This is a genomic window from Amycolatopsis sp. NPDC052450, assembly GCF_044547565.1.
In the GTDB taxonomy this organism is placed as follows: Bacteria; Actinomycetota; Actinomycetes; order Mycobacteriales; family Pseudonocardiaceae; genus Amycolatopsis.
In genome coordinates this window covers 1-55,300 of record NZ_JBIUAQ010000046.1, presented here as the reverse complement: position 1 = coordinate 55,300, position 55,300 = coordinate 1, and the positions used below count along the sequence as shown (strand labels likewise).

Below are 55,300 nucleotides of genomic sequence, written 5' to 3'. Positions count from 1 at the left end.
CCGGTGCGGTTCACCGGCCGCTGACCGCCTCCGTCCGATGTGGACGGAAGTGTCAAGCGGACAACGTTGATGCGGAAATGGCTTCACGCCATCCTGTGATCGAGGATCACATCTATTCCACGGAGGAATGTCTTGTCTGCTCAGGAAAGCACGCAGAATTTCGAGATCGACCATGTGGAAATGTACGTGGCCAACCTCGAGGCGGCCGCGACCGGCTGGATGGACCGGTACGACTTCTCCGTCGTCACCACCGACCGGTCGGCGGACCACCGTAGCGTGACGTTGCGGCACTCCGCGATCACGCTCGTCCTCACCGAGCCGCTGTCGGACCGTCACCCGGGGGCGACGTACCTGCAGACCCACGGCGAAGGGGTGGCCGACATCGCGCTGCGCACTCCCGACGTGGCCGCCGCCTTCGCGGCCGCGGTGAAGGGCGGCGCGGAACCCGTCCGCGAGCCGGAGAAGCGCGGCGACTCGGTCGTCACCGCCACCGTCGGCGGTTTCGGCGACGTCGTGCACACCCTGATCCAGAGCGACGCCGCCGAGGAAGCCGTCCGCGGCAAGGGTGGCGTGGAGCTGGGGGAGATCGACCACTTCGCGGTCTGCCTGAACGCGGGCGACCTCGGCCCCACGGTGGCGTTCTACGAGCGTGCCCTCGGGTTCAAGCAGATCTTCGAAGAGCACATCGTGGTCGGTGCCCAGGCGATGAACTCCACCGTCGTGCAGAGCCTGTCGGGAGCGGTCACCCTCACGCTGATCGAGCCGGACAAGACCGCCGACCCCGGCCAGATCGACGACTTCATCAAGGAGCACCACGGTTCGGGTGTCCAGCACATCGCCTTCACCAGCCCGGACGCGGTCACCGCGGTCAAGGAGCTTTCCGCGCGCGGCGTGGAATTCCTGAAGACGCCGGACGCCTACTACGACATGCTCGGCGAGCGGATCGAGCTGGAGACGCACTCGCTGGACGACCTGCGCGAGACGAAGCTGCTCGCCGACGAGGACCACGGCGGCCAGCTGTTCCAGATCTTCACCGCTTCCACGCATCCGCGTAAGACGATCTTCTTCGAGATCATCGAGCGCCAGGGCGCCGGCACCTTCGGCAGCTCCAACATCAAGGCCCTGTACGAAGCCGTCGAGCTGGAGCGCACCGGGCAGAGCAAGCTCGGCCCCGCCCGGCGATGACCCACCTCTGCCTGGCCGACCTCGAACGCGCCGCGAAGGCGGTTCTCCCCGGCGAGATCTGGGATTTTCTCGCCGGGGGCAGTGGCGCCGAGGTTTCGCTGGCGGCCAATCGCACGGCGTTCGAGCGGATCTTCGTGATCCCCCGGATGCTGCGCGAGCTGACCGGCGGTTCCACCGAGGCCGAGGTACTCGGCAGGCGCGCCGCGCTTCCCGTGGCGGTCGCGCCGGTCGCGTACCAGCGGTTGTTCCATCCCGAAGGTGAGCTCGCGGCGGCACGCGCGGCGCGGGACGCCGGTGTGCCGTACACCATCTGCACGTTGAGCAGTGTCCCGCTGGAGGAGATCGCGGCCGTCGGCGGACGGCCGTGGTTCCAGCTGTACTGGCTGCGTGACGAGAAGCGATCACTGGAGCTCGTACGCCGTGCGGAGGACGCCGGCTGCGAGGCGATCGTGTTCACCGTCGACGTGCCGTGGATGGGGCGGCGGCTGCGGGACATGCGGAACGGCTTCGCGCTGCCGGAGACGGTGACGGCGGCCAACTTCGACGCCGGGGCGGCCGCGCACCGTCGTACCGAAGGACTTTCGGCCGTCGCCGACCACACCGCCCGCGAATTCGCCCCGGCCACTTGGGAATCCGTCGAGGCGGTGCGCAGGCATACGGACCTTCCGGTGGTGCTCAAGGGGATCCTCGCGGTCGAGGACGCCACGCGCGCCGTCGACGCGGGTGCCGCCGGAATCGTGGTGTCCAACCACGGAGGCAGGCAGTTGGACGGCGCCGTACCGGGGATCGAGATGCTGGGGGAGATCGCGGACGCGGTCGCCGGCGGGTGCGAAGTGTTGCTGGACGGCGGAATCCGGACCGGCGGCGACATCCTCAAGGCGGCGGCGCTGGGCGCGTCGGGCGTGCTGGTCGGACGGCCCGTGATGTGGGGGCTGGCCGCGGACGGCCAGGAAGGCGCGCGGCAGGTGCTCGACCTGCTCGCCGTCGAGCTCCGGAACGCGCTGGGCCTGGCGGGCTGCGACTCGGTGAGCGCGGCCCGGCGGTTGAGCACGAGGTACAGCGGGGGGGGGGGGGGGGGGGGGGGGGGGGGGGGGGGGGGGGGGGGCCGCCCCCCCCCCCCCCCCCCCCCCCCCCCCCCCCCCCACCCACGTGACCCACCACTCGCCGTTCCCGTTACTTCTTGGGAATCCGCAGCCAGTCGTCGGCGACGAGCTCCCATTTGTTGGTGCCGGAGGCGAGCTTGATCGGCCAGCCCGCGGTGTTGTCGTGGTGGGTCTGGCCGGGGCCGAAGACGTACGGCGTGCCAACCATGGGATCGGTGATCGGTTTCATCTCGCGCAGCGCCTTGGTCACCGACTCACGCGTGATGTCCCCGCTGATCCCCTTGATGACGTCGAGGAAGTACTTCGCCGCCAGGTAACCGCCCTGGCTGAACGAGGTCAGCGGGATGTTGTTCTTGGTCATCAGCTCGCGCCAGTCCTTGTTCTGCGGGCTGGTCGAGTCGGTGAACGGGTAGAACTCGGCGGGCACGTACACTCCGGCACCGGCGTTGGTGATGGCCTTGGCGTAGTTCTCGCTGTAGACGCTCGTGAGCAGCAGCCACGTGACGTCGTTCCAGCCCTGCGCGGCGGCGGCCTTGAGCTGCCCGATGGAGTCCGGTTCGACCGGGTTCACCGTGATCGCCTTGCAGCCGGCGTTGCGGGCCTTGACGATGTAGGAGGTGTAGTCCGAACCGCCGTAAGGCACCGTGGCGTCGAGGTACTTGAGCTTCTTGCCGGTGATGGCCGACCACTCGTCGATGGCCGCCTGGTACGACGGCAGCGTGTTGCCCGCGATCTCCAGCAGCGCGCAGATGTCGTTCAGCTTCAGCGTTTCCGAGCCGTAGAGCAGGGTCAGCGTCATGTCGTGGTACGGGCCGACGTTGACCGGGGCGATGTTGGGGCTGCTGAAGCACGCCGGGTCCACGCCGATGCCCTGCATGGACAGGATCTTCTGCTGCTCGTAGTACTTGTTGTTGATCTCGCACTCGATGAGGCTGGACGAGCCGACGAGCGCCACCGCTTCGTCGCGGCCGACGACCTCACGGGCCGCGGCGGCAGCGGCCGCCGGGTCACCCTTGTCGTCGAGGGCCTTGTACTCGATCTGTCTGCCGTTCACGCCGCCGCTCGCGTTGGCCGCGTCGAAGACCGCCTTCGCGGCCTGGGATGCCTCGGGGAAGGTGGCCGCGCCGCTCAGCGCGTTGACCGAACCGACCACGATCGGGCCGCTTGAACCGCTTTCGGCCCCGGCGCAGCCTGCCGTGGCCAGCAGGACGGCGGCGGCGAGGGCGACCAGTCGCCGTGCGGGTTTCACCGGGTCCCCATGGCGTTCACGACGGGCACCGAGTCGACGATCTGCTCGAACGAGACGACCTTGCCGCCGTCGAACCGCCACACGTGCGCGACCCGGGCGGTGAACGAGCGACCGGTCTCGCGGTGCTTGCCCTGGTAGGTCCCGAGTCCGATCACCGTGTCACCGGCGTCGAGCAGGTCGCCGAGGGTGAAGGTGTAGCCGTCCCAGTCCTTCGCGATCGCGCCGAAGACGTTGTCCCGGACTTCCTCCGGACCGGTGTAGGTGCCGGCGTAAGGGAAACCGGCCGCCTCCGTCCAAGTGGTGTCGGGACCGAGCGGGGCCAGCATGCCCGCCAGATCGCCCCGGTCGCTCGCGGCGTAGTGCGCGGCGATGATGTCTGGATTGGACACTGAGACTCCTTAAACCGGTTGCGCGTCGGGATAGGCGACGGCGCCGAGTGGGTAGATGTGCCCGCCCCCGCGGGAGTGTTCCGACCGGCCGTCGCCGGTCAGGCCGAGGAAGACGCCGGTGGTCTTCAGCGCGTAGCCGAGGTCGTGCAGCCACACACTGGCCACGGCGATGCGGAATTCGCGGAAGCAGAACAGGTAGAGCCCGTCCTGGAACTTCCACACCGTCGACAGGTCCATGTCCCCGTGGCCGCGCTGCACACCTTCGAGGCATTGCCAGGCATAGCGTTGCGAAGACACGTACACGTGCTCGTAAAGGTGTTCCGGGCTGTAGCGGTAGATGTTGCGCTTGCCGATCAGGTCACGCGACGGCCCCGGTACCGCACCGGTCGGCGCGCCGGCGTCGGTCGTGCCGGACCAGAACGTCTGGGAGACACGGGGAACGCCTTCGACGTCCTCGGCGCCGATGACCGAGCGCACGGCGAGCGCGCGATGTGTCGTCGTGGAAAAGACGACGGTGAGCGCTTCACCTTCCACGCTGGTGTGTGGGAGATTGACGAAGAAAACGTCTTCCCGGACGGCGACCGCGTCGTACGGATCCTTGATGCCGTTGCAGGAGACGGTTTCGGCGTCCTCGAACCGCAACGCGAGCGTCGTTCCGTCGTCGAGGGTGACGGTGAGCTCGCGTCCCGACAGGTCCGCGTTCGGCAGGCGGTAGGTGGCTATTCCGGCGGCGAACTCGTCATAGGTGCGCCACTGTTCCTCTGATGCTTCGGGCATGCGGTCATCGTCGAGGTGACCGCCCTGGAAGGGCCAGCTGTCACGCGCTGGGTGGCAACAACCGATCGCTCACGGTCAAGCCGCGGCGCAGTTCGCTCGGAGAGCAGCCGAATTCCGTCTTGAACACCCGGCTGAAATGCGGCGCGTCGACGAAACCCCACTTCGCCGCGATGGCCGCGACGGGCCGCGAAGTGTGCACGGGATCCAGCAATTCGCGGCGGCAGTGTTCCAGGCGACGGGTGCGGATCCAGCTCGAGACGGTCGTGCCCTGTTCGTGGAAGAGGCCGTGCAGATGCCGGGTGGAGATGTAGTGCTCGGCGGCGATCTGGGCCGGGCCGAGGTCGGTGGAGGAGAGGTTCGTGTCGATGTAGGCGAGGACGCGGCGCATCAGTTCGTGGTGCGGCCCGGCGGTCGAGCGGGCGAGGTCGAGTTCGCTGGCGAACAGCGTGGCGAGCAGATCGACCGCGGTATGCGCGAGCCGGACGCCCGCCGGCCCGCCGAGCTGGTCGAGGTTGCTGCCGAGTTGCGCGAGGAAGGGCACGACCACGTTGCCCATGCCCCGTTTGCCCGACATCGGCACCGCGGTCAGCTGGCCGACCAGCTCGCGGGGGAGATCGATGAGCCGCTGGGGGAACATCACTACGAGCGTGCGGAAATCCTCTTCGAACGCCAACGTGTACGGCTTGTGCGTGTCGTACAACGCCACGTCACCGGGGCGCAGCATCGCCTCGCGGTTGTCCTGCACCAGCAGCCCGGTCCCGGACAGGATCAGGCTCAGCTTGTAGTAATGCCTGTCGGCCCTGGCGATGAGCTCGGGTGTCCGCTCGACCACGTGCGCCGACGCGGTCACCTCGGTGAGCTGGACGTCGTCGGCGCCGCACGAGCGGATGCGGCCGCGGAAATGGTCGCGGTGCTCGCTCGTCACGTGCAGCGGCACGAAGGATTGCGACACCACCGTGCGGAAATCGGTGAAATCTCGCGCGACCGTGGTGGTCGTCGGGTCGGCGGTGGCGGTGGTCACGAGGTCACCTCGCAGCATCGGGGGTGAATTTCATATACGATAAGCGATACGATGCTGCCGGGCAATGACCCCGCGAGGTCAGTCGGCGAGGCGGAACAGGAGGGTCCTCGGGTCGACGTCGACGGGTACCACCGTGCCCGTTTCGTAGCGGCCGACGTCCTCGGTGAACACTCGCGCACTGAACGGAGTCACACCGGGACCGGTGACCACGAGGTCGACGTCGTCCGCGGGAGTGCTCACCTCGCCGACCCAGATCCGCTTGCTGGAAACGACTTCGGCGTTCGCCCGGACGCCTTTCCGGTCGAGCCCGCGGTGGACCTCACGGGCTTTGGCGTTCTGCCAGAGATGCGACGTGACGGTGCCCAGTCCGCCGATCGTGAACACCAGGCCCATGGCGATGACCACCAGGCGGTCGTCGTCCTCGGGTTCGAAGTGAGTGCTGATCCAGAGCAGTCCCGGGCCGATCAGCACCAGCACGGTCATGAAGAACCCCAGCAGGCAGCCGATAAGGGTGAGGACAGGCAGTTCCGGCGCTTCCTTGCCTTGGTGGTCCGTCTTCACCGGCGTGAGGTTACTGGCCGGTGCCCGCCGCCGGTCCGGTAAAAATGCCCGCTTGCCGTCCGAGGCCGGTCCGCGTCCGGACAGGCCCGTGGTCGGTCAATCACCCGCGAACGGACTTCGTTGTCCTTTGTGGACGAACGGCGCCTTCACCGGTCAGGCAGGGCAAGACAGAGGGCGTCCAGTGCGGCGCCGAAAGCGTGCTCGGGTGGGGTGCCGTACCCGATGACCAAGCCCTCGCGTCGCGGCATCGCGCTGTCCGGATGCGGATAAGCGGCGAGGCCGTCGAGGGCGAGCCCCTGGCGTCGTGCGGCGCGCAGCGCGGCTTCTTCGGTACCCGCGGGCAGTTCGAGCACGGCGTGCAGCCCCGCGGCGATTCCCCCGGCCGTGACGTGCGGAGCGCGTTCGGCGAGTGTGGTCGTGAGCAGGTCGCGTCGATGCCGGTAGACCTTTCGCATCCGGCGCAGGTGACGGTCGTAGGCGCCGCAGGTGATGAAGTCGGCGAGGGTGAGCTGATCGACGACGCCCGACCAGATCTCCCGCGGGCCTTTGGCGGCGACGACCTCGTCCACCAGCCAGCCGGGCACCGCCAGCCAGCCGAGCCGGAGCGCGGGGGACAGGCTTTTGCTGGCCGAACCGAAATAGACGACGTGCTCGGGGTCGAGACCCTGGACGGCGCCGACCGGCTCGCGGTCGTAGCGGAACTCGCCGTCGTAATCGTCCTCGAGGAGGAGGCCGCCGGTCGCGCGCGCCCAGTCGATGACCGCGGCCCGGCGCTCCGGATGCAGGGCACCTCCCAGCGGGTATTGGTGGGCGGGTGTCAGCAGGACGGCGTCCGCGCCGGTTCCCGCGAGTTCGTCGACGCGTGCTCCGTTGGTGTCCACCGTCAACGGCACTGTTTTCAGCCCGGTTTCTTCGAGCAGCGAGCGGTGGAACTCAAGTCCGTACGACTCGACGGCGACAGGGCCGCGCAGGACCCGGCGCACCAGGCTCAGCCCGTGCGCGAATCCGGAACAGACCACGATCCGGTCCGGTTCCGTGCGTACCCCTCTGGTCCGCGCCAGATACTCCACCAGCGCTTCCCGTAACTCCGGCCTGCCACGGGGATCGCCGGCGCCGAAGGCCTCGTTGGGGGCGGACGTGAGCGCCCGCCGGGCCGAAGCCGCCCAGGCCGAGCGTGGGAAGGCCGCGGCGTCCGGGGAACTGGGTGTCAGATCGTGGACGACGCGCCGCGAGGCCGGGCGCGCCGGAGCCCGTGACCGGCCGGATTCCAGCGGCGTGGCGCGATGCGCGACGCGTGTTCCCGACCCTTGGCGGGCGATGAGCCAGCCTTCCTCGGCCAGTTCCGCGTACGCGTCGGCGACGGTGTTGCGGGCGATCCCCAGGTCGGCGGCGAGGGCGCGATACGGCGGCAGCCGGGTGCCGGGCGCCAGCCGTCCGGACCGGATCGCGTCGCGCAAGGCTCGCATCAGCCGGAATCGCACGCTCCCGCTGCCGGAGAGCTCCAGGTGCAGATCGCTGCCCCAGTCCATCACAACACCTCGGGATGACGGTGATTGACCCATGAAATATCCACGAGATTGCACCATACCGTGGGCCACTTGCGCTCCTAGTGTCCTTGGCATGACCACAGTGCACATTCCCGAGCGGATGGATTTCTCCCGCGTCGCCCCGCGAGTCTTCAAAGCCGTGCTGGCCCTGGATGCCGCGGCCCGCGCCGGCCTGGAGCCCACCCTCCTCGAACTCGTGCAGATCCGCGCTTCCCAGATCAACAGGTGCGCGTACTGCATCGACTACCACACCAACGACGCGCGCAAGGCAGGAGAAACCGAGGAGCGCGTCAACCAGCTGAACGCTTGGGAGGAGTCCAGCCTCTACACCGCGAAGGAGCGTGCGGCGCTCGCTCTGACCGAAGCCGTGACCTTGCTGCCACAAGGGGTTTCGGACGAGGTGTACGACCAGGCGGCTCACCACTTCGAGGACGAGGAACTCGCCCAGCTCATCGCGCTGATCTTCACCGTCAACGCCTGGAACCGGATGAACGTGACCACTCGCAAGACACCAGGCACCGAATAACCGCTCCCCGCACACCCAGGGCGATGGCCGCTCGCGCGCGGCCATCGCCCTTGCTCTCGAAAGGCTCACTCGTGACCGCCGCCGAAACCCTGCCCAGAAGCCACTCACCGGTCAAGGGCTGGCTCGCCGTCCTGGCCGTGACACTGGGCATCTTCGCCCTGATGACCTCCGAACTGCTGCCCGTCGGCCTGCTCACACCGATCGGCTCGGCCTTGGACATCTCCCCGGGAACGGCGGGCCTGATGGTCACCGTGCCCGGTCTGGTCGCCGCGATTTCGGCGCCACTGGTGACCGTGGCCATCGGCAAGACCGATCGGCGGCTGGTGCTGGCCGTACTGGTCGGTCTCGTGGGTGCGGCCAACCTGGCTTCCGCGTTCGCCACCGGCTTCACCGTCGTTCTCGTCGCCCGCTTCCTGATCGGAATCAGTGTCGGCGGTTTCTGGGCCCTCGCCGGCGGTATCGCGCTGCGCCTGGTGCCGAAACACCACGTCGCGCGCGCCACCGCCGTCATCTTCGGCGGCGTCGAGACGGCGTCCGTGCTGGGCGTGCCCGCCGGGACCCTGATCGGCGACCTCGGCGGCTGGCGGACGGCCTTCGCGGCCGTGGGCATCCTCGGCCTGATTTCCTTGACCTGCATGGTCTTCCTGATGCCGAAGGTGGAGCCGGACCAGACGATCGGCTTCGCGGATCTGCCGCGCGTGTTCCGTTCGCACGCCGCGGTCCGCGCGGGGATCGCGATGACCTTCCTGGTCATCACCGGTCACTTCGCCGCCTACACCTTCGTGCGGCCGATCCTTCAGGAAGACGGCGTCGCGGACGGCATGATCGGTGTGGTGCTGCTGATCTTCGGGGCCGCCGGCATCTGCGGGAACTTCCTCGCGGGCGCGCTGATCACCCGGTACCTGCGGCAGACCGTGTGCGGGATCGGCGTGGTCCTCGCGACGGCCATGGTCGTGTTCGCCGTGACCGACACCGGCACCTTCTCGGCCGCCGCGATCCTCGTCCTCTGGGGCCTGGGCTACGGCGCCGTCCCTGTCACCTTCCAGAGCTGGATCCTGGCCGCCGCACCGGAAGCCGCCGAGGCCGCCTCCTCGCTGTACGTGTCGGCGTTCAATCTGTCCATCGCCCTCGGTGCGCTCTTCGGCGGTTTGGCCGTCGACGCCATCGCCACCGTCAGTGTGCTGTGGATCGGTGGAGCACTGGTGCTGCTGGCGCTTCCGGTGGCGGCGCGGCGGAGAGGCTGAGCGGTCACGTGAGCGCGGCGGGGAGCGTCTCGAATCCGCGCAGGATCCGGGTCTGCCGCCGCCGTGCCCCGTCGAGAAGCCGCAGGTCCGGGAAGCGTTCGAAGATCGACCGCAGCCCGATTTCCCCTTCCATCCTCGCCAGCGAAGCGCCGAGACAGTAATGCCGCCCGGCGCCGAACGACACGTGGTCGCGCGCGTTCACCCGCCCGACGTCGAAGGTGGCCGGGTCGTCGAAGATCTCCGGGTCCCGGTTGGCGCCCGCGAGCACGGTGCTGACGATCGCCCCGCGGGCGACGCGTGTCCCGCCGATCTCGGTGTCGCGCGCGCAGAGCCTGCCGGTGAGCAGGACGGGCGGGTCGTAGCGCAGGATCTCGTCGACGGCGTTGCTCCACAGATCCGGATCCGCCCGCAGCTTCGCGAGTTCGCCCGGATTCCGGGTGAGCAGGGCGATGCCGTTGCCGAGGAGGTTGACGGTCGTTTCGAAGCCGGCCGCCAGCACCAGCCCCGCGGTGGCCTTGAGTTCCCGCTCGGTCAGGCCCACCCCGTCCTCGCGGGCGGCGATGAGCTTGCTGAGCAGGTTGTCGCCGGGATTCGCCCGCAGCTTCTCCAGATGCAGGGTGAGCCACGAATCGAACTCGGCCAAGGTCGCTTCCACCGTCCGGAAGGTCCGCCACGGCAGGCCGAGATCGAGACTCGGGGCCGCGGCACCACCCAGCGCCAGTACCTTGTCCCGTTCTTCGAGCGGGACGCCGAGGATCTGGCTGATCACGGTGACCGGCAAGAGACCGCAGTACTGCTCGATGAGATCGACGGGGTTGGCCGGGTCGAGACCGTCGAGCAGTTCGTCGGTGATCGCCTGCGTGCGGTGCCGTAACTGCTCGACGGCGCGGGCGGTGAAGACGCGGGTGACCAGTTTCCGGTAGCGCGTGTGGTCGGGCGGTTCGCTCGCGAGCAGCGACGGCGGTTCGATCGGATGGATCAATCCGGACGAAGACCAGGCGACGAGCCGGTTGAGCAGCGGGTTGTCCGGGACGAACCGCACGGTTTTGAACGCGTCGTCGCTCAGGATCTCCTTGCACGCCCAATGCCGGGTGGTCACGTGCCCGACCCGGGTGGTGGCGATGGCGCCGTGCGAGCGGATCTCGTCGAACAGTCCGGTGAGGTCCGCTCCGCCGCTCGCCTCGACCGACAGCCTGCCCTGGAGGTCGCCCCGGCGTGCCGCGGCCCGCAGCGCGACGCGGGGGAGCGCGTGGCCGATGCTCCAGCGGGTGACCGGTTTGGCGATCTCCTCCGCCCGGCGCCGCAAGGTTCGTGCGGGAGCGGTCTTGAGTGTGAACATCAGGACTCCGTCCGTGCGGGTCCTTCGAAGGTATCGGAACGACGTGTCAGTAGCGAGCCGCTCCGACATCTGCGGACCCGCTTCCGCCTCGGTAATGTTCGGCACTTCCGGCGGGCCGGGGGAGTGCTTGTGGGCGGCTACGGGTTCGACATCGCGCTGGTCGCGGTGCTGGTGGTGCTCAACGCGGTGTTCGCGGGCAGCGAGATGGCGCTGATCTCGTTGCGCGAGGGGCAGTTGCGGGCCCTGGAACGGGACGGCCATGCCTCCGCCCGGACGCTGGTGCGGCTCGCCCGCGACCCGAATCGCTTCCTGGCGACGATCCAGATCGGCATCACGCTCGCCGGGTTCCTCGCCTCGGCGACGGCCGCTGTGTCCCTCGCCCAGCCTCTGGTGCCACTGCTGGACTTCCTCGGCGACGCCGCCGGTGCGGTGGCCGTCGCGCTGGTGACCATGGTCCTCACCTTCCTGACTCTGGTGCTCGGCGAGCTGGCGCCCAAACGGCTGGCCATGCAGAACGCGCTGCGGTGGGCGTTGCTGGTCGCGCGGCCGCTGAACCTGTTGTCGGCGATCTCCAGGCCCGTGGTGTGGGCGCTGAGCGTGTCGACGAACTTCGTCGTGCGGACGCTGGGCGGCCGGGCGGAAGCCGACCCGGATCAGATGTCACCCGAAGAGCTGCGGGAACTGGTGTCGGCGCAACGCGGCTTGAACGCCGAGCAGCGCATGATCATCAACGGTGCCTTGGAAATCCACGAACGACGGCTGCGGGAAGTGCTCGTCCCCCGCCGCATGGTGCTGACCCTCCCGGCCGAGCTGGACCTCGAGTCGGCGCGCAGGCAGCTGGCCGAATCCGGCCATTCCCGGGCGCCGGTCGCCCGCGGCGGCCATCTGGACGATGTCGTCGGTGTCGTGCAGTTGCGAGACCTGCTCGGCGACCACGAAGACCTCGCCGAGGCCGTCAGACCGGCGGTGGTCTTCCCCGATTCACTGCGGGTGTCGGACGCGCTGCGGAGTTTCAAGGCCGAGCGGGAGCAGATGGCGCTCGTCGTCGACGAGCACGGCGCCGTCCGGCATGGTCACGCTGGAGGATCTGCTGGAGGAGATCGTCGGCGAGATCTACGACGAGACCGACCGCGACGTGCTGGCCGTACGCGACGGCAACGACGGTTCGCTGGTGCTGCCCGGCACCTTCCCGGTGCACGACCTCGTCGACGTCGGGGTCGAACTGCGGGACACACCGCCGGGGGAGTACGCGACGATCGCGGGGCTGATCCTCGTGATCCTCGGCCGGATCCCGGAGAAACCGGGTGACCGGGTGGCGCTCTCCGGCTGGACGGCCGAGGTGCTCGGCGTCGAGCATCACGCGATCACGCGGGTGGCGCTGCACCGGGGAGCACCGCATCGTGGACCGGACGCGGAGCGGTGAGTTGCGCCGGGCGCCTCCGGTTGGCAGCGTGCCCGGTGTCCCGCCACGAAGAAAGGTGTTCCGATGCCGCAAGACCAGCCGGATTTGAAACCTCGTTCACGCGACGTGACCGACGGCCTGGAGCGTGCGGCGGCTCGCGGCATGCTCCGCGCGGTCGGGATGGGCGACGACGACTTCGCCAAACCGCAGATCGGCGTGGCGTCCTCGTGGAACGAGATCACCCCGTGCAACCTCTCGCTCGACCGGCTGGCCAAGGCCGTCAAGAACGGTGTGCACGCGGCGGGCGGCTACCCGCTGGAGTTCGGCACGATCTCGGTGTCCGACGGGATCTCCATGGGACACGAGGGAATGCACTTCTCGCTGGTGTCCCGCGAGGTGATCGCCGACTCGGTCGAGACGGTGATGATGGCCGAGCGGCTCGACGGCTCCGTGCTGCTCGCAGGCTGCGACAAGTCGCTGCCGGGCATGCTCATGGCCGCGGCCAGGCTCGACCTCGCCTCCGTCTTTCTCTACGCCGGCTCGATCATGCCCGGCCAGGTCGACGGCCGGGACGTCACGATCATCGACGCCTTCGAGGCCGTCGGCGCCTGCCTGGCAGGCAAGATCACCCGCGCCGAAGTGGACAAGATCGAACGCGCGATCTGCCCCGGCGAAGGCGCCTGCGGCGGCATGTACACCGCCAACACGATGGCGTCGGTGGCCGAGGCGCTCGGCATGTCGCTGCCCGGATCGGCCGCCCCGCCCGCCGTCGACCGGCGCCGTGACGGATTCGCCCACCGGTCGGGGGAGGCCGTCGTCGGGATGCTCCGCCAGGGCATCACCGCGCGGCAGGTCATGACCATGGAGGCGTTCGAGAACGCGATCGCCGTCGTGATGGCGCTGGGCGGTTCCACCAACGCCGTCCTCCACCTGCTCGCGATCGCGCGCGAGGCGGAGGTCGACCTGCGCATCGACGACTTCAACCGCATCGGTGACAAGGTCCCGCACCTCGGCGACCTCAAGCCGTTCGGGAAGTACGTGATGAACGACGTCGACAAGGTCGGCGGCATCCCCGTGGTGATGAAGGCACTGCTCGACGCCGGGCTCATGCACGGCGACGTGCTCACCGTGACCGGCAAGACCATGGCCGAGAACCTCGAAGGCATCGCGCCCGCCGGGATCGACGGCGAGATCATCCGCCCGCTCGACCGACCGATCCACAAGACCGGCGGGCTGACCATCCTCAAGGGATCGCTGGCACCCGAAGGCGCGGTCGTGAAGTCGGCGGGCTTCGACGAATCGACGTTCACCGGCACCGCGCGGGTGTTCGACGGCGAACGCGCCGCCCTCGACGCGCTCGCCGAGGGCCGCATCGTCGCCGGCGACGTCGTGGTCATCCGGTACGAAGGCCCGAAGGGCGGGCCGGGGATGCGCGAGATGCTCGCCATCACCGGTGCGATCAAGGGCGCCGGGCTCGGAAAGGACGTCCTGCTCATCACCGACGGCCGGTTCAGCGGCGGCACGACCGGCCTCTGCGTCGGCCACATCGCGCCGGAAGCCGTCGACGCCGGGCCGATCGCGTTCGTACGCGACGGCGACCCGATCACGCTCGACGTCGCGAACCGGACGCTCGAGGTCGAGATCGACGACATCGAGGCCCGCCGTGAAGGCTGGGCGCCCAAACCTCCGGCTTACACGCGCGGAGTGCTCGGCAAGTACGCCAAGGTCGTCCGCAGCGCGGCGCACGGAGCCGTTTGCGAGTGAGACTTGTCCGGTGCGCGGATGGCGGTCACGCGTGTCTGGATGGACGACACACGTGATTGAGCGGACGACTCGCCGCGGAAGGTGGTCGCGCGCGTGTCGTCCATCCAGTCACGTGTGTCGTCCGTCTGATCACACGTGTCGTCCCCTCAGTCACGCGTGACCGCCGGTACCGGGAGCGCCACCAGCTACAGCGATGGCGCATGAAGGCCCCCTTCCTTGCGTCTAGTGTCCCGAGTCGGAAGTTCGTGTGGTAGTTCGGCGTGGTGCCGGAGGATCTTGTTCTTGCTTCGCGCCGTGAAGATGTTGTCGCCTGAGGCCGTGAGCATTCCGCTGACTTCATGGTGTCGGGTCGCGGGGGTTCGCTTGTGGGCTGTGGGGTGACCGTGTCGCGAAAGCCACTTTCGCGACGCCAGGGGTCGCGAAAGTGGCTTTCGCGACGCACCTCATGCCCCGGTCCAGGCGCGAGACGGCTGGCTATCGACACGGATTTACGGCGCGAACTTCCGGTGCAGGACACGAAGTACATGAAGGGGGCCTTCATGTACTTCAAGCTTGACCTCCGCGTGAGTGGGCCGGCGACCACCACGAACGGGTGATGCGTAGGCCGGATGGGTGCGAGTACGTAATTCACCCGATGTGCCCGCTACTCCGGAGTAGCAGACTCGGCGGCCCGACGATTCCCGCTGCTCCGGAGGTCGATGATGACCCTGACCGCGTCCCATGCCCCGGCCCGTTCCGCCGCCCTCGTGATCGCCCGCGTGGTCGTCGACGGGATCCGGCATTCGCTGCCCGAGCACGCGTCGCTGTTCGACGCGCGTGCCACGGAGTTCGTCGCTTCCGTACTGGAGCACGACAGGATGAACTCCGCGCTGGGCATCGCCGCCGGTGCGGACGCCTTCCGGCAGGTCGGGGTCGCCGAGTACGCGGCGGGCAAGGATTTGGAGCGGCTTTCCAGGGCGTACCACTCGGCGGGCCGGGCCGCGCTGCCCGTGCTGGCGTCGCTGTCGCGGCAGTCCGGGGCGGGCTCGTCCGTGATGGACAGCGGGGTGGAGGCCCTGCTCCGGTGCGCCGACGTCCTGATCCGGCTGTCGACCGCGGCCTACCGCGCCGCGCACACGCCTTCGGTGGCCGAGCTGCGCCGAGAGCTGCTGAAGGAGCTCTTGAGCGGCCGCCCGCCGGCGAAGTGGGCGGGCCTCGCGGCCGAGGCGGGCTGGGTGCCGCCCGCCAGGGTGGTGGCCGTCGCGACCGAGCCCGGCGCGGTGCGCGCCTCGTTCGGCCCGGAGGTGCTGGCCGATCTCGGGGGCGAGTACCCGCATCTGCTCGTGCCCGACGACGTCGAGATCAGCGGTGTGCTCGCGGGGACGCGGGCGGCGGTCGGGCCCGCGGTGGCGCCCGCCGAAGCCGCGGTGTCCCTGCGCTGGGCCCGGCGGACGCTGGAACTCGTCCGCCGCGAGGTGATCGAGGACGGCCCCCTTGTGCGCTGGTCGGATCACCTGACCACGCACTGGCTGTTCGCCGACGAGGTGCTCACCTCCGCGCTCGTCACGCGCAGCCTGGCGCCGATCGCCGATCTGCCCGCGAACGAACGCACCAAACTCGCCGAAACCCTCGACGCCATGCTCGCCGCCCGAGGCGGGGCGCCCGAGATCGCGGAGAATCTCGGCGTCCACCCGCAGACGGTCCGCAACCGCCTGCGCCGCCTCCGGGTCCTGTTCGGCTCCCGGCTCGACGACCCTCAGGCCCGGCTGGACCTGCGGATCGCCTTGCGCGTGGAGCTGCTCACGCCCGAACCGGGACGGCAGGCGACTCCGATGCGGGCGGCGTGAGCGTCAAGCGGATTCCGCGGTCCGGGTCACCCACGTGGCGACCTGGACGCGGTTGGAGTAGCCGAGTTTGGTGAGGATGTGGTCGATGTGGGTGTCCACCGTGCGCCGCGCGATGCCGAGCCGGGCGGCGATCTCCTGATTCGTGAGCCCTTCGGCGATCACGTGCGCGATCTCGGTCTCGCGTTTCGTGAGCAGCCCCGCGGCCTGCTTCCGCACTTCGGGGGACCGTTCTTCGAGGGCGTACGCGATGGCGTCGGCGATGGGCAGCGCGGCGCCGTCGGTGAACTCCTTGATCGCGACCTCCCAGCCCAGCGCGGCCGTCACGGCTTCGGTGTCGGCCTGCAACGGCTCGGTGAACGCCTCGTACCGCGTCGGCCACGCTCCCACCGTGCGCCAGACGTTCATCGCGGCACCCTGCAGGATCGCGGCGCGGTTGGGCCGTCCGGTGCGGGCGGCGCAGCCTGCCAGCACGGTGAGCGTGAACCCGACGACGACGCGGTCGTCCACCCGGGCGTGCAGGCGCAGGACCTGCTCGCAGCAGCGGCTCGCCACCGCGAGATCACCTTGGAGGTACTCGGCGGCGGCACGCGACCACAGTGCCCAGCCCCGCCAGAAGACCTCGCCCTGCCGCTCACAGCGCTCGACGGCTTCCGCGAGCACCGCCCGGCCGCGGTCGATGTCGCCGTTGAGCCAGATGGCCAGCCCGTGGTTGTAACTCGCCCAGAGGTCCGCGCCTTCGTCTCCGTGGGCGCGGAACAGGTCGATGGCCGTGCCGAACAGACGTGACGCCTCGGCCATGTCGTTGCCGATCAGCGCGGCATAGGCGCGGACGTGGAGCACGTACGCGGCGGCGAGTTCGTCGCCGCCGGCCTCGGCTTCGGCGGAGGCCCTCTCCAGCATGCACCGGTGTGCGGGCATGTCTCCTTGCACCAGTGCCAGGAAACCGGAGAGCCACAGCACGTGTGCCCGCTCGGGAGCACCCGGTGGCGCGGCCTCGTCGAGACGGCGGACCCAGATCCGGCCTTCGGTGTTCAACCCGCGGACGATCCAGAACTCCTTGACGTCACGCACCATTCGCAGTCCGATGATCGCGTCTTCGGGATCACCGGTGCAGTAGTCGAGGGCGACGCGCAGGTTCGCGTGTTCGCGCCGCAGCCGTCCGATCCAGCCGAGCTGATCGGTCTCCAGCCATTCGGTGGCGTACCGGCAGGCGAGTTCGGCGAACCAGTCGCGGTGCCGTTTCCGGAACTCCGCCGTCCCGCCCGTCTCGGTAAGCCTGTCGACGCCGTACTCGCGCACCGACTCCAGCATGCGGTACCGCACGCCGCCGGGGTACTCCTCGCGCAGCAGGATGGACTTGTCGAGCAGGCCGTCGACGACTTCGAGGACCCGTTCGCGCGGCAGTTCGCCGCCGGAACAGACCTGTTCGGCGGCGTCGAGGTCGAAACTGCCGGAGAACACCGACGCGCGCGCCCACAGCAGCCGTTCGGGCCCGGTGCACAGGTCGTGGCTCCAGTCGATCAGGGCCCGCATGGTCTCGTGCCGCTCCGGCCGCCCCCGCCGGTCCTTCGTGAGTACGGAGAACTGCCGGTCGAGGCGGTCGGCCAGCTGGCCAAGGGACAACGCCCGCGCGCGGACGGCGGCCAGTTCGATGGCCAGCGGCAGCCCGTCCAGCCTGCGGCACAGCCGGATCAGTGGCTCGGTGTCCTCCTCGGTGAGCCGGAACGACGGCGCGACCGCGGTCGCGCGGTCCACGAACAGCCGCACGGACTCGTCGTTCATCACGCGCTCGAAGGAGTCGCCCTGCTCCGGGATCGCCAGCGGCGGCACGGGCAGGACCCGTTCGCCCGCCACCCCGAGCGACTGCCTGCTCGTGGCCAGCACGGTGACCTGGGGGCAGGCCCGGACGACGGTGTCGGCGAACCAGGCGCAGCTGTCGACCAGATGCTCACAGTTGTCCAGCACCAGCAGCAACCGGCTCGCCTGAAGTGCCTCGACGACCACCTCGATGGCCGGTTTCGCCGAGCGGTCGCCGAAGCCGAGGACGTTCGCCACGGTCGGCACCAGCAACGCGGGTTCCCGCAGTTCGGCGAGCGAAACGAAAGCGACCTCGTCGGCGGTCGCCTCCTTGTGGGCCGCGGCGACCCGCCACGCCAGCCTGGTCTTGCCGACACCGCCCGGCCCGGTCAGCGTGACCAGCGACGACGTCTCCAGCAGGCGCCGCGCCTCGCCGGTCTCGGCGTCACGACCCACGTAGCTGGTCACTTCGGTGGGATCGGCGGGCCACCCCGAAAGCGAGCCGACTCCGTCCGCCATGCACTCTCCCGCGATCGACCAGCCCCGCGATTCCGTCCGATGTAGACGGAGATCGCCCGGCTGCGGATCCTAGCGGACAAGCGTCCCCCTAGCGGGACGCTTGTTTGCCGCGGTCGTACGCCCAGCCCGCAAGCACCGTCCCGGCGGCCACGAGCAGCAGGAACACGAGCAATCTTCCGCCCCAGTCACCGGGTACCCAGTCGAACGCGCCCCACAACTGGATCGCGGAGTGATCGAAAAGGCTGCGGATGGCGGCCTGCGCGAAGACGGCGACGGCCACCATCCCGACGATTTGCAGCCCCAGATAGCCGCCCTTGGTCATGCTTCCTACCTCCTGTTTCGCGGTCGGGCCCCAGCATCGCCGTCGCGGATCCGGGAGCACATCGGCAACGCGTCGCGCTTCGCGTCCGACCAAAGTCGAGCCCGGGATCGTCCTGTGTCCGGCTGCGCCGCCGCGGACGGGTCGACCATGATGGGCCCGTGATCACCGACGCCCAGCCGCCCGTCCGTCCGTGGGGGCAGGCATGGCGCCTGCTCGCCGCGGCCGCGCTGGGCGTGCTGCTCTGGCTCATCACGGCGGCGCAACTGCCGGTGGGCGCGACGGGTCCGAGGGTGGACTGGCTGACCACCGGTGATCCGCTGATCGCACTCGCCTGCCTGATCGCCCTGCTGTGGCGCCGTCGCTTCCCGATCGCGATCACGACCGCGGTCATCCTCGCCTCGACGGCCTCGGTACTGGCGGCCGGCGCGGCGTTGCTGGCGCTCTGTTCGCTTGCCACCCGGCGGCGACCGGCCGAAACGGCGGTGGCGGCGGTGTTGTCCGTGGTCACGGCGGTGCTGACGGTCGGTCTCTACCCCCAGCGGGAGGTAGCGGGACCGCTGTGGCTGCTGATCAGCCTCCCCACCTTGCTGGTGGGCATCGTGGTGGCCGTCGGCGCCGCGATCGGGGCGCGCCGGGAGGAGGTGCGCTCCCTGCGGGAACGGGTCGAAAGCGCGGAACGGGAGCAGGCCGCGCGGGCGGCCGAGGCGCGGATCATGGAGCGGCACCGGATCGCCCGCGAGATGCACGACGTCCTCGCGCACCGGGTCTCGCTGGTCGCCATGCAGGCCGGGGTGCTGGGGCACCGCCCCGATCTGCCCGCCGACCAGGTCGCGGAACTGGCCCGCGGGATCGCCGACGGCTCCCATCAGGCGCTGGAGGAACTGCGCGACGTCCTCGGCGTGCTGCGGGCGAGCCCGGACGAACTGGAGCCACCGCAGCCTTCGCTCGCCGACCTGCCGTCGCTCGTCGCGGACGCGCGGGCGCTGGGACTGGACGTCACCTCGACGGTCACGACGTCGGGCGAACCGCCCGGCTCGATCGCGAGGACCGTCTACCGGATCGTGCAGGAAGGGCTGACCAACGCGGGCAAACACGCGCCGGGCGCCGAAGTGTGCGTCACCGTCGAGGGGGAAGCGGGTGACGGCCTGCGGGCGACGGTCCGGGATTCCGGTGCGGTGCGGGCGATCGCGTGCCCGCCCGCGTCGGGATACGGCCTGCTCGGCCTCGCCGAACGGGTCGGGCTGGCAGGCGGCGAACTGGACCATCACCCGGAGCCGGGCGGCGGATTCGTCCTCACCGCGCGGTTGCCGTGGCCGGTCCGCGAAGGGAGCGAGTGAATGGACAGCGAGCGGGTGCGGGTCGTGCTCGTCGACGACGAACACCTGGTGCGGATGGCGCTGCGGCTCATCGTCGACGGCGAACCCGACCTCGTCGTGGTCGGCGAGGCGGCCGACGGCGACACCGCGATCACCGTGGTGGGGGAGCAGCGGCCCGACGTCGTCCTGATGGACGTCCGGATGCCCGGTCGCGACGGGCTGAGCGCGACCGAGGAGATCCTCCGCCGTCCGGATCCGCCCCGGGTCCTGGTGCTGACCACCTTCGACTCGGACGAGATGGTGCTGGGCGCGCTGCGCGTCGGCGCGCTCGGCTTCGTCCTCAAGGACACCCCGCCACCGCGGATACTCGCTGCGATCCGGACGGTCGCGACCGGCGAACCCGCGCTCTCGCCTGCCGCGACGGCCCGCCTGATCGCCGCGGCCACTGGGCCGCATTCGTCCGACGCGCGCCGGGCGTCCCGTGAGACCGCCCGCGGGCTGCTGGCCACGCTGACCGACCGCGAACGCGAGACCGCGAGCGCCATCGCCGAGGGGCTGTCCAACACCGACGTCGCGCGGCGGCTGGACATCACCGTCGCGACGGTGAAGGCCCACACCAGCAGCATGCTCGCGAAACTCGGCGTCGAGAGCCGGGTCCAGATCGCCCTCCTCGTCCGCGACGCCGAAGCCTGAAACTTTTTCCGGCCCGGTGTCGAATCCGTCGTTCCCCGGTCGACGCAGTGTCGAAAGCAGTTCGGAACGACCAAGGAGAAACCAGATGCGCACCCTGATCGCCACCGCGTTCGTCTCGCTCGACGGCGTCGTCGAGGGACCCGGCGGGGAGCCGGGCTACCGCAACTCCGGCTGGACCTTCGACGGCATCGAGTTCGACGAAGCGGCGTACGAGCTCAAGAGCCGTGAGCAGGAAGAGGCCACGGCGATGATGATGGGCCGGGTCAGCTACCAGGCGTTCGCGCCGGTGTGGCCCGCCATGACGGAGGAATTCGCCGGCTACAACGCGATGCCGAAGTACGTCGTTTCGACCACGCTGCGGGAGGAGGACCTCGTCGGCAACTGGGGCGAGACCACGATCCTGCGCTCGCTCGAAGACGTCGCGAAGCTCAAGGAGACCGAGGGCGGGCCGATCATCCTCCACGGCAGCGCGGAACTGAACCGGAACCTCGCCGACGCCGGGCTGATCGACCGCTACCACCTGCTGCTGTTCCCGGTCCTGCTCGGCGCGGGCAAGAAGCTGTTCAGCGACACCGACAAGGACAAGCAGAACCTCGAGCTCGTCGAGAGCGAGGCGTACTCCAACGGCGTCCAGAAGCTGGTCTACGACGTCATCCGATGATCGGACCCCAGGCGGGCGCGGGTCGCGCGCCCTGCGATCGAGGTGCACGTCGGCCGCGTGCCGCTGGTGTCGGAAGTCGACTGGCGGGTGGACTACGGCCAGCGCTGGGGAGTCCTCGGCCGCAACGGGCCAGGGAAGTCGACCATCCTCTCGGTGGCTTCCGCCCAGCGGTTCCCCAGCGCGGGCCACGGTCACCGCGACACACCACCTGGAGGAGATCCCGGCGACGGCCACGCACGCCCTGATGGTGCGGCGCGGCAAGGTCACCGGCGCGGGGCTTTCCGCCTGTTACGAACGCGACGCCGAGGTCCACCGCATCAACGGCCGCTGGGCCGCGCACGCGACCCGGCGGTCCTGAAGGCGGATGTCACTCCTCGGGGTTGTTCCGGACGGGCGGCGGCATCTTCCCGGCCTCCGTGGGCATCTTTCCCGGTGAGTTCGCTCGTCGAGCGGGAGGAGATGTCATGAACGTCCGGGTGAAACAAGCCGCCGCGGTGACCGTGCTGGGGATTGCCGCGCTGACCGCGACCGGTCCGGCCGAGGCCGCCACATCGCGGTGCGCGACGGCGGACCTCGCGGTGTCCTTGGGGGAGCCGACGCAGCTCGAAGAGGCGACGGGCCAGTACGAGGTTCCGTTGACGTTCGAGAACGTCTCGCCGCGTGCCTGCGGTCTGCACGGCGTGCCCGATGTCGACCTGGTCGGTCCGGCCGACCCGAACGGGCCGGTGTACCACTTGCCGCGGGTGGCCGACGGCGAACCCGGTACCGAGGTGCCGCCGGGTTCGACCGCGACGGCGACCGTCACCGTGCTGTCGCGGACTTCGGGCTCGACCGGGAGCCAAGGCTCGCCCGCGTGGACACCTTCGAAGCTGGTGACCGTCCCGCCGGGACAGACGGAGGCGTTGAGCGTGGACTGGCCGTCCGGGCTGCCGGTGCTTCGTCAGGACGCCGCCACGCGTCCGGGCAGCTGGGTCAGCGGGATCGTCGCCGGACCCGCCTGAGGCCGGTCACGCGGCGGGGCAGGGCCAGGCGAGCCGGACGGTGGTCCCGGTGGGTGTGCTCGTCACCGAGGCTTCCGGTGCGAAGGCGCGGATGATCGGCAAACCGCGTCCGCCGTCCGGGCGGCGCCCGTCGCGCCAGCGGCCTTCGTCGGCGACGGTGATCTTGAGCCGGCCCTCCTCGTGGGCGGCGGTGATCGTCATGACGTTGGCGTCGGTGCCGTCCGGGTACGCGTGCCGGACGACGTTCGTCATCGCCTCGTAGGCGGTGAGCTTGAGGTCTTCGGCCAGTTCACGGGGAAGGCCCCGTTCGAGTGCCCATTTCGCCAGCAGGTCCCGCAACGCGGCCGCCTGCGCGGGGACGGCGGCGACCTCGAGGACCAGCTCGCCGGTGGTCGCGCGCACCGGCTCGTCGATCGGCATCACGAAGCTTCTCCTCGTCGCCCGCCGCGGTCCACGACCACCGGATCCAGTGACCAGATTAAGGCACCGGCGGGATCGGGACACGAGTGCGGCGCGAGAGGGCCTCGCGATCCGATATGTTCGAGAACAGCTGGGTTCCGACATAAGGGGTGGATGACGGTGACGAGCGGAGACGGCGGCAACCAGGAGATCCCGTTCTCGGTGTCCGTCGCCAGGCCCGATGGCGCCGAGGTCGTCATCGCGGTGGCGGGCGAGATCGACCTGACGACCTCCGAAGATCTCAAGGAGACGTTCGAGGCGGCGCTGGAGCCGGTGCCCGGCAGGCTCGTCGTCGACCTCGAAGGCGTGGATTTCTGTGACTCCACCGGTCTGGCGACCCTGGTCAGGATCAACGACCGGTGCGGCACTCAGGGGGTCGACCTGAGTTTCCTGCCGTCGCCGACGATCCGGCGGCTGGCTTCGAAGACCGGCCTCTCGACGCTGCTGCCGCTCGCCGGAGCCTGAGCGTCGCGACGGTCAGCGGTCCGATACTTCCCGGATCGCCTGGTCGAGGCGCCGGTACACGGGGATGTGGGCGTCGACCCTGAACAGCTGCAGCAAGCGCAACACGGGCCGGGTGTCGGCGACGAGCCCGGTCGCGCGGTGTTCGAACCGGGCGCGCGCCGCGGCGGACTCGATGACCCGCAACCCGGCGACGCCGAGGAAGCCCACCTCGGTCAGGTCGAGCACCGTGGTCGCGGGGAGGTGGCCGCCCAGTGCGCGTTCCAGTTTTCCGGCGGTGGCGAGATCGACTTCCCCGGTCGCGGCGACGACGAGCAGGTCTTGACTCCACCGGATCCGCCGGACCCGCAGAAGTTCGTCGTCAGACGGTCGCGGTGCGGGAACGCCAGGACGGATGACGGCGCGGAGAACCGGGCCGTCGCGGCTGCCACGGGTGGACGGAATGCGTTCGATCATGATGCTGGTCTCCCGGATGACCGGGGACGACGAGGCGGACTACGGGTAAGCCTGCACAACAGCTGCGCAAGTCAACTCGCCGCCGCGTCGCCCCGGGAAGTGCTGGGCCGCGGATATGCGGGTCGGTCTAGCGGGCTGGTGGACTCAACCTCACGTGCTTCTCACCGTACGCCGCTCGCCATATCTGGCAATACCACGGGCGGTGAACGGTGGGATTCATCTTGGCGCATGATCATTCGCGTAAGGCCTTTTCCCAGGCGCGGCCCCATTTTTCCAGGGGGTGCAACGCGTCGAGGAGCCGTTCCCCCAAAGGGGTCAGGCGGTAACCTTCCCCGCCGGCCTCGACGATGCGCGCTTCGGTGAGCTCGCCGAGCCGCGTGGAGAGCACGCTGGACGACATGAGTTCGCAGCGCCGCTGGAGTTCCCGGAACCCGACGTCTCCCTTGCGCAGTTCCCAGATCACCCGAAGGGTCCACCGGCGCCCCAGCAGATCGAGTGCGGCCATGAGCGGGCGGCCGGTTTCGGAGCCGCGGACCGGCCGCCCGGGCCGCGGGGTCGGGTGGTCGGGCATGTCATCCCCTTGTGCTTCGACTTTCGAAGCAGCATAGTGGTTCGAAAGTCGAAGCACACGAGGTGGTCATGGCACGGATCGCACCACTCGCCCCGCCCTACGAGGCGGACGTCGAACAAGCCCTTCGCAAATGGATGCCGCCCGGAGTGACACAGGATCCGCTGGCGCTGTTCCGAGTGCTGCAGCACCATCCGGAACTGGCTTCACGGATGCGCGTCCTGGGTGCGGGCCTGCTCGCGCACGGGGAATTACCCGCGCTGGACCGGGAAATCGTCATCGCCCGGGTCACCGCACGATGCGGATGCCGCTACGAATGGGGTGTCCACGCCGCGGTTTACGCGCTGTCGGCCGGTTTGACGCCGGATCAGCTCGAAGCCACCGTTTCCGGCGACGCCGGGCATCCCGCTTGGTCCGGGCGGCATCGCGCGCTGATCGGCGCCGTCGACGAACTCCACGACACGGCAACGGTTTCCGATGCGGCGTGGGACGCGCTCGCCGAGTACTACCCGGCCCCGCAACTCCTGGAGCTGCTCGTGCTCGCGGGCTGGTACCGGACGATCGCGTACGTCGCCAACGGTGTCCGTCTCGAAGAAGAGCCTTGGGGTGCGGCCTATCCCGATCGCTAGGGCCGGTGCGAGTCGATTTCCCCGGTGTCGTCCCGTTCCTGTTTCGAGGCCTTCCACGAGGCGAGCACGCACAGGAGCGCCGCCACGAAGCCGGCCGCGGTGAGTGTCCCGGCCCAGACGGCGCCGGTGGCGACGAGAAGGTAGAGCTGGATCACGGCGGTGCACGTGTAGACGACCGCCAGTCCGAGCCACAGCCGTTGCGCCATCATCCCCCCGTCTCCGTTCGCCCGGTACGGGGTCAATCGCGGCTGGGCGTGATCTGGTTACATCCCGGTGCCCCGGAAGGCTGCGGCCGTGTAGCCGGGTCGTGAGTGGCGATTCGAGTGCGGCGTCCAGACACGCGAGTTACGTCTCTGAGCGCGCGAGTTACGCCTTCGCTCCGCCCTCACCTCACCACCGGCCCACTCACGACCCGGTGCCCCGGAAGAAGTCCACCAGCCCGTCCCAGGACTCGGAGCTCCGCCGCCGCTCCCACCAAGTCCGGAACGGGGTCGACGCCATCGCGTGCCGTGTGTACGACGTCATCACCGCGCGGTACACGTTCTCCGCCTGGTCCCACGTCAGCCGTTCCTTGCGCCACGCCAGCACCAGCCGCATCCGCATGGGGTCGCCCTTCAGCGGCCGGACGACCATGCCCGGCAGTTCGGGCGCGGTGGGTTCCACGAGCTGCACCGCCTGCCCGGCGGCGATCAGGTGCCGTCCGCCGCCGTTGGGACATTCGAAGCGGATCCGCGGCGTGAAGCCGGCGCGGTGCGTCGCCGCGCGCAGGGACGTCAGCGAGCCGTCCTCGGGGCCGGGCGGGCCGATCCACGCTTCGTCCGCGAGGTCGGCCAGGTCGACTTCGAAGCCGTCGGCGAGCCGGTGCCGGGCGGGAAGACCGATGAAGACAGGCACCCACGAAAACAGCACCCGGTGTCCCAGGTGTTTCGCCAGCGGCACTTCCTGGTCGTCCGACATGGCGATGACGGCGATGTCGAGGGTCGCGCGGGCCAGCGCCTGTGCCAGCACGGCACTGGAAGATTCCACGTGGACGGTCACGTCCAGTCCCGGCAACGCGTCGTCCAGCCGCTCGACGAAGGTGGGCAGACAGTCCATTTGGGACGATCCGAGCCGGACCGGGCCGTCGCCGAGTGCGCCGAGGAGGTCGCTCTCGAACCGGTCGAACTCCACGAGCAGGGTCAGCGCGCGGCGCAGTGTCTGTTCGCCGACCGGGGTCGGGGTCACGCCGGTGTGGCTGCGGACGAACAGCGGCGCGCCGATCTGCCGTTCGAGCCGCTGGAGCAGGGAGGTCAGCGACGGCTGGGACATGCCCAGCGCGGCGGCCGCCTGCGAGAGGCTGCCCGCTTCGGCGATGGCGCAGATCGCCCGCAGGTGCCGGATCTCCAGGGCCATAGGCGGAGTCTATCGCCGCCGGTCATTACGGCCGGGCCGTTCGCGGTGCGAAGGTGCGGCCACGACTCCGACTACCTGAAAGGGGAGCCGATGACCGGCGACCGAACCCGGCCGGATCTGCGCGCGCTGCTGGCCGCCAAGGGGTTCCGGAACTGGATCAGCGAAGGCTGGGAGCCTGCCGACACCGCCGTCGATCTGCCGTCGGGCACCGCCGAGGCGGCCGCGGCCCATCGCGGCAGGCTGTCGGCGGAACTGCCCGGTCAGCGGATCGCGCTCGCGGCCGGCCGGGCGGTGGTGCGGTCCAACGACACCTTCCACGGCTTCCGCGCCGACAGCGACTTCGTCTGGCTCACCGGTTGTCAGCGCGAGGGCGCGATCCTCGTGATGACCCCGGCTGGGGACAGCCACCACGCGACGCTCTATGTCCCCCGCCCGGCGGAGCCGGACGAGCCCGATTTCGTGGGCGACGCCGACACCAGCCCGCTGTGGGTCGGCTCCGCCGCCGGGCCGTCGGCCTACGGGGACGCGCTCGGAATTGACTGCCGTCCGCTGGAGGACCTTCCACACGGTCTGCGCGGGCGGTACCCGAGCTTCCTGACCGGTGCCGGGGTCGATTCCGCGCTCGACGCGTTCGGCTTCGGCCACAGCGATCGGCTTCGGACCGTCCTCGCGGAGTTGCGCCGGATCAAGGACGACTGGGAGATCGGCCAGTTGCGCGACGCCGTCGACGCCACCGCCCTCGGCTTCGCCGACGTGCTGGCCGCGCTGCCGGAGGCGGTCCGCGGCGGTGGGGAGCGCTGGCTGCAGGGCACCTTCGACCGCCGCGCCCGCACCGAGGGCACCGGTCCCGGCTACACCTCCATCGTGGCCGCCGGGCCGCACGCGCCGATCCTGCACTGGACGCGCTGCGACGGGCGGGTGACCGAGGACAGCCTCCTGCTGCTCGACGCCGGAGTCGAGCTGAATTCCCTGTACACGGCCGACATCACCCGCACCTTCCCGGTCGGCGGTGAGTTCACCAAGGCCCAGCGTGACGTTTACGACCTCGTGCACAAGGCGCACGTCGCGGCCCTTGGCGAGGTCCGGCCCGGTCAGGACTACGGCGCGTTCCAGGCGACGGCACTGCGGGTGCTCGCGGAGGGCCTGCACGATTGGGGCCTGCTTCCGGTGTCGGTGGACGAAGCGCTGTCGCCGGACGGGCAGCAGCATCGGCGGTACATCGTCTGCGGTACCGGCCACTTCCTCGGGCTGGACGTCCACGACTGCGCCGCGGCGCATCCCTCCGCGTACCGGGAGGGCGCCCTCGCCGAGGGGATGGCGCTGGCCGTGGAGCCCGGTCTGTACTTCCACGCCGGCGACCTCATCGTGCCACCCGATCTGCGCGGCCTCGGCATCCGGATCGAGGACAACGTCGTGGTCACCGGATCGGGGCACGACCTGCTCTCCGGCGGTTTCCCTTCGACTGCCGACGAGATCACCGCCTGGGTCCAGGCAGCCAGGAGCTGAAGAACGGACGAGGGCAAGGCGCCAAGGAGTCTGGCACGCTCTTGACCGTCCACAAGGGACGCCGGTCGGGCAGCGGTGTCCATTTGGGCACTTTGCGCGGGATCGTGAGTGGGTAGTGAGCGTTCTAGCGAGGCTTCTCTTAGGTAGTACATGAAGGACCCCTTCCTGTACCTGGGCGCAAGGATGGGGTCCTTCATGTACTGGGAACGGTGTGAAGGTCGAGTTTCCTCGGCTGAGCCGAGGGAAGGGGGCCTTCACGCGCTGTCGCTGTAGTGCCGAGGCTCAAGGTGGCGTTCTTGCGCCCCCGGCGTCGGCCCGGGCCGAGCTCAGCCCTTCACGGACTCGCGATCCCGACCCGCCCGCCGCGTTCTAACCCCGCACCGGAGGGCCGAGTTCCGGCCCTCCGGTGTCCCGTCAGTACCGGATGGTGTGCCCGGCGAGGATCCGCTCGGCGGCACCGGTCGTGGACAGGCCGGCGGCGGGCCGGTCCACGGCGAAGTACTCACGGAAGTCCTGGCTGAAGTGGCGGGTCATCAGCGCGATCGTGCGGTTCCAGTTCCCGCCGTCCGGCCCGCCCGGTGCCCACAGGTCCAGCAACGACGAGCCGACCCGGCCCTGCACGGTGTCGCCGTCGTCCCAGCCGGGTGTCGAAGCGTCGTTCTCGAAGCTGTAGGAACTCCCGTTGTCGTAGACGTAGCGGTAGTCGCCGAGCGCGTAGGCGGCGACGGCGTCCGCGAAGCCTTCGGTCCACGCGCACGATTCCGAGCTGTGCTTCTCGATGTAGTGCGGGTTGCAGCCGTCGACCACGGGGAAGCCGCGCCCGTAGAGCTGCCACTGCAGCCAGTGTCCGGCCTCGTGGAGGATCAGGTGCTTCGAGTCCGGCATCGTCGCGCCGAGGAAGACGTAGTTCGTGTTCGGGTAGTCCCAGTAGCCGCCGTCGGCGACCTTCGGATCCCAGACGAAGGTGATCTGGTCGCAGCGTCCGTCGGACTGCCGGGCCGTCCAGCACGACGAAGACGGGTTGGCGCGTTTCCAGTAGAGGACGTTGAGCGTGTCCACCACCTTCCATGCCCGCTGCAGCGTCGACGGCACCTTCACCGTGCCGAGGTCGAGGGTGCCGGAGACATTCGTCCGGCGTGCCGAGTCGAACGTGTGGTCGGTGGTGTTGTTCGCGGCCTTGACGACCCGCCACATCGAGGTGCTGCTCGACCGGAACCGCACGTACGCCTCGGCGAGCGAGGCGGTGTGGCAGGCGGTGAACCGGCCGTCGGACGCGCCGGTGATGCCGGCGGTGAGCCGGGTCGTCGCGCCGGAACCGGTGCGGCCCCACAGTTCCCAGTTCGCGTTCCGGGCCACCTGCGTGCGAAGGGGTTTGCTCGTCCCGGCTTCCGCGTCGAGATGGTCGAAGGCGAGCGTGCCGGTGAGACAGGCGTTCGCGGCCGCCGTCGCCGGTGTGACGGCCACGGCCGCGGTCAGCCCGAGGGTCGTGATGAGCACCGCGCCGAACGCTCGAAGTCGTCGGCTCGCGGATCTGCGGATCAGCTGCACGGGGGATCTCCTCGCTGGAAGGAAACGACGGTGCGCCCGTGACCCTGTGTCGACGGTGACACACCGGTTGGTGATGGAGTTTCATCGCGGCCGGCGCCGCCCACCATCGCGTCGCCCCATCGGCCACGGCTATGCCCTGGTGTCGGGACGCGTGTCATGATGTCCGCGAACTCGATCGGCAAAGCGAACGATTCGCCCATCCGGTCGTACGGTTTGACGAACGACAGGGGAGAAGCGGTGGAGGACGAGACGCCCTCGATCCGGGACATGCTGGCGGTCAACCTGCGTGCGGCCAGGGCGGCGAGGGGCATCTCGCTGTCGGAGCTTTCGCGGCGTTCGGGCATCGGCAAGGCGACGCTGTCGCAACTGGAGTCCGGCGGCGGCAATCCGACCATCGAGACGGTGTTCAGCCTGTCCAGGGTGCTGGAGGTGGCGATCTCGGATCTGCTCGACCACCGGGCTGGCGGCGCCCTCACCGTGGTGCGCGGTGCCGACGTCGAGGTGCTCAGCGGTGAGGGAGTGGATCTCCGGCCACTGCGGCGGATCGAGACCGGAGACGGCGTCTTCGAGGTGTACGACCAGGTGGTGCGCGGTGACGCGCCGCAGCGTTCGCAGGGGCATGTCGGTATCGAGCACACCATCGTGCAGTCGGGTTCGCTGCTGGTCGAGGTGGCGGGCCGCAGTGTCGAGGTCGGACCGGGGGACTACGTCGCCTTCGACGCCCGCGAGCCGCACTGCTACACCGCTTCGGAGGGGCCGGTGCACTCGGTCCTGCTGCTGCAGTACCGCGCCGATGAACGGCTCGACGGCAGGCCTCATCCGGTGCTGAAGGGCTGACCGCGCCCGAGGTATTGACACGTCTCCGGACGGGAACCTACCCTCCGATCGTTCGCTTTACCGAACGCTGGAGGGTCGATGAACCGAACGCGCGTGGTCGTGCTCGGCGCGGGCATCGTCGGCGCCGCGTGTGCCCGTGAGCTGAGCCTGGCGGGCTTCGACGTCGTGGTCGTGGACCGCGGCCGTCCCGCCGGGGGCACCACGTCGCACGGTGAGGGCAACATCCTCGTCTCGGACAAAGGGCCCGGAGCCGAACTCGAACTCGCAAAGCTCTCGATCGCGCTGTGGCCCCGGCTGGTCGCCGAGATCGCCGACGAGGACGCCCACGCCGCTTCGTCGATCGAGTACGACCCCAAGGGCGGCATCGTGGTCGCCACCACGGACGACGGCGCCCGCGCTCTCACCGCGTTCGCCGCGTCGCAACTCGGTGTCCGCGCGGAACCGTTGTCTCCCAAGGAACTCGCCGAAGCGGAACCCGCGCTGACCCGTGAGGTGACCGCCGCGTTCCGCTACCCGGAAGACGCCCAGGCCCAGCCCGCGGGCGCGGCGCTCGCGCTGCTGGGCTCGGCACTGCGCCACGGCGCCCGGCTGCGGTCCGACACCGAGGTGCTGGGCGCGTCCGTCCACAACGGACGGATCACCGGCGTCCGCGTGCCCGGCGAGGTCATCGAGGCCGACGTCGTCGTGAACGCCGCGGGCCCGTGGGCCGGTCAGGTCTCGGCGCGCCTCGGTGCCCCGATCGCGGTCCGCCCTCGCCGTGGCGAGGTGCTGGTGACCACCCCGATGCCCGGTGTCGTCCGGCACAAGGTCTACGACGCCGATTACGTCGGCGCGGTCGGTGCCGATTCGGGTGAGTTGCAGACTTCAGCCGTCGTCGAGTCGACCTGGGGTGGCACCGTCCTGATCGGCTCGTCACGCCGCCGGGTGGATTTCGACGACGCGATCCGCCCGGCCGTGCTGAGCGCCATCGCGGTCAAGGCGCTGCGGCTGTTCCCGGCACTCGCCGACGTCGCCATCATGCGCGCGTACGGCGGTTTCCGGCCCTACGTGGACGACCATCTCCCGGTGCTCGGCGAGGATCCGCGGCTGGAGAACCTCTGGCACGCCACCGGGCACGAGGGCGCCGGGATCGGATTGAGCGTCGGCACCGCGCGGTTGCTGCGCGAACTGCTCACCGGGGCGGAGTCCGCGATGGACGTCGAAGAGTTCACTGTGGACCGTCCGGCCGTCCTGGCGGAGGTGGCCGCATGAGCGGATGGCTGCTGCCGCGCGATCGCGATCCGGTGGGCCGCACCGACCGCCCGATCCGGATCACCGTCGACGGCGAGACCCTCACCGGGATCGCCGGGCAGAGCGTGGCGGGAATCCTGCTCGCCGTCGGCCGGACCTCCTGGCGGACCACACGGTCCGGCGCGCCACGCGGGGTCTTCTGCGGGATCGGAGCCTGCTTCGACTGCCTTCTCACCGTCAACGACGTGCCCGACGTCCGTGCGTGCCGCCGCCCGGCCGCCGACGGCGACGAAATCCGCACCCAATCCCGGGAGGAGACCGCGTGAACGTGGTGATCGTCGGCGCGGGGCCCGCCGGGCTCGCGGCGGCCGAGCACGCACTGCGGGCCGGTGCCCGCGTCACCGTGCTGGACCAGGCGGACGCTCCCGGCGGCCAGTACCACCGGATGCTGCCCGAGGCTTACGCGGCGCGGCGTCCGGAGCGGGTCCAGCACGGCCGGGCGGAGTTCGACCGCCGCCGCCGGGTGCTCGCGCATCCGCGGTGCCAGTGGCTGCCCGGGTCCACGGTCTGGGCGTTCGACCGGGTGGAGAAGCGGGTTCACGTCCTGTGGGGACAAGCCGACGGCGGTGGACGGCGGCGGCTGTCCCTCGTCCCGGACGCGCTGATCCTGGCGACCGGCGCGCACGACCGCACTCTGCCGTTCCCCGGCTGGGAACTGCCCGGCGTGTACACCGCGGGCGCGGCACAGGCGCTCGCGAAGGGCGAGCGGGTCGCGATCGGCGAGCGGGTCCTCGTCGCCGGGGCCGGGCCGTTCCTGTTGCCGGTCGCGGAATCGTTGCTGGGCGTCGGCGCCGAAGTGGTCGCGGTGCTGGAGGCGAACCCGTTCACGATCGTCCGAAAAGGATGGTCGGCCCGCCCGTGGCGTCTGGCCGCCCACGCCGGGAAAGCGGGTGAACTGGCGCGGTACGCGGCGACGCTGGCGCGTCATCGGGTCCCGTACCGGCTGGGCCGGGCCGTGATCGAGGCCCGCGGGGCCGATCGCGTCCGCGAGGTCGTGACCGCGAAGGTCCGCGCGGACTGGTCGATCGTTCCCGGCACCGAGCGGACGTACGAGGTCGACGCGGTCTGCGTCGGGCACGGCTTCACACCACAGCCCGAGCTGGCCGTCGCCGCGGGTTGCCTCCTGGACGGCGGTTTCGTCCGGGTCGACGGCGCGCAACGGACCACAGTGGACGGTGTCTTCGCCGCGGGCGAGATCACCGGCATCGGTGGCGCGGTCACCGCCGCCGCCGAGGGTGCGGTGGCGGGATGCGCCGCCGCCGGGGGTGAGCCGTCGCCGGGGTTGATCCGCGCCCGCGACCGGGCCCGGAGCTTCGCCGAACGCCTCGCCACGGCCCATCCGATCGGCACGGCATGGCGAAGCTGGCTGCGCGAGGACACGATCGTCTGCCGTTGCGAGGAAACCACGTACGGCGAACTGACGCGTGCGGCGGGGGACGCGGCCTGTCCCGGACCGCACGCACTGAAACTCGGCACCCGGGCCGGCCTCGGCCCGTGCCAGGGCCGTATCTGCGGTCCGACCGTGTCCGAACTCTGCGGTGGCACCGAACGGCACCACCGCCCGATCGCCCAGCCGATCCGGCTGGGCGAGCTGGCCGCCCGAATCGAAGGAGAACCTGAATGAGCACCCCCGACCTCGGTGGCGTCGTCGTCGCGACCGCCCTCCCGTACCGGGCGGACGACTCGGCGCCGGCCGGGCTGGCCGTGGACTACGACGCCTACGCCGCACACTGCCGGTGGCTGGTCGACAACGGCTGCCGGGGCGTCGGACCGAACGGTTCCCTCGGCGAATACTCCTCGCTGACCGACGAGGAGCGCCGTCGCGTCGCCCGCACCGCGATCGAAACCGTCGGCGACGACGGGATCGTCGTCGCCGGCGTGCACGGCCCCGGCTCGCACCAGGCCAAGCACTGGGCCGAGGTGGCGGCCGAGGACGGCGCCGACGGCCTGCTGTGCCTGCCGCCCACGATGTACCGCGCGAACCGCGGCGAGGTGCTCGCGCATTTCGAGGCGGTGGCGTCGGTCGGGCTGCCGGTGATGGTCTACAACAACCCCATCGACACCAAGGTCGACCTCACGCCCGCCCTGCTGGCCGAGATCGCCCGGATCGACAACGTGGTCGCGGTCAAGGAGTTCTCCGGCGACGTCCGGCGGGTGCTGGAGATCCGTGAGCAGGCACCGGGCCTCGACGTGATCAGCGGCGCCGACGACGTCGTGCTGGAAAGCCTGCTGATGGGCGCGACAGGCTGGTTCGCCGGGTTCCCCAACGTTTTCCCCGCCGAGTCGGTGCGCCTGTTCGACCTGGCGCGGTCCGGAAAACTCGAAGAGGCCAGGGCGCTCTACGAGCCGCTGGTGGCCGCGTTCCGCTGGGACTCGCGCACCGAGTTCGTCCAGGCGATCAAACTCGGGATGGACCTCGTCGGCCGCTACGGCGGACCGTGCCGTCCGCCCCGGGGCCCGCTGACCGACGACCACCGCGAGCAGGTCACCGCCGACATGCGCCGCGCGCTCGCCTCGCTGGGGGTGGCGTAGGTGCGGTCGATCCGGTCGATCACCGCCGTCGACTCGCATACCGAGGGCATGCCGACCAGGGTGGTGACCGGCGGGATCGGCGTCATCCCCGGCGACACGATGGCCGAACGCCGCCGGTACTTCATGGACCACCTGGACCACCTGCGGCAGTTCCTGATGAACGAGCCGCGCGGCCATTCGGCGATGAGCGGCGCGATCCTGCAGCCACCGTCGAGGCCGGACGCCGACTGGGGCGTGGTGTACATCGAGGTGTCCGGCTGCCTGCCGATGTGCGGGCACGGCACGATCGGCGTGGCGACCGTGCTGGTGGAGACCGGCATGGTCGAGGTGACCGAACCGAAGACCGTGGTACGTCTGGACACCCCGGCCGGGCTCGTGCACGCCGAGGTCGAGGTCCGGGACGGCCGCGCCGTACGCGTCAAGCTCCGCAACGTCGCGTCGTTCCTCGCCGAACGTGACGCGGTCGTCGAGGTGCCGGGGCTCGGCGAGGTACGTTACGACCTGGCCTACGGCGGCAACTTCTACGCCATCCTCGAACTGTCCCAAGTGGACATCCCGTTCGACAGGGCGGCGAAGGACCGGATACTGGCGGCTGGGCTGGACATCATGGCGGCGATCAACGAGCAGCGTCCGCCGAAACATCCGGCGGACCCGCTGATCGGCGGCTGCAAACACGTCCAGTTCCTCGCTCCGGGGTCGGACGCCCGGGCTTCCCGGAACGCGATGGCGATCCATCCGGGCTGGTTCGACCGGTCGCCCTGCGGCACCGGCACCTCGGCCCGGATGGCGCAGCTGCACGCCCGCGGCGAACTGCCGCTGCACACGCCGTTCGAGAACAGCTCGTTCATCGGCACCACGTTCACCGGCGAGCTGGTCGCCGAGACCACCGTCGGCGGCGTCCCCGCCGTGGTGCCGGAGTTCTCCGGGCGCGCGTGGATCACCGGCAACGCCACCTATCTGCTCGACCCGGACGACCCGTTCCCCGCGGGATTCGTGCTCTGAAGCAGCGCGAGAGGCAAGGAAACCGCGCGCCCAAGGTGGCATTGGGGACGCTCACCGTCCCCAATGCCACCTTGGGCGCACCCAGGCCGGAGAGGAAGCATGAAGCACATCGAGAGGGCGGCGGAGATCGTCGGTGCCTGGGCCGCCACCGACCCGAAGACGCGCACCGCCGTGATCACAGGTGTCGCCGACGCGCTGGACGCGGCAGGCCGGTCTCTGATCGAGATCGCCGATGCCGAGACCCGGCTGGGGACCCAACGCCTGACCGGCGAGCTGGCGCGCACGACGTTCCAGCTGCGGCTGCTCGCGGCCGAGAGCGGCTCGGTCCACGACGTCCGGATCGATCGCGCCGATCCGTCGTGGCCGCCAAGTCCGCGGCCGGAGCTGCGGAGGTATCGCACTGCTGTCGGGCCGGTCCTGGTGTTCGCCGCGAGCAACTTCCCGTTCGCGTTCAGCGTGGCGGGCGGGGACACCGCGTCGGCGTGGGTGGCGGGATGCCCGGTGGTGGTCAAGGCCCATCCCGGACATCCGGAGCTGTCCCGCCGGACGGCGTCGGTCGTCGTGGAGGCGCTCGGCCGGTGGGGCGCGCTCCTGGGCCTTGTCGAAGGGGAAGACGCCGGGGTGGCGGCGTTGCGCCATCCGGCGATCGCGGCCGCCGCGTTCACCGGGTCGGTGGCGGGCGGGCTCGCACTGGCGCGGATCGCGGCCGAGCGGCCGGTGCCGATCCCCTTCCACGGTGAGCTGGGCAGCGTCAATCCGGTGATCGTCCTGCCCGGCGCCGCGGCGACGCGGGCCGGGGAACTGGCGGCGGGTTACGCCGGTTCGCTGACGCTGGGCAACGGCCAGTTCTGCACGAATCCGGGTCTGGTGTTCGCGCCGTCCTCGGGGCCGTTCGTGGACCTCGTCGCCGAACGGCTGCGCGAGACGCCGGCCGCGCCGTTCCTGAACGACCGCATCGCGTCGGGATTCCACGCCGGTGCCGAGCGGCTGTCCGCGATCCCGGGAATGCGCGAGGTCGTCCGGGGAGCCGGAGCCCGGCTGCTCGAGATCGACTTGGCCGACTTCGTGCCCGATGCGGCCGAAGAGTGCTTCGGTCCGCTGGGTGTGGTCGTGCGGTACTCCCGGCTTTCCGATGTCCTGCCGGTTCTGGCCGCGCTGCCCGGCCAGCTCACGACGACCGTGCACGCCCTACCCGAAGAGGCCTCCGAGATCGAGGCGCTGCGCCCGGTGCTGGCCGCCCGCAGCGGACGGATCCTGTGGGGCGGCTGGCCGACCGGCGTCGCGGTGACCGCCGCGATGCAGCACGGCGGACCGTTCCCGGCGACGACGTCACCGGCGTCGACGTCCGTCGGGACGGCGGCCGTGGAACGCTTCCTGCGGCCGGTGTCCTATCAGGACTGGCCGTCGCACCTGCTGCCGGAACCGCTGCGGGACGACAACCCTTGGGACGTCCCGCAGCGCTTCTCCTGACCCGCGATTCGTCACCTGCTTGCGACGGAAGGGCATCGCAAGCAGGTGACGAATCGCGTCAGGGGGAGACCACGACCCCGCCCTGCACGACGTGCCGGAACTTCTCCGGTTCGGCCAGGACGCCGATGTCGTCCAGCGGATCCCGGTCCACGACCAGCAGATCCGCGTGCGCGCCGGGGGCCAGCGTGCCGATCTCGCCGGTCAGGTTCAGCAGATCCGCCGCGGTCGACGTCGCGGAGCGGATCACCTCCAGCGTGGACTGGACTTCGGCGCGCAACCGGAACTCGTGATTCTGGTGCCGGTGCATCCCGCCGAGCAGATCGCTGCCGTACACCAGTTTCACCCCGCCGCTGGCCGCCCGCTCGAGTGCGGCCATACCCGCGCCGAGAACCTCGTCGACCTTGCGCCAGCTGGATTCCGGCAGCCCGTGCTCGCGTCCTTCCTCCTTCAACGCCCAGTACGTGACCAGGGTCGGCACGAGGTACGCGTCGTGCCGGAGGAACAGTTCGACGCTGAGGTCGTCGATCAGGTTGCCGTGCTCGATCGACCGCACGCCCAGTTCCAGCGCGCGGTTCACCGCGCGGGCGGTGTAGGCGTGCGCGGCGACGTACCGGTTGGCCGCCTCCGCCTCCTCGACGATCGCGCGCAGTTCCTCGGCGGAGTACTGCGTCGAGTCGATCCGGTCGGTGGGGGAGGCGACACCGCCGGAGGCCATCACCTTGATGTGGTGCGCGCCCTTGCGCAGTTCGTCGCGCGCGGCCGCGCGGACCGCGTCGACCCCGTCGGCGACCCGGCCGAGACCGGCGCAGCACGGATGGTCGTCGCTGGCGTTGGCGCCTCGCGTCCGGCTGTCGCCGTGTCCGCCGGTCTGGCTCAGCGCGCGTCCGCAGAACAGCAGGCGCGGACCGCGGAACAGGCCCTCGGCCTGCGCGTCGGCGAGGCCGTAGTCGGCGCCGGAGGCGTCACGGACGGTGGTGAAGCCCCGGTCCAGCATCCGGCTCATCGTGCGGGCGCTGTGCGCGGCCACATAGGACGGCGACGAGGCGGGCAGCGACCCCAGGTCCGCGGTCGAGGCGGTGACGTGCACGTGGGCGTCGACGAGACCGGGCAGCACGAACGCACCGCGCAGGTCCTCGGTCCGCGCGTCACCGGCGGTGAGACCGGTGCCGATCTCGGCGATCCGGCCGTCGGCGCACCGGAGGTCGCCCTCGGTGTACTCGCCCTTGACCGGGTCGAGCAGGCGGGCGTTGCGCAGCAGCAGCGATCCGGTCATCGGGTCTCCTCCAGGAGTTCGCGCAGGGCCGGGGCCGCCAACGGTGCCAGGGATCGGGCGACCGCGACGGAATCGTCGTCATAGCTGCCTTCGGCGTCGAGGATGTTGAGGACGCCGAGGGTGCGGCCGTCGGCCACCACCGGCACGTTGATCACCGCGCCGCAGCCGAGCCGGTCGATGAGTTCGTGGTCGGCGAAGATCTCCCGTACCGCCGCGCTGTCCGGACCGAAGTAGGGCTCCTGCCCGGTGATGCACCGCTCCAGCCAGCCCGCCGCCACCTCGACGGTCTTCTCGCCGCCCACCGGGTACTCGCCGGGATGACTGCTGTGCACGCGCCGCAGCGCCCGCCGTTCGGGTACCCAGGCCAGCACGGTGAACAGCCGTACGCCGATCGAGGCCCGGGTCTTGTCCTCCACAGTGGACAGTGAGACCGTCACTTCGTCATCTCCTTCGCGGTTTTCACGGGCGCGCCGTGTTCGGTCAGTTCTTCCAGGGAACGGCCGGCGGTGGACAGGCCGAACACGACCACGCACACCACCCCGGCCGCCAGGACGGCGGTGGTGAGGCCGAAGACGCCCGCGAAGCCGAGGCTCGCCGCGGACAGGCCGATGATCGTCGGGGCCAGGATGCTGCCGACGCGGCCGAACGCGCTGGACAGCCCGGTGCCGCTGGCGCGGATCCAGGTCGGGAACACCTCGGGGGTGTAGGAGTACACGCCGGCGTAGGTGCCGTTGAGGAAGAACGACAGCACCGCCCCGGCCAGGGTGATCGACCACGGCGCGTCCATCTGGCTCAGCCAGAAGGCGCTCACCGCCGAACCCGCGAGGTACAACGCGATGGTGTGCTTGCGGTCGAGCCGCTCCGACAGCCACGCGGCGGAGAAGTACCCGGGGATCTGTGCCAGGTAGATGATGATGGAGAACTCGAAGCTCTTGGTCACCGTGATTCCCCGCTCGACGAGCAGCGTGGGGATCCAGGAGAAGAAGCCGTAGTAGGAGAACGTGATCACGAACCACACGGTCCAGATCACCGCGGTGCGCCGGGCCATCGCCGGGCTCCACAGGAACTTCAGCGCGCTGAGGAGATTGACCTTGGGGGTTTCCGTCGCGGGCTGGGCCTCGGTCTCCGGGACGGCCGGAAGTTCTTGCCCCGTCGCCTTTTCGACGTCCCGCTCCAGTTTCGCGACGATCTTCTCCGCCTCTGCGTGCCGTCCGTTCGCGACGAGGAACCTCGGCGATTCCGGCAGGGAACGGCGCCACCACAGCAGCATGACGATCGGCAGCGCGGTGATCAGCTGCGCGACCCGCCAGCCCTCCGGCACCGTCGGGACGACGAACCGGCCGATCAGCGCGGCCATGACGAACCCGAACGAGAAGAACCCGGCCAGCGCGCCGACGAACCAGCCGCGCCGCTTGGCAGGGACGAATTCCGACAGGAACGGCGCGATGATCGCGCTTTCGGCGCCCGCGCCCGCCCCGGCCAGCACTCGCGCGCCGAGGAAGACCTCGTAGTTGGGGGAGAACGCGGCGAGCACCGAGAACACCGCGTAGAAGGCCAGGGCGTACATCATGACCTTCTTGCGGCCGATGCGGTCGCCCAGTAGGCCGGCGGCGATCGCGCCGAAGAGGAAGCCGAACGGTGTCGCCGAACCGATCAGCCCGAGCTGCCCGTTGTCGAGGCCCCACGCGGCTTTCGCGCTCGGCAGGAGGAAGGCGACCACGGCGGAGTCCATGCCGTCGAAGGTGTAACCGAGCCCGCCGATGAGCAGGAGTACGTAGTGGGGACGGCTCAGCGGGAGCCGGTCGAGTCGTGCCAGAAGCGTCATGGGGAACGCCTTCCGTGGTTCGGGCGACTGGGGAGACGAGAGTGCGGACAACGTATACTGCGTTTCGTCAAAACTGCAATGGTTGTTGCAAGTGGTTCGGCGGGCACGATGCGTTACCGTGACGCGGTCGAGGGAGGGCATGCGTGACAGAGACGGGAACCGACGACGGTTTCGAGGCGTGGCTTCGGGATCGGACGCCGGAACGCGGCCTGCGGCCGAAGTCGGCAGCCGTGCTGGAAGTACTGGTCTCGCAACCGCGCCGGGCGTCGTTCGGCTCGACGGCCGAGCTCGCCCAGCTCGCCGGGGTCAACGTCGCCACCGTCACCCGCACGGCGCAGGCGCTGGGTTTCGCCGGCTGGCCGGCGCTGCAACAGGAATTGCGGGCGCGCTACATGTCGTCGCTGAGCGCGCCACAGGTCGCCGAGGAACATCGGGACGTCGACTCGCCGGGATCGGCGTCGCTGCGCCGCGACCTCGACAGCCTCGCTCTGCTCAACCGGCGGTTCGCCGAGGACGAGATCCGCAACGTCGCACAGGCCGTCGCCGCCGCGCGCCGCACGGTCGTCATCGCCGACGGCAGTTACGCGGCGGTCGGGATCGCCTTCGCGCACAACGCCCGGCTCGCCGGCTACGACGTCCACGCGATCACCGCGGGCGACGCCGAACTCGCCAACGCCACGGCGAAACTGACGTCCGAAGACGTGCTCATCGCGATCAGCTTCTGGCGGCTGTACGAGAGCACCGTGCTCGCCGCGAACGAGGCCAAGGCCAGGGGAGCGCGCGCCTTCGCCATCACCGACGCGGCCAGTCCCGCGCTGGCGGGTGCGGTCGAACAGGTGCTGATGGTGCCGGCCGAGGGCGTGACCTTCTTCCCGTCACTGACCGCCGGGATGAGCCTGGTGCAGGCCATCGTCGCGCAGCTCGCCGCCGTCGATCCCGTCCGCACCGGGGAATCCATCGAGGCGGCCGAGGCCATGTGGTCGCGGTTCGACCTGCTGCACCGTCGTCCCGGGTCGGCCGATCGGACAGTGCCGAAAAGGCCGACCGGTCGAGGCGCATCCGCCGGATGACCGATCCGCCTGCCCCTGTCGGCGGGCGATCCTGGTTCCAGGCCGCCGGAACAGGCGGTACGGGATCGAGGAGGCCGAAATGACGATCATCACGACCATGGGCGCTTACGCCGGGCTCGCTCTTCTGGCACTGATGGCGGCGACCCCGCTGCTGGTCGAACTCGACCAGCGCTTCCCGGTCACCCGCCGGGCGAAGGCGGCCGAACGGGAGCGCCGTTTGCCCGCCGGACTCGCTTCGGCGTGACGCAGAGCACAGATTCGCCCGCCGACTACCTCACGTGAGTGATTCACACTCGGCCAATTCGTGACTTTGCGTCGCGCTATGGAACGCTGAGTGACGTGACCGTGGATTTCTGCACCAACGCCCAACCCGCCGACGCCTTCGCGGAGTTCCGGAGGAACGTCGACGAACTGACCCAGGCGTTCATCGACGCCTGCCGCCAGGGGCGCACACCGGGCGACGCCACCCTCGACCTGTTGCAGCGGGTGCACCGCGAAGACCGCAACTGGGTCGTCGTCCACCTGACGTTCGCCATCGCCGCGCTCGCGCATCAGCGAGCCCTCGCCGTCACCCGCCCAGGTGGCGTGACGGGTGCGCCGGAGCGTGCGTTGTTAACTTCCGCGAGTGACTGATCCGACCATCTCCGCGGTCATCGCGGTGTTCGCGGGCTTCGTGCTCGCGGGCCTCCTGGCCGTCCCGTACATCGCCGCGAGCTATCGGCGCCGCGGCGAACTCGGGCTCTGGCGGGTCCTGCTGGTGTTCGGGTTCCTGGTCTACGCCATGTCCCTCTGGACGTACACGTTGCTCCCCATCCCGGAGACGACGACAGCGTGGTGTGCCGAACACGCGGCCGGTCATCTGCAACTACGCCCGTTCCAGTTCGTCGCCGACATCGGCCGCGAACAGACCGGGACGGGCATCCGGGCGTTCCTGCGCAATCCCGCCGTCCAGCAGGCGGTGTTCAACGTCGCCTTGTTCGTGCCGCTGGGCATGTTCGTGCGGCACCTGTTCCGGCGCGGTTTCGCGGCCACCGTCGCCATCGGGTTCGCGGTTTCGCTGTTCATCGAATGCACCCAGCTCACCGGGGTCTGGTTCCTGTTCGAATGCCCGTACCGGCTCGCCGACGTCGACGATCTGCTGACCAACACCCTCGGCGCCGCCCTCGGTTTCGGGCTGGCCCCTTTACTGCGGCTGCTGCCGGGAAACGAACCGTCCGCGCCCCCGGGCAAACCGCGACCGGTCACCGCGCGCCGCCGTCTGCTCGGGATGGCGGTCGACGTCGTGTCGGTCATCCTGCTCGGCACCACCGTCGCGATCCTCACGACTCTGCTGGTGGGCGAGCCGGACACGGTGGTCACGGCACTGATCGGCACCCTGCTGCCCGCGATGCTCCTGCTGTTCGTCATCCCCGTCGCGGGCAACGGCGCCAGCTTCGGTCAGCGGGTCGTGCTGCTGCGCCCCGCCGGGCCGGACGGCGGGAAGCCCGCCCTGTGGCGGATGGCGGTGCGATTCCTCGCCGGTTCCGGCGGCTACTTCACGCTGCTCACCCTGGCTTCGGCGGTCAACAGCGGATTCGAGCCGCTCGCGAACCTGCTGTTCTTCGTCAGCGGGATCCTCGCGATCCGGCCTCAAGGCCACCAAGGACTGTCCGGACTGATCGCCGGCCTGCGAGTCGTCGACGTGCGCGAACTCGACGACGTGGCCGAACCGAGCCCGGTGAGCGTTAGAGCCAGGCCCGGTCCGTGAAGGCCTCCTTGAGGGACCCAGAGTCCCTCAAGGAGGCCTTCACGGACCGGGCAGGCCAAGAACACCGGTGCCGTGCCCGACCGGTGAGACCCACCCGATCGGGTCGACCCTGCCGTTCCCGCGAGTCATTGCGCCTGGCAGCGAGCGCGGGCCGGAACACTCGCCCGGTGGACGTGGAGTCGATGGACGAGGTGGCCGACTGCCTGCTCTCGGTGGCTTGGAACATCTTCACGCTGATGGGGAAACCTCCCGCGAGGCCGGGGAACCGGCCGGAGGAGATCCGGACCCTCCTCGTCGACGCCTGCCACGAAGCCGGGATGCGTGCCCGTGAATGGGCGGCGGCGCACGGGGCGGGAACCGAGGACGACCGGCGGCCTTTCCTGCGGCTCGCGGAAGTCGGGACGGACGCGAATCTGTTCCTGGGCATGGTTTCCGGCACGCTGGTCGCCGATCACGAGCGGGTCCGCCGCCGCTGGGCCGCGATCGAGGCGCTGGTCCTGGAGGCGGGTGAACTCGCCGAACAGGTCAAAGGGGCGGCCGGTGAGCCGGCCGCCCCCTCCCTCGGCTGATCAGTCCTTTTCGAGCGTCAGGTCGTAGCGGTTGAGCACCTCCCTGACTGGCTGGAAGAACGTGGTGCCACCCACGTCGCAGTTCCCGGAACCGCCCGACGTCATGCCCTGTGCCTGCACCAGTTTCGTGCCGGAACCCGAGGACGGACGGCTGACGAACGAGCCGCCGGAGTCGCCGGGTTCGGCGCAGGCGTCGGTCTGGGTGAGACCTCGCACGATGTTCCCGTTGCCGTAGTTCACCGTCTGGTCCAGCGCTTCGACCCGCCCGCAGTGCCAGTGGGTGGTGATCCCGGACCGGCAGACCCGGCCGCCGACGCCGACCACGTCGGCACCCTCGATCCGCACGTCGGAGCCGTCTTCGTAGCGGTCGACCCGGGGCGGCGTCGAGACGTCGGAGTGGGTCACCTTGACCGTCCCGTAGTCGTTGCCGGGGAAGGACGACCGCTCGACCCTGCCGATCGTGCCGTCGACACCGCGCACGGTGCCGCCGAGTTCGGTGCAGTGGCCCGCGGTGATCACGTAATGATCATCGTCGTCGTAGGCGTTGAACCCGACCGAGCAGGCGCCACCGCTGAAGTAGAGACCTTGTCCGCCGATCACGCTCCACAAGGGCCGCGGCGCGCTCTTCACCTGGTCCACCCGCACCGGGACTCCGACGGAGTTGGCCCATGCCCGGCCGGCGGGGTCGCCGCCCACCACGCTGACCACGACCTCGTTCGTGGGCGCGTCGACGTACCAGCCGGCGACCGAATCAGGAACGGCATGGGTTCTGTCGTCCAATGTGGACTGTATTTTCTTCAGTTCGGCGGCACTGTGCCGGAGTACCTTCGGGATCGCGCCCGCGGCGCGAATTCCCGCCGACCGGCTCGCGTCGGTGGTGCCGACGACCAGTTCACCGGTCGTGGTGTCCAGCCAGGAGCCGGCGAAGGCGGCGCCGAGCGAGGTGCCGAGTTTCTGTTGCGCGGCGGCCAATGCGGCCGGGCCCGCCGCTTCGCTCAGCACCGAGGTCGCCGCCGAAGCCGGGGACGCGAACGCGGTGACGGCTGCCGCGGCGCCGATCAGGACGGTCATGGTGCGCAGAGGACGTCGGATCACGAAAACCTCCATGGGATCGCGGAATTCGTTGCGTGGTGTGGCTGGGAATCGACGGTACGACAAAGACCACGTCGTCGAATGCCGCCATATGAGTAGCGCTCACAATTCCCCTTTCCGGCTCAAAGGAACGCGCCATTGCCGGGTGCTGCTCACTCTTGTGAGTGGGTCATGCGCGATTTACCGTCCCCGATGTGCTGGCCGAATCGCGACAATCCGCGACGGGACGCGGCATTCGGGAAAGTGTGTCTTCGGTGTTCGTCACCTGATTGTGCGCGGCTGAACCCGTTTGCCCGTATCGGTGACGAACGGATCTCAGCCGGCTCCACGCCGTTCCGGCCGCGTTGCGCCGAACGTGCGACTTCTGTAACGCGGCGCGCGCACCCGCTGACTGATCTCTCGGTGAGCTGAGGCAGACGGAGGCCATGGATGAAGATCGATCTGTTCAACGAGATCCAGAACCCGCGGCCATGGCCGGAGGGACACGAAGGGCTCAGGTTCTCCCAGGCGATCGAACAGGCCGTCCTCGCCGACGAACTGGGCTACGGCTGCTGGTGGCAGGTCGAACACCACGGGGCGGGGGAGTTCAGCCTGTCGTCCGCGCCCGAGTTGATGCTGGCCGCGCTTTCCCAGCGCACCACCCGGATCCGGCTCGGCCATTCCGCGGTACTCGCGCCCGGCCGGTTCAACCATCCGATCCGCGTCGCCGAACGCGCCGCCACGCTCGACCACCTCAGCGGGGGCAGGCTCGAACTCGGGCTGACCCGCTCGACGATTCCCGAATGGCGACTGTTCGGCATCGAACCGGACGAGGCCCGCGCCCAGACACAGCAGGCTTTCGAAATGATCCCGCGCATGTGGACTTCCGAACGCTTTTCCTGCGAAAACGACGCTTATCGCGTCGACGACGTGTCGATTTCGCCGAAACCGCTCCAGAAACCGCATCCGCCGCTCTGGCAGGCGGCGGCGAGCCCGGCGTCCTTCGAAGAGGCGGGCCGCCGTGGCGTCGGTGTCCTCGGCACGACGATGTGGGAGTCGCTGGAGCGCGCGGGAAGGCTGATCAAGCTCTACCGCGACGCGGCCGGGCGCTGCACCGATCCGGTCGGGGCTTCCGTCAACGACCAGGTCGGGTTCTTCACCTTCGTCCACTGTGCCGACACCGACGAGGAGGCGATGCGCAACGGCGCCGCCGCGGCCGCGGCCTGGTACACGGTGACCGCGTTGACCTTCTTCGAGGCGGCGAGCGAATTCGTGCGCCTGAACGCCCGGCAGGAGGAGATCGTCGCCGCGCCCGACGGCGGCGGGCTCACCGGCGACTTCCTGCGCGGCGAGGCGAACAACGCCCCGACCGAGGCGAATCTCCTGATCGCCCGGATCCTGCAAGGCGAAAACGTGCCGGACGACGAGATCTTCACCGTGCTCAGCGCGCAGGACTCGCTGATCGTGGGCAGCCCCGAGACCTGTCGCAAGAAACTGCGGGCCTACGCGGAACTGGGCATCGACCGGATGATGTGCCTGCAGCAGATCGGCGGTATCCCGCACGAAAAGGTGCTGAAGAGCATCCGCCTGATCGGTGAGCTGATCCCGGAGCTGGGCTGAGGCGCGAGGGGAGTACACCCGCTACTTCGCCGCGCTGGGCACGATGCTGCAAGGGATCGCGGCCCCGAATTCGTGAAGGTCGTCTCGGCGGAACTCGGCTTTCCTCGCCGAACACCCTGCTGGCGGCGCGAAACCGCGTGATGGTCCTTCGTTGTTCCTGGCGCCGCCGATATTGGTCGCGCTCGTACCCGGCCGTTCGATGATCCTGCTCAGTGCCGTGATGTCCGAGGTTTTCTTGGAAGCCTCCTTCAGTTACGCCGGATTCGGTGGCAGGCTGAGCGCGCCGGCCGACGGCTCGGCGCCGGGAAAGCGAATCGACACCATGCCGCGGTGAAAGGACAACTGCCCGTGCCGAAGTTCAAGGATGTTTACGCTGTCTTGCCGGTCTCGGACCATTCCGCCGCGGTCGCGTGGTACGAGCGGTGGATCGGGCGGCGGCCCGACGCCGAGCCCATGGAAGGCGTCGCGGAATGGCTGATCGCCGGAAACGCGGGGATCCAGGTCGCCCACGCGCCGGAGGCCGCGGGTAAGAGCGCCGTGGTCATCGTCGTCGAGGACATCGACGACACCGTCGGCTCCCTCGCCACCCAGGGCGTGGAGTGCGGCCCGATCCAGGACTACGACTTCATCAAACTGACGGAGGCCGCCGATCCGGCGGGGAACAAGGTCACCTTCGTCTGGGAGAACCCGGACTTCCGGCCGTCGGCGGCGGATGATTGATCTCCGGAACACCGGGTAATCGTCTCCTGCCGGCCCCCACCAGCCGGATACGGCCCAAACGGAGTTGAGAACCATGACGCACGCCTACGAAGAGAAGACGGTCGATCCTCAGTCGCCGGCCGAACGGTTGACCGTGCCGGAACCCCGCGGCGAGTCCGACGCCTTGGCCGACCCGGCCTTCGACCTCGAGCCGACGATCGTGCTCGGCCGGGAATGAGGATCCACAAAGACGGAAGGCCGGCTCCCGCGGCGACGGCCGGATGAGCCGGCCTTCTCGCGGTCCGCGTTTCGCTCCGGGCACGGGTGGAACCCTCCGTGTGGCGGAGTGAACCTCATTGCCGCGTCGAGCAGCCGGCGCCGCAGTGCCGGCGAGGACGAGGTGGCGAGCGGCATGGAACCGGAATTCGACGACGTGATCCTGAAGGGGCTGCACCGGTATGTGAGCCTGGTGATCGAGGCGCTGGGGTTGCACGGGGACGCCTGTTGCGTGCAGCTCGAACCGATCGCGAGCGCGTACATCGCGCTCGAGCGAAGACTGCCGAGCAGACCGGACCGCGACGTCGCCTTGCTCTGGGACGAACGACACGGGTGGGCCTTGGCCGTTGAGACCAGCAGCGGCGAAGACCTGATCGTCGTCGGGTACCAGGGTCTCGAGCTGCTGCCGCCACCACGGGTGGTCGCCACGTTCGCGGAGAGCATGTACTCGGATGAGGCCACGGCGCTGCTCGAGCCACCACAGCTCGGGGCGGCCGAGGCGGAAGACGGGCTCGCCCTCCGGCTGGCCGCGTACGCGGGCCTTTCACCGCACGCACGATGATCGGGCAGACGGGGCACGAGGCGGGCTGAATCCGGCGGTTTGGGCCGGTTCGGGCGGGGCTATCCGAAGGCCATGGCACAGCGTGTGTTTCGTGATCGACGGGATGCCGGCCGGGTGCTGGCGGGCCTCTTGACGGACTATCGCGACCGTGACGACGTCGTCGTCCTGGGCTTGCCTCGCGGCGGGGTGCCGGTCGCTTTCGAGGTCGCCGCCGCCTTGCACGCCAAGCTCGACGTGTTCGGCGTACGCAAGCTCGGCCTGCCAAGACAGCCTGAACTGGCGATGGGGGCCATCGCCAGCGGCGGGGTGATGATCCTCAACGACGACGTGGTCCGTGGCACCGGTGTCGGGCCCGAGGACATCGAGCGGGTGGCCGAGGAGGAAAGCCGCGAGCTCGTCCGCCGGGAACAGGCGTACCGGGGGAGCAGGCCGATGGCCGAGGTCGCGGGCAAAACAGTGCTCGTGGTCGACGACGGCCTGGCGACCGGAGCCAGTATGCGCGCCACGATTCGCGCGCTGCGTGAACTGGACCCGGCGCGGCTGGTGGTCGCCATTCCCGCCGCACCCAAGTCGACCTGCGCGGAGCTCGGGCGGGAAGTCGACGAGATGGTGTGCGCGACGACGCCGGCACCGTTCTCCGCCGTCGGCGCCTCGTACTGGGACTTCGGCCAGACCACCGACGAAGAGGTGCGTGGCCTGCTGCGCGCCGCCTCGTCTTCCCCTTCCGCGGGGCGGCGAAAGGAAGACCCGGTGTCGGCCGTCCGCGCGGCAGCCATACCGGTGGACCACGGCGTGCCGTCCGGCCAGGCGCTGTCCGACCTGGTCGGTGACGCCCGGCTGGTCCTGATCGGCGAGGCGTCGCACGGTACGCACGAGTTCTACGCGGCTCGCGCGGCGATGACCCGCCGGCTCATCGAGGACAAGGGTTTCCACGCGGTCGCCGTCGAGGCGGACTGGCCGGACGCCTACCGGGTGAATCGCTACGTACGCCATGGTGGCGAGGACCAGACCGCGGAGCAGGCCCTGCGCGGCTTCACGCGGTTCCCGGCCTGGATGTGGCGTAACACCGAGGTGCTCGATTTCGTCGGCTGGCTGCGTGAGCACAACGACCGGGTGGAAGAAGACCGGGACCGGGCCGGCTTCTACGGCCTCGATCTGTACAGCCTGCACCGATCGATCGACGAGGTGATCGCCTACCTCGATGGCGTCGATCCGGCCGCCGCGGCCCGGGCGCGCGAGCGTTACGCCTGCTTCGACCATCACGAGGCCGGGGGCGAAAAGTACGGTGCGGCCGCGGCGTTCGGCGCCGGTGAGCCGTGCGAACGGGAGGTGCTCGAGCAACTGGTCGACCTGCGGCGGCACGCCGCCGACCACGCCCGCCGGGACGGCATGGTGGCGGCGGACGAGCAGTTCCACGCCGAGCGCAACGCCAGGCTGGTGCAGGCCGCCGAGCAGTACTACCGCTCGATGTTCGGCGGCCGGATCTCCTCGTGGAATCTGCGGGACCGGCATATGGCCGACACCTTGGACGCCCTCGCCGGGCATCTCGGGAAACAGCACGGCGAACCGGCGAAAATCGTCGTCTGGGCGCACAATTCCCATCTCGGCGACGCCCGTGCCACCGAGCTGTCCGCCGGTGGCGAGATCAACCTCGGGCAGCTCGTCCGCGAACGGCACCCCGGCGACTGCCGCCTCATCGGGTTCACCACCCACACCGGCACCGTCACCGCCGCGGACGACTGGGGCGCACCCGCGCGACGCGAACAGGTCCGGCCCTCGCTGTCGGGCAGCATCGAGGGGCTGTTCCACGAGGTCGGGCGAAACGAATTCATGCTGGCCTTCACCTCGGCTTCGGGCACCGCGAAACGAGCAGCCGAGGCCTTGCGATCGGCGCGGCTGGAACGGGCTATCGGCGTGATCTACCGCCCGCGGACCGAACGCCGGAGCCATTACTTCCACAGCCGCGTCGCGGACCAGTTCGACGCCGTCATCCACATCGACGAAACCCGGGCACTCGAACCTCTCGAGCCCACGGCTCGCTGGACGAGCGGAGAGTTGCCGGAGACCTACCCGCACGCGGTCTGAGAGAAAGAACTGACACGGAGGTGAGTGAGTATGGCGGTCCGGACCACCGCACGTGAAAAAGGGCAAGAAGCGACGCACGCACGAGAGGATGCCGGCGGGGCCACCGGCTCTTCCGGGTTCTCGATCGGGCTCGTGCTCCTGGCCGGCGTGTACTTGATCCTGTCGCCGTGGGTCATCCAGTTCACCGGAACCTTCAGTATCGCCGCGACCAACATGATCAGCGGGATAGTGCTCGCGCTGTTCGCCACCGGATGCGCGCGCTCCGCCGGTCTGCGCGCCGTGGCGTGGGTGATCCCGGTTCTCGGCGCCTGGGTGCTCGTCTCGCCCTGGGTGATCTCGCGCGGCCGTGGTCTGGTGCCGCTCGAATATCCGGGCATGCCCGTGCTGACCACGGCGACGTGGCTGAGCAACGTGATCGCGGGCGCCGTGGTGATCGCCGCCGGAATCGCCCTGACGACGGCAGGACGGCGGGGCCCCGCACGCTCCTGAGATCCCCCTCTCGCGGCGCCGCCATTTAGGTGTTACCTTGGGTAACAGTGAACCTCGGTAACGCCTAGACAGGGAGGTCCGTATGACCAGCACCGATGTGCCCCGCACCGCGGAAACCGCCGGTGCCGGCCGCCACGAGACCGCGCGGCGGCTCCTCGATTCCTCCGCGATGCTGTCCTACGATCCGGCCACCGAGGTGGACTGGGAGACGCCGCTGGACAAGGACTTCCACGGCGCCAGCCCGGAGTGGAGCACCCTCTACGGCACGAGTTACTGGGCGGAGATGACTCCGGAGCAGCAGAAGGAGCTCACGCGCCAGGAGGCCGCCTCGGTCGCGAGCACCGGTATCTGGTTCGAGATGATCCTGCAGCAGATGGTGCTGCGCGATTTCTACGCCAAGGACCCGACCGACCCGGCGTTCCAGTGGGCGCTGACCGAGATCGCGGACGAATGCCGGCATTCGATCATGTTCGCCCGCGGGGCGGAGAAGCTCGGCGCGCCCCCGTACCGTCCGCGCAGGCTCGCCGTCGAACTCGGCCGCGTCTTCAAGGCGACGGCCCGCGGCGAAGCGGCGTACGCGGCGATCCTCGTCGCCGAAGAAGTCCTCGACGTGATGCAGCGCGACTGGATGCGCGACGAGCGGGTGGTCCCGTTCGTGCGGACCATCAACAACATCCACGTCGTCGAAGAATCGCGGCATATGAAGTTCGCCCGCGAGGAGACGCGGGAACAGCTGGAGGGCGTGGGTTTCCTGCGCCGCCGGATCAACGCCCTGGTCATCGCGATCGCGTCGTACTTCATCGTCAGCAGCATGATCAACCGCGACGTTTACGAGAACGCGGGACTCGACGCCGAACGGGCGCTGCGCGAGGCGAAGTCCAATGAGCACCACAAGTCGATGATGCGGTCCAGCTGTGCCGGGCTGATGGAGTTCCTCGGCTCGTGCGGCCTGCTCACCCGGCCCGCGCTGGTGTTCTACAAGCGGGCGAACCTGATCTGACATGGCCTTCGCGATCACCCAGACCTGTTGCAACGACGCCACTTGCGTGTCGGTCTGCCCGGTCAACTGCATCCACCCGACACCGGACGAGCCCGACTTCGGCACCACGGAGATGCTCTACGTCGATCCGGCCTCGTGCATCGACTGCGGAGCCTGCGCGGACGCCTGCCCGGTGGACGCGATCTTCCCCGCCGATCTGCTGACCGGTTCGCTCCAGGTCTACGCGGGGCTCAACGCGGAGTACTACGCCGGCCGCGAGACCGTGCCCGCGGCCGATCCCGCGCCGAACTTCCATCACTGGAGTCCTCCGACGTTCGACCGGGCCATCCCGAGCGACTTCGCGCCGCCGGACATCGCCGTCGTCGGCACCGGCCCGGCCGGCATGTACGCCGTCGAGGATCTGCTCCTGCACACGAACGCGCGGGTCACCCTGATCGACCGCTTGCCGGTCGCGGGTGGGCTCGTCCGCTTCGGCGTCGCCCCGGACCACCCCGCCACGAAACGGATCGGCGAAACCTTCTCGCGGTTCCACGAGCACCCGCGGCTGCGGATGCGCCTGGGCACCGAGGTCGGCCGCGACGTCACCGTCGCCGAACTGGCCGAGCGCCACGACGCGGTGGTCTACGCCGTCGGCGCCTCGTCCGCACGCCGTCTCGGCCTCGACGGCGAGGACCTGCCGGGCAGCATCGCCGCGACCACCGTCGTCGGCTGGTACAACGGCCACCCGGACGTACCCGCGAACGCGGTGGACCTCTCCGCGGAACGGGTCGTGCTGGTCGGCACCGGCAACGTCGCCTTGGACGTGGCCCGCATCGTCACCGCCGATCCCGCCGCGCTGACCGGCACCACGATCGCCGCGCACGCGCTGGAACGGTTGCGTACGAGCAAGGTCCGTGAGGTCGTCCTGCTCGCCAGGCGCGGACCGGAGGACGCCGCCTACACCTCCCCGGAACTGCTCGCGCTGGCGCAGCGGGCCGGCGTGCCGCTCGTCGTCGACGACGCGGACCCGCGCACCACGGCCGCGATCGACGCGGGCACCGGCAAGGCGTCGCTGTTGCGCGAACTCGGCCGCGAGACCGTCGACTGGACGGCGCCGCCGGTCGAGGACGCACGCCGGATCGTCCTGCGGTTCCACTCCGCTCCCACCGGGATCGTCGGCGACACGCAGGTGCGCGGTCTCCGAGTCACCGGTCCGGACGGGCCGGTCGAGATCGCCGCGGGACAGGTCGTCCGTGCGGTCGGCTACCGCGGAACACCGGTGCCCGGCCTGCCGTTCGACGAGACCCGCGGCACGATTCCGAACACCGCGGGCCGCGTCGACAGCCGTCGCGGTGCCTACGTGGTCGGCTGGATCAAACGCGGCCCCTCGGGCGGAATCGGCGCGAACCGCACCTGCGCCAGGGAAACCGTCGCGACCCTGCTGGCGGACATCACCTCCGGACGGCTCCCGGTGCGGGCCCGGCGGTCACCGATCGCCGCACTGACCGCCCGCTTCCGCGGCCGGTGAAATCGCTTGGTGGCGCCGGTCCGTCCCCCTATCGTCTCGACGGTGAAGATCTGGACGGAGCGGCCTGCCGAGAACGACGTCGAGGCGGTCGTACGCCACTATTTCGGCCTTGTGCGGGCGGGAAAAATGCCTGTGGCCGAGAAGCTCGTCGATCATACTCCGGCCCGGCACGTACTCAAGGCGCTCTGGTCCGGTTCGGTGGAGTGAACACCGATGACGACCCCGTGCCCGATGAGTGGGCGCGTGACATGTCGTGGCTCGACGAACTCGGTCTCGGGAGTTTCGGTGGTCTCCGGGCCGTCCACCCTCTGGTAGGAGACGAAGGAGCAGCGCGAACTCACGCGTAGTTGTTGACGCTGACCGGCCAGGTGCCGGTCGACGGGGTCCAGCCCTGGACGGTGGCGGGGATGCCCACGCGGCTGCCGCAGTCGATCACCTGGAAGTGCAGATGCGGCGCGGTGGACGCCCCGGTGCTGCCCGACCAGCCGACGACCCGGCCCTGAGGCACCCAGGTGCCCGCGTTGTAGAGGGCCCGGTTCAGATGCGCGTAGTGCGTGCAGGTGCCGTTGGAGTGCCGGATGAGCACCTCGATGCCGTTCTGCCAGTACGGTGACCAATTCGAGAAGATGATTTCGCCACCCTGCGCTGCGGATACCTCGTAGTCGGCAGGGAGACCGAAGTCCCAGGCGTACTCGTTGTAAGGACCGACATGGGAGTACGTGCCCTCCGGTCCCTGCGTGACCTGATAGGCCTCGCCGGCCGGGTACGGCAATTCGTAGTAATAGTCCGCGGCCGACGCCGTGCCGGAGCCGGTCACGGAGATGCCGGCCGCCAGCAGCACGGCACTCACCATCGTGCCGATCCTGCGGGGTGACGCCTTTTCGAATCCGCTCATCGTGCCTCGCTTTCCGGAAGAACCAGTTCCCGTCGTATGCGGGACATCCCGACTGAAACAGGCGGTTCGTCACGGGAACAAGGGTTCGTTCGGGGCTTGCGCGAGGTCGTCGAAGGCCGTATTCGAAGGGCCCGACGATCCATTGTGGAGCGTCTGGGTCAAGCGCCGGACCCGGCGAGATCCGCCGGGTCCGACGTGGCCAGGTCAGCCCTTGAAGTATCCCTTGAACAGGATCTCACTGATCTTGGTGGTGGTTTCCTGGCCGGTTTCGTAGCCGTTCTGGATGACCTTGGTGTTGTTCATGAGCGAGAGGGTGTATCGCTCGTGCGGGCCGACGAAACCGACCGAGTTCATGATCCAGGAGCCGTCGTCGTTGTCGTCGGACCAGCCGTTCTTGTTGCCGGGGCGCGCGGCGGGGCCCGCGCCCCAGACACCCCACTGCTGGTTGACGTCGACAGTGCGCATCTCGCGGACGATGTAGTCGCGGTGCTGCCGGGGGAGTTCGGTCAGGACGTAGTTGACCAGCCGGTCCAGGTCGTTCGCCGTGGTCAAGATCCAGCCCCAGTGGTGCGGGTGCTGGTCGGTGAACCGCATGTCGGTCATCCCGTACGACGGGAAGCGCTTGGCGAACTCCGCCTCACCGCCGTACCGGGTCCACAGCGTGTGAGCGGCGGCGTCGTCGCTGGAGTTGAGCATCCGGTGGATCAGGTCCCGGTCTTCGGCGGTCAGCCGGACGGCCCCGGAATCGTTGCGCAGCAGCAGATCGACGACCATCGCCAGCTTCGGGGTGGAGCAGGCCCAGATGAGGGTCCCGGCGGCCCGGCTCCGGTAGACGGCGCCGGTCCACCGGTCCCGGAGGACGATTCCGGTGTCACCGGGCCTGCTGTCGGCGTACGCCTGGGCTCGTGCGATGCGCGACTGGAGCTCCCGGTCGAAGCGGGTCGTCGCGCCGGCGGGCGCGGCGGGTGTCAACGCGAGGACCGCCAGTATCGCGGTCAGCATGACGAAAAGTCTCTTCATGTGCTCCCCAGAGTTCCGAAATCGGTTCTTCCTGAGCTTGAAGGCGTTCGCCGGTGCCGGAGGTTGCCGCGATCCGCCGAATAGTGATGCCGGTCACATCCGGCTGAGCTGTCGTCCATTATGGACGGTAGGTGGGGCTGGCCCCACCACGCGGCGTCCGGCGGTCACCACGACGGATCGGCGGGCTGACCCGATGGTCCGGGACGCGGCGGACCGCGATGCTGGACCCGATCGATCCGAAGTCGTCGAACGAAGGAAAAGTATGTCGAGAGTGGATTCCGCGCGCCGCCACCTGATTCGTGCCGCCAGTGTCGTGCTGGCCGGAGCTTTCTGCGCGATCGCCCTGCCCGGGAGTGCCGGTGCCGTGGTGAACGGGAAGAACTCCACCGAGCGCTACGAGTTCATGGCCTCGATCCCGGAGATCGTGCCCGAGCTGAACAACGCCAAAGGTGTGTGCGGAGCCGTGCTGGTCCATCCGCGATGGGTGGTGACCGCGGCGCACTGTGTCGACCCGGAGAACAACCCGGCCAGGCCGGAGGGGACGGTGCGCATCGGCAGCGGGCAGCGGACCTCCGGCGGCACCGTGCGCACGATCGACCGCATGGTGCGCCACCCCGGGTACCAGCCGGGTCAGCCGAACAAGAACGACATCGCGCTGGTGCGCCTGGACCGCCCGGTCTCCGAACAGCCGATCCGCATCGCCGACCGTCCCGGCAAGCCGGGCACCCCGACCCGCTTGATGGGCTTCGGCACCACGGTCGACACCGCCGACATCACCAAGGTCGTGTTCCCCGAACGGCTCCAGCAGCTCGACACCCGCCGCGGAGCGGTGTCGGAATGCTCACCCGGCTACGCGGATTCGACCCGGCTCTGCACGATCAGCCGCAAGCGCGGCGCGATGGCCTGCATGGGCGACTCCGGCGGTCCGCAGATCCAGCGCGGGAAGGGCGGCCGGTGGGAGCTGATCGGCGTCACCTCCGGCCCCGGTGACGACGACGTGCCCTGCGCCAACGGGCCCGGCCTGTACACCAGCGTGCCCGCCTACGCCGACTGGATTCACCGCACCATCCGCTGAGACCGCCTCGACACGGTCGGGGGGGGGGGGGGGGGGGGGGGGGGGCCCCCCCCCCGCGGGGGCGGGGGGGGGGGGGGCCGCCCAGACCAAGACCCCCGGCGCCGGGGCGCCCCGGGCGCGGGTA

Annotated in this window: 57 protein-coding genes and 2 pseudogenes (1 of these 59 cut by a window edge); 38 read left to right on the top strand and 21 right to left on the bottom strand. The window is 69.7% G+C overall.

The annotated features are described in order from the left end of the window. The 3 genes from ACIHAO_RS40430 to ACIHAO_RS40420 all read left to right on the top strand — a co-directional run. Positions 1-24, top strand: the end of a protein-coding gene (locus ACIHAO_RS40430) for a cytochrome P450 (RefSeq protein WP_396567200.1). Its footprint begins 1,167 nt before the window's first position; 24 of the gene's 1,191 nt are visible here — the last part of the coding sequence; its start codon lies off the left edge, out of view; the stop codon is at positions 22-24. A 108-nt stretch (positions 25-132) separates the two neighbouring features. Further along, positions 133-1,185, top strand: a complete 1,053-nt coding sequence (gene hppD, locus ACIHAO_RS40425) for a 4-hydroxyphenylpyruvate dioxygenase (protein ID WP_396567198.1) — start codon at positions 133-135, stop codon at positions 1,183-1,185. Then, complete coding sequence (locus ACIHAO_RS40420) at positions 1,182-2,429, top strand: alpha-hydroxy acid oxidase (protein WP_396567196.1); 1,248 nt, start codon at positions 1,182-1,184, stop codon at positions 2,427-2,429. Before hppD ends, ACIHAO_RS40420 begins: the two co-directional genes overlap by 4 nt. Here the strand turns inward: ACIHAO_RS40420 and ACIHAO_RS40415 are convergent. The 6 genes from ACIHAO_RS40415 to ACIHAO_RS40390 all read right to left on the bottom strand — a co-directional run bounded on the left by ACIHAO_RS40415 (position 2,359) and on the right by ACIHAO_RS40390 (position 7,814). After that, positions 2,359-3,537 carry an ABC transporter substrate-binding protein gene (locus tag ACIHAO_RS40415; RefSeq protein WP_396567194.1) on the bottom strand — a complete coding sequence of 393 codons (1,179 nt, stop codon included), beginning with the start codon at positions 3,535-3,537 and terminating at the stop codon, positions 2,359-2,361. The two genes, ACIHAO_RS40420 and ACIHAO_RS40415, sit on opposite strands and share 71 nt — an antisense overlap. Beyond that, the gene (locus tag ACIHAO_RS40410; RefSeq protein WP_396567192.1) at positions 3,534-3,926 is read right to left on the bottom strand and encodes a nuclear transport factor 2 family protein; all 393 of its coding nucleotides are present in this window, start codon (positions 3,924-3,926) and stop codon (positions 3,534-3,536) included. Before ACIHAO_RS40410 ends, ACIHAO_RS40415 begins: the two co-directional genes overlap by 4 nt. Positions 3,927-3,935: 9 nt before the next feature. Next, complete coding sequence (locus tag ACIHAO_RS40405; protein ID WP_396567190.1) at positions 3,936-4,703, bottom strand: MoaF C-terminal domain-containing protein; 768 nt, start codon at positions 4,701-4,703, stop codon at positions 3,936-3,938. Positions 4,704-4,743: 40 nt separating this feature from the next. Further along, positions 4,744-5,742 carry a helix-turn-helix domain-containing protein gene (locus ACIHAO_RS40400; RefSeq protein WP_396567188.1) on the bottom strand — a complete coding sequence of 333 codons (999 nt, stop codon included), beginning with the start codon at positions 5,740-5,742 and terminating at the stop codon, positions 4,744-4,746. 60 nt (positions 5,743-5,802) lie between these two features. Further along, positions 5,803-6,285, bottom strand: coding sequence for a hypothetical protein (locus ACIHAO_RS40395; RefSeq protein ID WP_396567186.1), 483 nt, complete (start codon positions 6,283-6,285; stop codon positions 5,803-5,805). 146 nt (positions 6,286-6,431) lie between these two features. Continuing rightward, on the bottom strand, positions 6,432-7,814 hold the full coding sequence (locus tag ACIHAO_RS40390) for a PLP-dependent aminotransferase family protein (RefSeq protein ID WP_396567184.1): 1,383 nt from the start codon (positions 7,812-7,814) through the stop codon (positions 6,432-6,434). 91 nt (positions 7,815-7,905) lie between these two features. Here ACIHAO_RS40390 and ACIHAO_RS40385 point away from each other — a divergent pair, with 91 nt between their 5' ends. Beyond that, positions 7,906-8,358 carry a carboxymuconolactone decarboxylase family protein gene (locus ACIHAO_RS40385; RefSeq protein ID WP_396567182.1) on the top strand — a complete coding sequence of 151 codons (453 nt, stop codon included), beginning with the start codon at positions 7,906-7,908 and terminating at the stop codon, positions 8,356-8,358. Positions 8,359-8,429: 71 nt separating this feature from the next. Beyond that, a complete protein-coding gene (locus tag ACIHAO_RS40380) occupies positions 8,430-9,602 on the top strand; it encodes an MFS transporter (RefSeq protein WP_396567180.1) in 1,173 nt (390 codons plus the stop codon). A 4-nt stretch (positions 9,603-9,606) separates the two neighbouring features. On the opposite strand, the gene ACIHAO_RS40375 is transcribed toward ACIHAO_RS40380, so the two are convergent. Beyond that, the gene (locus ACIHAO_RS40375) at positions 9,607-10,941 is read right to left on the bottom strand and encodes a cytochrome P450 (RefSeq protein WP_396567178.1); all 1,335 of its coding nucleotides are present in this window, start codon (positions 10,939-10,941) and stop codon (positions 9,607-9,609) included. 129 nt (positions 10,942-11,070) lie between these two features. On the opposite strand from ACIHAO_RS40375, the pseudogene ACIHAO_RS40370 reads away from it, so the two are divergent. From ACIHAO_RS40370 to ACIHAO_RS40360, 3 genes and pseudogenes are all read left to right on the top strand, one after another. After that, positions 11,071-12,364, top strand: a pseudogene (locus ACIHAO_RS40370) (hemolysin family protein). A gap of 63 nt (positions 12,365-12,427) precedes the next feature. After that, on the top strand, positions 12,428-14,107 hold the full coding sequence (ilvD, locus tag ACIHAO_RS40365; RefSeq protein WP_396567176.1) for a dihydroxy-acid dehydratase: 1,680 nt from the start codon (positions 12,428-12,430) through the stop codon (positions 14,105-14,107). A 701-nt stretch (positions 14,108-14,808) separates the two neighbouring features. Beyond that, positions 14,809-15,933, top strand: coding sequence for a helix-turn-helix domain-containing protein (locus tag ACIHAO_RS40360; RefSeq protein ID WP_396567174.1), 1,125 nt, complete (start codon positions 14,809-14,811; stop codon positions 15,931-15,933). A gap of 3 nt (positions 15,934-15,936) precedes the next feature. Here the strand turns inward: ACIHAO_RS40360 and ACIHAO_RS40355 are convergent, their stop codons facing one another. Further along, positions 15,937-18,249: an ATP-binding protein gene (locus tag ACIHAO_RS40355; protein ID WP_396567172.1), complete on the bottom strand. Its 2,313-nt coding sequence runs from the start codon at positions 18,247-18,249 to the stop codon at positions 15,937-15,939. Between the two features lie 88 nt (positions 18,250-18,337). Beyond that, complete coding sequence (locus ACIHAO_RS40350; protein ID WP_396567170.1) at positions 18,338-18,571, bottom strand: hypothetical protein; 234 nt, start codon at positions 18,569-18,571, stop codon at positions 18,338-18,340. A 158-nt stretch (positions 18,572-18,729) separates the two neighbouring features. Here ACIHAO_RS40350 and ACIHAO_RS40345 point away from each other — a divergent pair, with 158 nt between their 5' ends. The 5 genes and pseudogenes from ACIHAO_RS40345 to ACIHAO_RS40325 all read left to right on the top strand — a co-directional run bounded on the left by ACIHAO_RS40345 (position 18,730) and on the right by ACIHAO_RS40325 (position 22,242). After that, a complete protein-coding gene (locus ACIHAO_RS40345; RefSeq protein ID WP_396567168.1) occupies positions 18,730-19,908 on the top strand; it encodes a sensor histidine kinase in 1,179 nt (392 codons plus the stop codon). After that, on the top strand, positions 19,909-20,580 hold the full coding sequence (locus tag ACIHAO_RS40340) for a response regulator (protein ID WP_396567166.1): 672 nt from the start codon (positions 19,909-19,911) through the stop codon (positions 20,578-20,580). It begins immediately after the preceding gene. An 85-nt stretch (positions 20,581-20,665) separates the two neighbouring features. After that, positions 20,666-21,241: a dihydrofolate reductase family protein gene (locus tag ACIHAO_RS40335; RefSeq protein WP_396567164.1), complete on the top strand. Its 576-nt coding sequence runs from the start codon at positions 20,666-20,668 to the stop codon at positions 21,239-21,241. Positions 21,242-21,283: 42 nt separating this feature from the next. Beyond that, a pseudogene (locus ACIHAO_RS40330) lies at positions 21,284-21,373 on the top strand (ABC transporter ATP-binding protein); the annotation flags it as partial. Between the two features lie 332 nt (positions 21,374-21,705). Further along, the gene (locus ACIHAO_RS40325; protein ID WP_396567162.1) at positions 21,706-22,242 is read left to right on the top strand and encodes a DUF4232 domain-containing protein; all 537 of its coding nucleotides are present in this window, start codon (positions 21,706-21,708) and stop codon (positions 22,240-22,242) included. 6 nt (positions 22,243-22,248) lie between these two features. Here the strand turns inward: ACIHAO_RS40325 and ACIHAO_RS40320 are convergent, their stop codons facing one another. Next, a complete protein-coding gene (locus tag ACIHAO_RS40320; protein ID WP_396567160.1) occupies positions 22,249-22,662 on the bottom strand; it encodes an ATP-binding protein in 414 nt (137 codons plus the stop codon). A 153-nt stretch (positions 22,663-22,815) separates the two neighbouring features. On the opposite strand from ACIHAO_RS40320, the gene ACIHAO_RS40315 reads away from it, so the two are divergent. Further along, the gene (locus ACIHAO_RS40315; RefSeq protein WP_396567158.1) at positions 22,816-23,166 is read left to right on the top strand and encodes an STAS domain-containing protein; all 351 of its coding nucleotides are present in this window, start codon (positions 22,816-22,818) and stop codon (positions 23,164-23,166) included. A 12-nt stretch (positions 23,167-23,178) separates the two neighbouring features. Here the strand turns inward: ACIHAO_RS40315 and ACIHAO_RS40310 are convergent, their stop codons facing one another. Both ACIHAO_RS40310 and ACIHAO_RS40305 read right to left on the bottom strand, forming a co-directional pair. Next, on the bottom strand, positions 23,179-23,619 hold the full coding sequence (locus ACIHAO_RS40310; protein WP_396567156.1) for an STAS domain-containing protein: 441 nt from the start codon (positions 23,617-23,619) through the stop codon (positions 23,179-23,181). 232 nt (positions 23,620-23,851) lie between these two features. After that, positions 23,852-24,190 carry a winged helix-turn-helix transcriptional regulator gene (locus ACIHAO_RS40305; RefSeq protein ID WP_396567154.1) on the bottom strand — a complete coding sequence of 113 codons (339 nt, stop codon included), beginning with the start codon at positions 24,188-24,190 and terminating at the stop codon, positions 23,852-23,854. 68 nt (positions 24,191-24,258) lie between these two features. Between ACIHAO_RS40305 and ACIHAO_RS40300 the strand changes: the two genes are divergently transcribed. Next, the gene (locus ACIHAO_RS40300; protein WP_396567152.1) at positions 24,259-24,816 is read left to right on the top strand and encodes a carboxymuconolactone decarboxylase family protein; all 558 of its coding nucleotides are present in this window, start codon (positions 24,259-24,261) and stop codon (positions 24,814-24,816) included. Here ACIHAO_RS40300 and ACIHAO_RS40295 read toward each other — a convergent pair. Further along, entirely contained in the window at positions 24,813-25,025 is a 213-nt protein-coding gene (locus ACIHAO_RS40295; protein WP_396567150.1) for a hypothetical protein, read from the bottom strand. The two genes, ACIHAO_RS40300 and ACIHAO_RS40295, sit on opposite strands and share 4 nt — an antisense overlap. A 196-nt stretch (positions 25,026-25,221) precedes the next feature. Next, positions 25,222-26,208, bottom strand: coding sequence for a LysR family transcriptional regulator (locus ACIHAO_RS40290; RefSeq protein WP_396567148.1), 987 nt, complete (start codon positions 26,206-26,208; stop codon positions 25,222-25,224). Positions 26,209-26,298: 90 nt separating this feature from the next. On the opposite strand from ACIHAO_RS40290, the gene ACIHAO_RS40285 reads away from it, so the two are divergent. After that, complete coding sequence (locus ACIHAO_RS40285) at positions 26,299-27,714, top strand: aminopeptidase P family protein (protein ID WP_396567146.1); 1,416 nt, start codon at positions 26,299-26,301, stop codon at positions 27,712-27,714. Positions 27,715-28,128: 414 nt separating this feature from the next. Here ACIHAO_RS40285 and ACIHAO_RS40280 read toward each other — a convergent pair whose 3' ends face one another. Next, positions 28,129-29,262 (bottom strand): metalloprotease, encoded by a 1,134-nt coding sequence (locus tag ACIHAO_RS40280; RefSeq protein WP_396567144.1) that lies wholly within the window; start codon positions 29,260-29,262, stop codon positions 28,129-28,131. A 237-nt stretch (positions 29,263-29,499) separates the two neighbouring features. On the opposite strand from ACIHAO_RS40280, the gene ACIHAO_RS40275 reads away from it, so the two are divergent. From ACIHAO_RS40275 to ACIHAO_RS40245, 7 genes are all read left to right on the top strand, one after another. After that, entirely contained in the window at positions 29,500-30,099 is a 600-nt protein-coding gene (locus tag ACIHAO_RS40275; protein ID WP_396567142.1) for a helix-turn-helix domain-containing protein, read from the top strand. A gap of 78 nt (positions 30,100-30,177) precedes the next feature. Further along, the gene (locus ACIHAO_RS40270) at positions 30,178-31,350 is read left to right on the top strand and encodes an NAD(P)/FAD-dependent oxidoreductase (protein ID WP_396567140.1); all 1,173 of its coding nucleotides are present in this window, start codon (positions 30,178-30,180) and stop codon (positions 31,348-31,350) included. Further along, on the top strand, positions 31,347-31,655 hold the full coding sequence (locus ACIHAO_RS40265; protein WP_396567138.1) for a (2Fe-2S)-binding protein: 309 nt from the start codon (positions 31,347-31,349) through the stop codon (positions 31,653-31,655). Before ACIHAO_RS40270 ends, ACIHAO_RS40265 begins: the two co-directional genes overlap by 4 nt. Then, positions 31,652-33,013 (top strand): NAD(P)/FAD-dependent oxidoreductase, encoded by a 1,362-nt coding sequence (locus tag ACIHAO_RS40260; RefSeq protein ID WP_396567136.1) that lies wholly within the window; start codon positions 31,652-31,654, stop codon positions 33,011-33,013. The genes ACIHAO_RS40265 and ACIHAO_RS40260 overlap by 4 nt, the downstream gene beginning before the upstream one ends. After that, entirely contained in the window at positions 33,010-33,921 is a 912-nt protein-coding gene (locus tag ACIHAO_RS40255; protein WP_396567134.1) for a dihydrodipicolinate synthase family protein, read from the top strand. The genes ACIHAO_RS40260 and ACIHAO_RS40255 overlap by 4 nt, the downstream gene beginning before the upstream one ends. Continuing rightward, on the top strand, positions 33,922-34,923 hold the full coding sequence (locus ACIHAO_RS40250; protein ID WP_396567132.1) for a proline racemase family protein: 1,002 nt from the start codon (positions 33,922-33,924) through the stop codon (positions 34,921-34,923). 99 nt (positions 34,924-35,022) lie between these two features. Continuing rightward, positions 35,023-36,393 carry an aldehyde dehydrogenase (NADP(+)) gene (locus ACIHAO_RS40245; RefSeq protein WP_396567130.1) on the top strand — a complete coding sequence of 457 codons (1,371 nt, stop codon included), beginning with the start codon at positions 35,023-35,025 and terminating at the stop codon, positions 36,391-36,393. A 58-nt stretch (positions 36,394-36,451) separates the two neighbouring features. Here the strand turns inward: ACIHAO_RS40245 and ACIHAO_RS40240 are convergent, their stop codons facing one another. Genes ACIHAO_RS40240 through ACIHAO_RS40230 form a run of 3 tightly spaced genes read right to left on the bottom strand, consistent with a single transcriptional unit; the run spans position 36,452 to position 39,491 of the window. Next, entirely contained in the window at positions 36,452-37,666 is a 1,215-nt protein-coding gene (locus ACIHAO_RS40240) for an amidohydrolase family protein (RefSeq protein ID WP_396567128.1), read from the bottom strand. After that, positions 37,663-38,103 carry a GAF domain-containing protein gene (locus ACIHAO_RS40235; RefSeq protein WP_396567126.1) on the bottom strand — a complete coding sequence of 147 codons (441 nt, stop codon included), beginning with the start codon at positions 38,101-38,103 and terminating at the stop codon, positions 37,663-37,665. The genes ACIHAO_RS40240 and ACIHAO_RS40235 overlap by 4 nt, the downstream gene beginning before the upstream one ends. Further along, entirely contained in the window at positions 38,100-39,491 is a 1,392-nt protein-coding gene (locus ACIHAO_RS40230; RefSeq protein WP_396567124.1) for an MFS transporter, read from the bottom strand. Before ACIHAO_RS40230 ends, ACIHAO_RS40235 begins: the two co-directional genes overlap by 4 nt. A 143-nt stretch (positions 39,492-39,634) precedes the next feature. On the opposite strand from ACIHAO_RS40230, the gene ACIHAO_RS40225 reads away from it, so the two are divergent. The 5 genes from ACIHAO_RS40225 to ACIHAO_RS40205 all read left to right on the top strand — a co-directional run bounded on the left by ACIHAO_RS40225 (position 39,635) and on the right by ACIHAO_RS40205 (position 42,877). After that, entirely contained in the window at positions 39,635-40,561 is a 927-nt protein-coding gene (locus ACIHAO_RS40225; protein ID WP_396567122.1) for a MurR/RpiR family transcriptional regulator, read from the top strand. A gap of 79 nt (positions 40,562-40,640) precedes the next feature. Then, a complete protein-coding gene (locus ACIHAO_RS40220) occupies positions 40,641-40,805 on the top strand; it encodes a hypothetical protein (RefSeq protein ID WP_396567120.1) in 165 nt (54 codons plus the stop codon). Between the two features lie 95 nt (positions 40,806-40,900). After that, positions 40,901-41,194 (top strand): hypothetical protein, encoded by a 294-nt coding sequence (locus ACIHAO_RS40215; RefSeq protein WP_396567118.1) that lies wholly within the window; start codon positions 40,901-40,903, stop codon positions 41,192-41,194. After that, positions 41,187-42,308, top strand: a complete 1,122-nt coding sequence (locus tag ACIHAO_RS40210) for a VanZ family protein (protein WP_396567116.1) — start codon at positions 41,187-41,189, stop codon at positions 42,306-42,308. Before ACIHAO_RS40215 ends, ACIHAO_RS40210 begins: the two co-directional genes overlap by 8 nt. A gap of 167 nt (positions 42,309-42,475) precedes the next feature. Then, the gene (locus tag ACIHAO_RS40205) at positions 42,476-42,877 is read left to right on the top strand and encodes a hypothetical protein (protein ID WP_396567114.1); all 402 of its coding nucleotides are present in this window, start codon (positions 42,476-42,478) and stop codon (positions 42,875-42,877) included. On the opposite strand, the gene ACIHAO_RS40200 is transcribed toward ACIHAO_RS40205, so the two are convergent. After that, a complete protein-coding gene (locus ACIHAO_RS40200) occupies positions 42,878-43,972 on the bottom strand; it encodes a S1 family peptidase (RefSeq protein ID WP_396567112.1) in 1,095 nt (364 codons plus the stop codon). 426 nt (positions 43,973-44,398) lie between these two features. Between ACIHAO_RS40200 and ACIHAO_RS40195 the strand changes: the two genes are divergently transcribed. The 9 genes from ACIHAO_RS40195 to ACIHAO_RS40155 all read left to right on the top strand — a co-directional run bounded on the left by ACIHAO_RS40195 (position 44,399) and on the right by ACIHAO_RS40155 (position 52,393). Then, complete coding sequence (locus tag ACIHAO_RS40195) at positions 44,399-45,568, top strand: LLM class flavin-dependent oxidoreductase (RefSeq protein WP_396567110.1); 1,170 nt, start codon at positions 44,399-44,401, stop codon at positions 45,566-45,568. Positions 45,569-45,916: 348 nt separating this feature from the next. Further along, complete coding sequence (locus ACIHAO_RS40190; RefSeq protein WP_396567108.1) at positions 45,917-46,288, top strand: VOC family protein; 372 nt, start codon at positions 45,917-45,919, stop codon at positions 46,286-46,288. 73 nt (positions 46,289-46,361) lie between these two features. Further along, positions 46,362-46,505, top strand: coding sequence for a hypothetical protein (locus ACIHAO_RS40185; protein ID WP_396567106.1), 144 nt, complete (start codon positions 46,362-46,364; stop codon positions 46,503-46,505). Between the two features lie 108 nt (positions 46,506-46,613). Further along, positions 46,614-47,105 (top strand): DUF6292 family protein, encoded by a 492-nt coding sequence (locus ACIHAO_RS40180; RefSeq protein ID WP_396567104.1) that lies wholly within the window; start codon positions 46,614-46,616, stop codon positions 47,103-47,105. A 72-nt stretch (positions 47,106-47,177) separates the two neighbouring features. After that, positions 47,178-49,190, top strand: coding sequence for an erythromycin esterase family protein (locus ACIHAO_RS40175; RefSeq protein ID WP_396567102.1), 2,013 nt, complete (start codon positions 47,178-47,180; stop codon positions 49,188-49,190). A gap of 30 nt (positions 49,191-49,220) precedes the next feature. Next, a complete protein-coding gene (locus ACIHAO_RS40170) occupies positions 49,221-49,679 on the top strand; it encodes an SPW repeat protein (protein WP_396567100.1) in 459 nt (152 codons plus the stop codon). Positions 49,680-49,761: 82 nt separating this feature from the next. Continuing rightward, positions 49,762-50,679, top strand: a complete 918-nt coding sequence (locus ACIHAO_RS40165; RefSeq protein ID WP_396567098.1) for a diiron oxygenase — start codon at positions 49,762-49,764, stop codon at positions 50,677-50,679. 1 nt (position 50,680) lies between these two features. Beyond that, entirely contained in the window at positions 50,681-52,186 is a 1,506-nt protein-coding gene (locus ACIHAO_RS40160; protein ID WP_396567096.1) for an FAD-dependent oxidoreductase, read from the top strand. A 42-nt stretch (positions 52,187-52,228) separates the two neighbouring features. Next, positions 52,229-52,393 carry a hypothetical protein gene (locus tag ACIHAO_RS40155; RefSeq protein WP_396567094.1) on the top strand — a complete coding sequence of 55 codons (165 nt, stop codon included), beginning with the start codon at positions 52,229-52,231 and terminating at the stop codon, positions 52,391-52,393. A 130-nt stretch (positions 52,394-52,523) separates the two neighbouring features. On the opposite strand, the gene ACIHAO_RS40150 is transcribed toward ACIHAO_RS40155, so the two are convergent. Both ACIHAO_RS40150 and ACIHAO_RS40145 read right to left on the bottom strand, forming a co-directional pair. Then, entirely contained in the window at positions 52,524-53,081 is a 558-nt protein-coding gene (locus ACIHAO_RS40150) for a M23 family metallopeptidase (protein ID WP_396567092.1), read from the bottom strand. Positions 53,082-53,285: 204 nt separating this feature from the next. Continuing rightward, entirely contained in the window at positions 53,286-54,101 is an 816-nt protein-coding gene (locus tag ACIHAO_RS40145; protein WP_396567090.1) for a serine hydrolase, read from the bottom strand. Between the two features lie 262 nt (positions 54,102-54,363). Between ACIHAO_RS40145 and ACIHAO_RS40140 the strand changes: the two genes are divergently transcribed. Beyond that, the gene (locus ACIHAO_RS40140; protein WP_396567088.1) at positions 54,364-55,176 is read left to right on the top strand and encodes a S1 family peptidase; all 813 of its coding nucleotides are present in this window, start codon (positions 54,364-54,366) and stop codon (positions 55,174-55,176) included. The last annotated feature ends 124 nt before the right edge of the window (positions 55,177-55,300 follow it).

What these genes read in the sequence shown, in the direction of transcription:
- ACIHAO_RS40420 (WP_396567196.1), top strand. Translation starts at nt 1,182, where the DNA reads ATGACCCACCTCTGCCTGGCCGACCTCGAACGCGCCGCGAAGGCGGTT.
- ACIHAO_RS40405 (WP_396567190.1), bottom strand. Translation starts at nt 4,703, where the DNA reads ATGCCCGAAGCATCAGAGGAACAGTGGCGCACCTATGACGAGTTCGCC.
- ACIHAO_RS40400 (WP_396567188.1), bottom strand. Translation starts at nt 5,742, where the DNA reads ATGCTGCGAGGTGACCTCGTGACCACCGCCACCGCCGACCCGACGACC.
- ACIHAO_RS40390 (WP_396567184.1), bottom strand. Translation starts at nt 7,814, where the DNA reads ATGGACTGGGGCAGCGATCTGCACCTGGAGCTCTCCGGCAGCGGGAGC.
- ACIHAO_RS40385 (WP_396567182.1), top strand. Translation starts at nt 7,906, where the DNA reads ATGACCACAGTGCACATTCCCGAGCGGATGGATTTCTCCCGCGTCGCC.
- ACIHAO_RS40375 (WP_396567178.1), bottom strand. Translation starts at nt 10,941, where the DNA reads ATGTTCACACTCAAGACCGCTCCCGCACGAACCTTGCGGCGCCGGGCG.
- ilvD (WP_396567176.1), top strand. Translation starts at nt 12,428, where the DNA reads ATGCCGCAAGACCAGCCGGATTTGAAACCTCGTTCACGCGACGTGACC.
- ACIHAO_RS40360 (WP_396567174.1), top strand. Translation starts at nt 14,809, where the DNA reads ATGACCCTGACCGCGTCCCATGCCCCGGCCCGTTCCGCCGCCCTCGTG.
- ACIHAO_RS40355 (WP_396567172.1), bottom strand. Translation starts at nt 18,249, where the DNA reads ATGGCGGACGGAGTCGGCTCGCTTTCGGGGTGGCCCGCCGATCCCACC.
- ACIHAO_RS40350 (WP_396567170.1), bottom strand. Translation starts at nt 18,571, where the DNA reads ATGACCAAGGGCGGCTATCTGGGGCTGCAAATCGTCGGGATGGTGGCC.
- ACIHAO_RS40340 (WP_396567166.1), top strand. Translation starts at nt 19,909, where the DNA reads ATGGACAGCGAGCGGGTGCGGGTCGTGCTCGTCGACGACGAACACCTG.
- ACIHAO_RS40335 (WP_396567164.1), top strand. Translation starts at nt 20,666, where the DNA reads ATGCGCACCCTGATCGCCACCGCGTTCGTCTCGCTCGACGGCGTCGTC.
- ACIHAO_RS40325 (WP_396567162.1), top strand. Translation starts at nt 21,706, where the DNA reads ATGAACGTCCGGGTGAAACAAGCCGCCGCGGTGACCGTGCTGGGGATT.
- ACIHAO_RS40320 (WP_396567160.1), bottom strand. Translation starts at nt 22,662, where the DNA reads ATGCCGATCGACGAGCCGGTGCGCGCGACCACCGGCGAGCTGGTCCTC.
- ACIHAO_RS40315 (WP_396567158.1), top strand. Translation starts at nt 22,816, where the DNA reads ATGACGGTGACGAGCGGAGACGGCGGCAACCAGGAGATCCCGTTCTCG.
- ACIHAO_RS40310 (WP_396567156.1), bottom strand. Translation starts at nt 23,619, where the DNA reads ATGATCGAACGCATTCCGTCCACCCGTGGCAGCCGCGACGGCCCGGTT.
- ACIHAO_RS40305 (WP_396567154.1), bottom strand. Translation starts at nt 24,190, where the DNA reads ATGCCCGACCACCCGACCCCGCGGCCCGGGCGGCCGGTCCGCGGCTCC.
- ACIHAO_RS40300 (WP_396567152.1), top strand. Translation starts at nt 24,259, where the DNA reads ATGGCACGGATCGCACCACTCGCCCCGCCCTACGAGGCGGACGTCGAA.
- ACIHAO_RS40295 (WP_396567150.1), bottom strand. Translation starts at nt 25,025, where the DNA reads ATGATGGCGCAACGGCTGTGGCTCGGACTGGCGGTCGTCTACACGTGC.
- ACIHAO_RS40290 (WP_396567148.1), bottom strand. Translation starts at nt 26,208, where the DNA reads ATGGCCCTGGAGATCCGGCACCTGCGGGCGATCTGCGCCATCGCCGAA.
- ACIHAO_RS40285 (WP_396567146.1), top strand. Translation starts at nt 26,299, where the DNA reads ATGACCGGCGACCGAACCCGGCCGGATCTGCGCGCGCTGCTGGCCGCC.
- ACIHAO_RS40270 (WP_396567140.1), top strand. Translation starts at nt 30,178, where the DNA reads ATGAACCGAACGCGCGTGGTCGTGCTCGGCGCGGGCATCGTCGGCGCC.
- ACIHAO_RS40265 (WP_396567138.1), top strand. Translation starts at nt 31,347, where the DNA reads ATGAGCGGATGGCTGCTGCCGCGCGATCGCGATCCGGTGGGCCGCACC.
- ACIHAO_RS40255 (WP_396567134.1), top strand. Translation starts at nt 33,010, where the DNA reads ATGAGCACCCCCGACCTCGGTGGCGTCGTCGTCGCGACCGCCCTCCCG.
- ACIHAO_RS40245 (WP_396567130.1), top strand. Translation starts at nt 35,023, where the DNA reads ATGAAGCACATCGAGAGGGCGGCGGAGATCGTCGGTGCCTGGGCCGCC.
- ACIHAO_RS40240 (WP_396567128.1), bottom strand. Translation starts at nt 37,666, where the DNA reads ATGACCGGATCGCTGCTGCTGCGCAACGCCCGCCTGCTCGACCCGGTC.
- ACIHAO_RS40230 (WP_396567124.1), bottom strand. Translation starts at nt 39,491, where the DNA reads ATGACGCTTCTGGCACGACTCGACCGGCTCCCGCTGAGCCGTCCCCAC.
- ACIHAO_RS40220 (WP_396567120.1), top strand. Translation starts at nt 40,641, where the DNA reads ATGACGATCATCACGACCATGGGCGCTTACGCCGGGCTCGCTCTTCTG.
- ACIHAO_RS40195 (WP_396567110.1), top strand. Translation starts at nt 44,399, where the DNA reads ATGAAGATCGATCTGTTCAACGAGATCCAGAACCCGCGGCCATGGCCG.
- ACIHAO_RS40185 (WP_396567106.1), top strand. Translation starts at nt 46,362, where the DNA reads ATGACGCACGCCTACGAAGAGAAGACGGTCGATCCTCAGTCGCCGGCC.
- ACIHAO_RS40175 (WP_396567102.1), top strand. Translation starts at nt 47,178, where the DNA reads ATGGCACAGCGTGTGTTTCGTGATCGACGGGATGCCGGCCGGGTGCTG.
- ACIHAO_RS40170 (WP_396567100.1), top strand. Translation starts at nt 49,221, where the DNA reads ATGGCGGTCCGGACCACCGCACGTGAAAAAGGGCAAGAAGCGACGCAC.
- ACIHAO_RS40165 (WP_396567098.1), top strand. Translation starts at nt 49,762, where the DNA reads ATGACCAGCACCGATGTGCCCCGCACCGCGGAAACCGCCGGTGCCGGC.
- ACIHAO_RS40160 (WP_396567096.1), top strand. Translation starts at nt 50,681, where the DNA reads ATGGCCTTCGCGATCACCCAGACCTGTTGCAACGACGCCACTTGCGTG.
- ACIHAO_RS40150 (WP_396567092.1), bottom strand. Translation starts at nt 53,081, where the DNA reads ATGAGCGGATTCGAAAAGGCGTCACCCCGCAGGATCGGCACGATGGTG.
- ACIHAO_RS40145 (WP_396567090.1), bottom strand. Translation starts at nt 54,101, where the DNA reads ATGAAGAGACTTTTCGTCATGCTGACCGCGATACTGGCGGTCCTCGCG.
- ACIHAO_RS40140 (WP_396567088.1), top strand. Translation starts at nt 54,364, where the DNA reads ATGTCGAGAGTGGATTCCGCGCGCCGCCACCTGATTCGTGCCGCCAGT.